Origin of the sequence: Enterobacter sp. T1-1 (genome assembly GCF_000710795.1) — a bacterium.
Classification (GTDB): Bacteria; Pseudomonadota; Gammaproteobacteria; order Enterobacterales; family Enterobacteriaceae; genus Enterobacter; species Enterobacter cloacae.
Genome location: NZ_JALW01000051.1, coordinates 57,672 through 115,342 on the forward strand (window position 1 = coordinate 57,672; position 57,671 = coordinate 115,342).

Sequence of the window (57,671 nt, forward strand, 5' to 3'; positions counted from 1 at the left end):
GACGGCGACGATCACCAGCACAAACAGCAGCGCGATAGCAGCGATAATCGCCAGCCCAGAAACAAAGTTGCTGCTCGCATCTTCGTTCAGGCTTTTGGCATAGGCCTGGTGTACGGCCAGAACCTGGTCGAGGACAATCTCATACTGACGATCGAGGCGCGAGACTTCCGGTATCAGGGCGTTGAATTTGGCAATATCGTGCGCGGCGGCAGCATCAATGAGCGGTGCCAGCCCCTGGTTACGGTAATTCTGCCAGGCATCCTGATAAGCGCTTACCAGCGGCGCTTCATCCGTCAGACGGGGAGACGCCATAAAGGCAGCAAAGGCGCGATCGGCTTTGGTCAGTGCCTCTTTTACTGCGGCAAGCTTCGCAGATTCATCCGCTGATGCGCCCGCCTCTACCATCTTCACATACTCCATCACCCGGACGCGCAGCGTGCGGCTATGGTTGATGGGATCAATAATTGACAGCACCACCTGGATCTCTTTGTTCACGTTATCCAGGGAGTTATTACTTTTGATGATGAGGCCAACGCTGGTGAGGGTGCTGGCGATAAAGAAGAAAAGCAGCGAGAAAAAGACAATCAGGGATGATTTTTTTAACGACATGAACCGATACCTCAAAGAAAATTATTCCTTATGGTTATCGGCTAAACCAAAACTTAAATTAATTAAAGTTATTGATGTATCCCGTCGTCCGGCAGGGCTATTCTGCCGCTTTATAGCGCCGCTGCAGGGTGGCATCCAGTTTCCGCTGCACGGGCTCTGGCGTTTCACCGTCGATCAATTTCCCAATCAGATCAAAGCAGTGCCATGCAAGCTGACGGTTATCCTGGCGCACGGTATCCACCGGGATCGTGAGCGAATCGTAAAGATAGTGATCGTCAAAGCTCGCTAACCTGATGTCACTTTGCAACAGATTGTGCTGCCCCATGTAGCGCAGCACCCCTTCCAGCAGGCCGCAGGCGGCGGTGAACAGGGCTTTTGGCGGACGCCCCAGGCGAGCACAGAGTTCGGCGAACATCTCGTAACCGGAACTCGGGTGATAATTTCCGTGAATGATCCACTCCGGGCGCAGCGTAACGTTCGCGTCGCGCAGACCTTGTTTAAACCCTTCAAGGCGGTCGCGCGTGGGGGAAAGCCGTGGCTGCCCACCGAGGAAGTAAAACTCATCGGGGTGCTGGCGGGCAATGTCGGCCACCAGTTTGGCTGTCGGGGTAATGGAATCGGTGATCACCAACGGCAGCGAGCTGTCATTCATGTGGCGGTCAAAGAGCACTACGGGCAGCTGCTCACTCAGTTTCTGGTAATCCGCATCGTTGAGCATGCTGGAGGCAACAATCAGCCCGTCGACCTGACGCGCCACCATGTTGTTGACCACCACGGTCTCCTGCCCCGGGTTTTCATCGCTACAGGAGATGAGCAGCTGAACGCCCGCCTCGCGGCACAACGTCTCCAGTTCGTGAGAAAACACGGCAAACCCGTAGTTGGTGATCTCCGGGACCACCAGACCAATGGTGTGGCTGCGGTTATCGCGCAGCGAGCGGGCGTGAATACTGGGCTGGTAGTGATGCTCTTTTGCAATGGCCAGCACGCGCTCACGGGTCTCTTCCGCCACGCGAAGCTCTTTGCTGCGTCCGTTCAGTACCAGGCTGGCGGTGGCTTTTGACACCCCCGCCAGCTCCGCGATGTCTTTAATGGTGACGCGTTTTGTTTTTCTCACAACGACTTAGATCCGGCTGCCAAAACCGCTATTCTACCATGCAGCCGCGCAGCGACCAGTAGCGTAATGTGATGTCGGACGCACCTTCGAATCGCACACGGGCCGGTTGGTCAGGAAAATAGCGACTGCTCATCACCCCTTCGCCGTGGTTGATGAAAATTTCGACGCTGGAGCGGTCGCACAGAACGCGCAGATGGTGAACCTCACCCAGCCAGTAGCGGGTTAACGTCTCACCCGTTTGCAGGCTGGCACGTTCCAGACGCAGGCCATTGCCATCGACCGTGAGGTGCAGCGCACCGGCAAAATCCAGTTTCGCGCAGGCAGCGCTCAGCTCGAACTCAAGGCGCGAGGCATCAAGCTCCGGCGCATCGCAGGCGTTGCCCTGCCAGTGCAGTTCCTCTTCACGCAGCATTTCCAGCTCACGCACCGGAGTCTGCCAGAGCTTGCCGTCGCGGTAGCGCAGCTCTCGCGGACAGGTCATCTGATGGATCCAGCCCTGTGCCCGGGTGGGCTGCAGCATCTCTTCCCCGTCAGGCACGCCCATCCAGCCAATCAGGATCCGCCGGCCATCTTCCGCCAGCGTCGTTTGCGGGGCGTAGAATTCAAAACCGGCATCCAGTTCGTGTAACGCACCGTGCTCAAATGCGCCGCGCTGATAGTCAAACGCCCCGCTCATCCAGGCTGCCGGATAGGTGTTGAGATAACGATGCGGCTCACGCGCCAGCCCCTGCGGGCAGCAGATCAGAACGTGCGTCCCGTCGAGGGCAAACAGGTCCGGGCACTCCCACATGTATCCCGCATCCGAGAGTCCGTTGACGCCGTTACCGGCAATTTCTCCGCACGATTCCCACGTGTGCAAATCGGCAGACCTGAACAGCAGCACTTTGCCCCGCTTTTGCACATCCTGCGCGCCCAGCACCATGTACCACTGCCCGTCGTGCTGCCACACTTTCGGGTCGCGCACGTGGCCGGTGTAGCCATCCGGCAGCGCCAGCACCGGCCCCAGTTTTTTAAAGGTCCCGTCCGGTTGTTCCACCGCCAGGCACTGCCAGGCGGTGCGGCTGCCGTCATCGAACTTAACGTTGCCGGTATAGCACAGCGTCAACATCCCGTTGTTGTCCACGGCGCTGCCGGAATAGCAACCGTTGCGGTCGTACTCTTCATCTGGCATCAGCGCCATCGGCTCGTGCTGCCAGTGCAGCAGATCGTGCGAACTCCAGTGCCCCCAGCATTTATAGCGGTGATCGCAGTCCAGCGGGTTCCACTGATAAAACAGATGGTAGCGCCCGGCAAACCAGATAAAACCGTTCGGATCGTTCATCAGCCCCGTCATCGGTGCCGGGTGCCACTGCGGGTAGTGGCGGTCGGCACGCGCGCGCGGTTGGCCTTTCATCACGGCCTGCAGCACGGCAGGCCAGCGGGAAGGTAATGTCATTATTCAGAGTCCGTTTTATATTTCAGCAGCAGCGAGACGGTAAACGCTACGCCAAAGGCTATCACCATGCCGATAATATAGTTGAGCAGCGAACTGGCCTGCACGATGGCCATCCCCGGCAGCGCCGTAAGCCCTACCGCCGTCATGTAGACATGCACCGACACCACCCATGCGCCACCCACCGCACCGCCAATCAGCGCGGCCACAAACGGTTTCACGAAACGCAGGTTGATACCAAAAATAGCGGCTTCGGTAATGCCGAGCATGGCCGAGAACGCCGACGGTAAGGTAATGGCTTTGATTTTTGCGTCTTTGGTTTTAAACCACACCGCCAGGCACGCACCACCCTGCGCCACGTTCGCCATGGCCCAGATGGGCAGCAGGAAATTAACGCCAATCGACGGATTCCCCAACAGCCCGGCTTCAATCGCGTGGAAGCTGTGGTGAATGCCGGTAATAACAATCACCGAATAGAGCCCGCCGAACAGCAAACCGGCCAGCCAGCCCGCGTGGGTAATCAGCGTGCTCAGAATAAAGGAGATGCCATCGCCTAACGCGCGTCCCGCCGGGCCGATAATCAGCAGCGCGATAAAACCGGAGAGAATGACGGTCAGGAACGGCGTCAGGATCAGGTCTAACGCATCCGGGATGACCTTGCGCAGGTTTTTCTCCACAATGCTCATAAACCAGACGGCCAGCAGCACCGGGAACACCGTTCCCTGATAGCCAATCATGGCAATCTCAAGGCCGAAAAAGTTCATGGTGTGGAAGCCGGACGCCACGCCCCAGGCGTTGGTCAGCGCCGGGTGGGTCAGAATGCCACCTAGCGTGGCGCCTAAATAGGGGTTACCGCCAAACTCACGCGCGGCGGTAAAACCAATCAGGATCGGTAAAATAATAAACGCCGCCGAGCTGCACATATCCAGCATGATGTAGATGGCGTTATCGGCATTCACCCAGCCGTAGGTTTTCACCATTCCGAGCAGGCCCATCAGCAAACCGGACGCAACAATGGCGGGAATGATCGGTACGAAAATATTAGAAAGCAGGCGGGCAATGCGCTGGAACGGGTTGAGCTTACGCGCCGCGAGATCTGCCGCTTCTGACTTGCTGGATTCACCAATCCCTGCCGCCTGAATAAAAGCCGCGTAAACCTTATTCACCACGCCGGTACCAAAAATCACCTGCATCTGGCCCGCGTTACGAAAACAGCCTTTCACCCCCTCGACCTTGCCGATGGCCTGCTGGTCAGCAAGCGCATCGTCGACCAGCACCAGACGAAGGCGCGTTGCGCAGTGCGCGGCACTGGCGATGTTCTCTTTGCCACCGAGCAGCGGAATGAGCGCACGGGAAATATTATCAAAATCCATAGTTACCTCTGCCTGACTTCATTTTTATGATGTTTGATACGCTCCCGCCTGGCGGGAGCGTGAAGGGTTAAAACCAGGTTTCCATCTGGACCCCAAAGTTCCATTCCCCGCCAGCGTTAAAGCCGCTGCTGCCAAAGGCGTCATCGCTGGCGTAGTTATCCAGTTTGCTGCTCCAGTCCATCCAGGTGGCAAACAGGCGCAGTTCAGGACGGCTGAAGAAATCGCCAATTTTGCCCGCCTTTAAGGTCGGTGCGAAGGTCAGCTTGTAGAAGCTGCCGTTAACGGCGTTGCGATCTTTGTAGCCTTCCGGGTTCAAATCCATGTACTGATAGCTGCCCTCAAACGCCAGGGCGAAATTCTGCGTAACCTCTTTGATCAGGCGGGTATTGAGCGTAACCCACTCGTAGCTGTCGCCTTTGACGTAGCGGTCTTTACTGCTCTGGGCCAGTACCGCAGGCGCGATATGCCAGCCACCGCCGAGCGGCGTGACACCGTAACTTGCGAAGCGCCAGGTATCGGCTTCTGACAGCAGCGCGCCATCAGAGCCGATGCTTTTAACTTCTGCCCCCAGGCCGTGACCATACAGCAGCGCCGTTTTCGCTGAGCCTTCTCGCAGGCCGTAGAAGCTGTCATTGTGCAGACCCACCAGGGCATGCACGCCGGTGTTCGCCGCATCGGTTTTAATCAGATCGCCATTGCTGTCCTTGCGTTCGTCGTTATCCTTCGCCCGCAGGCCGCTCACCATGAGCTGGAATGGCCCGGCAAAGTGATTCATGCTGAGGATATAGTTCTGAACGTTGTTGTCGATCTGCTCTTCGCTGCCGAAGTTGCGCCCGTAAATCGAGAAGTTGCTGCGCAGCGTATCATTCCACTTCACGTCATAGACACCGCCGCCGGTACCGGCGAGGAACACGACATCAGAATCCAGCCAGTGAATATCAAAGTTATCGCGGTCAAAGCGTTTACCGGCCCAGAAGGTACTCCCTTTCAGCGCGCCAGTGAAATCAGGCAGATTGCCCAGCTCGGCAAAGGCCTGACGAATGTTGAGATCGCTGGTATCGGCTGACCAGTCGTTATAGGTCTTTTGCCCGTCGGCTAACATGGCCTTAAAGCGCGTGGTCGCCCCGCTCTCCAGCGTCTGTTTGTGTTCCACATTCAGCTCAACGTAGGTATCCGCTTCGTTACCCAGACGACCGACCGCGCCCCCGGTTTCCCCGGCAGGTGTCAGATACGGACCGCTTTTGCTGCTGGACGCCGCATCATTCATCAGCAGGCCTGAGCGGGCATAACCGTGAAATTCAAAACCACTGCTCTGATCGGCTTTCTTTTCCAGCACCGTGGTACGCTGGGCCACCTCCTGGGTGGTGGTCTGCGTTTGCTGCTGGGCGGCAACCAGCTGCTGCGTTTTTTGTTCTGCTGCCGTCGCGCGTTTCTCCGCATTCTGGGCGCGCATTTCCGCATCCTGAAGACGCTGTTCCAGCGCCGCCAGGCGCGATTCGATGCTTGTCATATCGGTCTGGGCAAAAACAGAGGTACTACCGGCCAGCATGCCAATCATCACGGCAAGTCTGCGTTTTTTATACATTTTGTCGCATCCCTAAAAAAAAGTGTTTTGATAATGCTAAATTGCTAAACCGGTTTAGGTTGCTGATACTAAACCTGTGAATTTTGGATCGGCAATACTTTTTGCTAAACCGTTTTAGTAAGTGTGATCGAGGCGACAATTCAGGCCGCCGAATGGCGGCCAGGAAAGAATTACAGGTTGTGACGGTACGGCAGCGCGGTCATTGCCCCTTTGGCCGTCGTGGCCAGCGCACCACAGCGCTGGGCCAGGGCGAGGGTTGTTGCCAGATCCTGGCCTGACGAGGCCAGGCCGAACAGCAACCCTGCGACGAACGCATCGCCTGCGCCGGTGGTGTCAACACACGCCACCGGTGTGGCCGGATAGTGTGTCGTGATGCCCTCATGCCAGGCCATCACCCCCTCTTTACCCAGCGTCACCAGCACCAGTCGGGCCGGACAATGGTGCATCAGTGCCGCCAGACCGGTTTCGATATGGGATTCGCCGGTCAAAAACGTCAGCTCTTCAACGGAAAGCTTCACCACGTCCGCGCGCTGTAGCGCCAGTTCGAGGTAACGGCGAAGATCGCCCTCATCCTGCCAGAGGTCGGGGCGAATGTTGGGATCGAAGCTGACAAAACCACCGGCTTTTTTAATTGCATCCATCGCCTGAAAAGTGGCAGAGCGGCTCGGCTCCGCGCTGAGCGCAATGGAGCAGACGTGCAGCCACTCTTTGGCCCTGAAAGGCGGCAGATCGGTGGAGTCGAGAAACAGATCGGCGCTCGGCCGAACCATAAACGTAAACGAGCGTTCGCCCTGTTCGTCCAGATCAACCACCACCGTTGAGGTGCGGTGAGCCGGATCGAGGCGCATCCACTGCACATCAACCTGCTCATCCGCCAGCGTTTTCTGCATAAAGCGGCCAAACGGATCGTCGCCAACCCTGCCAATAAAGGCACTTTTTCCGCCCAGTCGGGCGATGCCGACCGCCACATTTGCCGGTGCACCGCCGGGACATTTCAGCAATTTGCCGTTCCCCTCTGGCAGTAAATCCACCACTGCATCACCGAGTACCCAGATTTTATCCATGTCATCCTCGCAGCTAAACAATGTTAAACCGTTTTAGCTATTTAAACACAGGCTGACCAAAGGGGAAATAATCAGGAAGGAAAAAGCGTTATCGTACCAGGTGTGGCCAGTGAATATCGCCCACCCCGTTAAGCTGCGGCCGGGCAAACAGAAACCCCTGGAAACGGCGAATACCGGCGGATTCCAGCCAGCACCACTCCTCCAGCTTCTCAATGCCTTCCGCCACCAGCGTGATCTCAAGGTCGGTGCAGCAGCTCACTATCGATCGGACAATCGCCTGTTTTGGGCCGCTGAGATGAATATTGGTGACTATTTCCCGATCGATCTTGATTTTATCCGGCTGGAAGCGGGTAAGCAGCGAAAGCCCCGCATACCCGGAGCCGAAATCATCGATCGCCAGGCCAATACCTTCACCCCGAAGCTGTTTGATCGCGCTGTTGAACTTGTTAAAGCCGGAAATCATCTCGTTTTCAGTTACTTCTATGACCACCTGCTCCGGCTGAAGCCCGTGTTGTCTGATTTGCTCCACCAGAAACTCGACCGCTCCGGGCACCTTGACCAGCGACATGGGGAGTAAATTCACCGCAATTTTATGGCTGCCGATACCCAGTTTCTCCGCAAGCGCAAAGGCATACGCTTTGGTTTGCAGATCCACTTCGTAGAGCTTGTCCTGATCGAGCGTTTTGAAGAAATGTTCCGGGCTCCCGCCATCGTTGCCACGAATAAGCGCTTCAAGTGAACTGATTTTCCCTTCCGAGGGCTCGACTATCGGCTGCAGCGCAAACTGACAGATTTGACCGGCAATCAACCCCATGGCCTCACCGAAGGGCGCTTTTTCACATGCGAGCGTCCATTTTCCCGCATCCACCGGGCTCCTCGTCTGGCCGGTATGTTTCCCGGTGATAAAGGTCTGAATGAATTTGAACACCCGATCATCGGATATGAGATAGCTTTCCAGCTGGCTGTAATGCAAAACCGACTCAAGCACCTCTTTTGGGGACTGGACCTGCAGGTCAAACAGCAGCATGCCGACATTGTCAAACCGTCTGCGGGGGCCGTAATCCCGCATCAGTTCGACGACGCCACTGTGGCGCTCATCATCGCGAATTTTGTGGAACAGCTTCACGACGCTCTCTTCCGCGCCCTCAAGAATTTGCATGACGTCACAGCCGTTCGAGAGCAGGACACCCGTGATGTTCAGTTTGGCATTGCGGCTTCGTGCTCGTTCTACCAGGGCGCTCAATTCTGCGGACCGGCAGGATAAATGTAACTGGCTTCGATAAATCAGCGTGGTGAGCACAGGAATGGGTTCCAGAATAAGGGAGGCGCCGGGGAAGTTACTGTTTAACATACTTCACCAGCGCTACCTAATAAATTAACGGCTTAAGGGATCACCCTTTTTCCTCCGTCCCGATGCGGTTGTCGATCCGCATCTTCATGTAGTCGTAAAACGGATTTGAGGTCACCCGCATCAGGGCATCTTTACCCACGCTCAGTACGGAGGTCTCTCCCCACAACGCAATGGTGCCCAGGCTGATGCCATAGCGGTTTTTCACGGCAGGATGCCGGCCATACAGATCGTCATCAGGCGGGAAAGGTACGGCGACATGCGAAAGCGAATAGACCTCCGGCGGATACTGCTGCGCCAGCGGCTCCACGGTCTCCTCTGTGCTGCCTGCGGGGATGTGCTTCGCGACCGTGGCGAAACGCTCCGCACTGGCGTTGGTTACAATCGTGACACTGTAACGTCTTTGCGCAGACGGCAACAACTCAGAGAGGGCCGTCCACGACGACGGCCGGAATAACGGGCGGAAACTCGCCGCCTGGTTGATATCAAACACCACCAGTTCACTGCCATTGGCCGGAAGCTGGTCGAATAACCCCGTGACAACCGCACGGGTACTGACGGTGGAATCCATCACCGACTGAAAGGCCAGTACCGGCGGCAACCGATCCAGCGTGTGGTTTTGTGCATCGCGGCCAATCTGCTCCTGCAGCGCCTTCGTCAACAGCCACGACTGACGCGCCGCGTTTACCGGGAAAGAGTTGTATTTGTAAGGGTTATACTCCGGCGCGATATTCAGCCAAGCCGCTTTCGCAAACGCCGGTAACAGTGCCGGTAAGCCTGCGAATCCGGCAAAGCGGGCAAACGCCGTGACGCCGATCATTGGTGACAACAACACCAGTTGCTGAGGTTTTCGCAGCGAAGGCGACTCCAGCGCGTCCAGGGTGTATTTCATCGCCAGCGCCCCGCCGTTGGAATAGCCCACCAGATGCAAAGGAACGTTATCCCCCGCCAGACGGGAGGCTTCGCGCACGGCAAGACGCGTCGCCGCCAGCCACATCTCCCAGTCAACATTTGTCAGCGCCCCTGGTGCCGTCCCGTGTCCGGGCAGGCGCGGCACCACGGCCACAAATCCGCGCTGCTGATAATCAACGGCAAGGTGCTTAACGCTATAGGGCGAATCGGTGAGTCCGTGCAGTAAAACTACTGCACCACGCGGTTTACCGGCAGGCATCAGCACAAACGAGCGATTTGCATCCGGAGTAAATTTTCCGGGCCACACCAGGCTCTGACGGTAGTAGCGGTTTAAGGCGGTACGCTCCTCCCCCTTCGTTTTTGCCGTGACCGCGTTATCCAGGTCGGTGAAGATGGCCTTTTCCCGGTCGAGATAGTCAGCAAAGTTCGCCTTATCCAGCTCGCTTACGCTCATTTCATCCGCACGCCAGGTATGCCAGAGATGTAACGCCGGCCCCTGCTGCGAGAGATATACCCGCACTGCCAGCAGCACAACCACGATAATCCCTATGACCATCGCCACTTTCTTTGCGAGAGCCATCAGGCGCACGCTGACACGCCAGGGCAGATTCGCCATGCCGGGTTCCTTCTCTTAGTCACTGTGTTTGTATCTTATCAAAAATGTGAAGGGGCTGAGGTATTCACTGTATTTATTGCTAATGATTTTTTTCGCGCTTATCAGCGCTTGTGTAAGGTATGCCCATACGACATCCATTATTTCTTCATTCACCTGCTTCATAAATTAAATAAATGCCAATATTAAATACATCAACCTTGATTATCTTGGTTAACAATAAATAACACTAAACCGCATGCTAAAAGATGATATTTACGTATATTTATAATCTCTTTTTTGAAAATGGAGTTTTAACAATGGCTATACCGGCTTATTTATGGATACGAGATGATGGCAATACTGAAATAAAAGGAAGCGTAGATGTTCAGGATCGAGAAGGCAGCATTGAAATCACCGGTTTCACACACAGTCTGAGATTACCTACCGATGCACTTACCGGAAAAGTAATGGGCACTCGCCAACATGCCCCTTTGTTATTTCAGAAAGAAATTGACTCGTCCTCCCCTTACCTCATGAAGGCAGTAGCGACCGGACAAACACTTAAGACTGCGGAATTTAAGTGGTACAAGATAAACGATGCGGGGCAGGAAGTTGAATATTACAATATGACACTTGAAAACGTGAAAGTAGTCTCGGTTTCACCGCTAATGCACGACATAAAAGATCCCACCAAAGAAAAGCATAATCATCTGGAACTGGTTGAGTTACGGTACGATAAAATTACGTGGAAGTTTTGTGATGGAAATTTACAGTTTGCTGATAGTTGGGCGGAGCGTTAATTATGCGCTATCCAACGATACCCGTTCATCCAACACCGCCTGCGTATCCAACCTCCTTGCTGGTTCCCCCTGGCGCATCCATTGTTAACAACATGATGATAGCAAGATTCCATAAAGGCCCATCAGTACTGACTTACATCTGGTTCTATGGGATGGTAAGGCTACATGGACCGTGGGACTATAAATCACTATCAGGACGCCAGTATGCCGATTATGGTAATTTCAATTACGGTGCCGTCGGTACTGCGGCAGGCATTTCTGAACAAATATTGTTAAGAGGGGCTGGATGGGCGCAAAGTCGATCGGGTAACGGGGATCCACAGAAATTTGGCACCTGGTATGAATCAGCACCCTATGGAGATGATCCTGCGGATCAGGTCTGGATAAGAGCAGGTATTGATTATGCTAAAAGAACGGGGTTTTAAAAAACGGTACGCATTAGGCGTTATTCTTATCGTGATGATTTGGATTATATATATGATCCCCCGGTGGATATTTCCTGTGGAATATAGCATATATAAGAAAACAGCTTTAAATGAATCCGCAAATATTTATATTGTGCAAAGTGATGCTGGAGCGACTACAGCATTCGGTTACCATTATTACCTGATTGATAATAAAACGTCAGACAATGACTTTATATCTCATCTGGATGATTATACTCCCTTTTTGAAAACACGAGACGCAAACGCCTTACGTAAAGTCGATAATGGGCAGATTTATCTCAACATTACAGGCGATATATATTATTTTTCAAGTCCCGCGCAGTATCGTATTCAATCTAACCTATACCGCATAGGTATAAATCTCGTTGCCAGGCCATAGGGCAACCTGGCAAATCATTATCTCTGTTTCTCTTCATCACAAACTTTCCTCACGGGCGACGGGCGATTCAGGATCGCAAATGCGCGCCCCTTCAAAGTTCTTGCTTACCGTCATACACACTGCACCAAAAGTGAACTACGCTGCACAAATGTTGATCATTGGTTAATCAAATATTGCATGAAGTTTACAGCACAGCGGCTTTTCGCCGTCATGTGAACATGGCACGCGTCATGCATTGTTAACCAGGTAACAGAATTCCCGCCATTGACAGCCGGTTAACAGCGAGGCGGTAATGACCACCAAACCTGAAATGCTGAACCGTATCGAAGCCACCTTCAGCCAGCTGACGCCCAGCGAAAAGCGTGTGGCAAGCTGGATGCTGGCGCACGCCGCGCTGATACCGTTTGAGACGGCAGAGAGCGTGGCGCTGACTACCGGCACCAGCGGGATCACCGTCGGGCGCTTCCTGCGTAAGCTGGGGTATCGCAACCTGGACGATGCCAAAAAAAGCCTGCGCGATCCTTATCAGCCCTGGGGAATGAACGAACGTCTGGACTCCTGGCAACAGCAGCGCCCGCTCTCGGATCGCCTCCAGCACTCCCTTTCGCTGGAGGTGGATGCAATCACCCATGTTTATCAGCTGGCACAAACCGATGTCTTTAAGCAAATCGTCCATCAGCTCACCCATGCTGAGGCGGTGTTTGTGCTGGGTATTCAGTCAACGCGCGGGATTGCCAACGCCTTCTTCAGCCACCTGGAATATCTGCGTCCGCGCGTGAGCTACTCCGAGGGGTTATCCGGCAGTTGGGTTGAATCGCTAAACTCCGGTTTTGACCACCCTTATGTGGTGCTGACCGATACCCGCGCCTATTCCGCCATTGCCCGGCAGTACTGTCGTGTCGCAAGTGAGAAAAGTATTCCGATGGCCCTGATCACCGATATCTGGTGTCCGTGGGCGCGGGATTACCCTATTGATTTATTGCAGGTTAAAACCGATACCGGCCACTTCTGGGATTCGCTGGCCCCTGTGAGCTGTCTTTTCAACCTGCTGCTGTCAGGCGTGGTCCAGGCGCTGGGTGATGCGCTTGCAGACCGTCTGACGATAAACCGTGAATTACAACAAGAGTTTGGACAATTCGAACGCTAAAGGAGTGGAGCTATGCCCGAAGAGAGTGAACTGATCGATGTCGCCAGAATGTTTCCTGAGTTGCATATCGATCTGAAATACGCCACCGCCGACAACCTGACTGGCCGTCCCATTTATCAGGAGGCGCTGTGTTTGCTGCATACCGATGCCGCCACCGCGCTGGCGAAATCGATTGGCATCGCCACGCTCGCCGGACTGAAACTGGTGGTCTACGACGCCTATCGCCCACAGCAGGCCCAGGCGCAGCTGTGGGATGCGTGCCCGAACCCGGAATATGTGGTGGATGTGGCCATTGGCTCCAATCACAGCCGCGGCACGGCCATCGACGTCACCCTGATGGATGAACATAACAACGTGCTGGATATGGGGGCCGGGTTTGATGAGATGGATGACCGTTCTCATCCGTATCATCCTTCTGTGCCGCCGCACGCCCAGCGCAACCGCCTGCTGCTTAACGCCATCATGTTTGGCGGCGGCTTTATGGGGATCGGCAGCGAATGGTGGCACTTCGAGTTGCCAAACGCCGCCAGTTATCCCCTTCTTGACGATCGTTTCGCCTGTTTTCCGTTGACGCACACCCCTCTTTAAACCTGGAGCACTGCCATGAAAACAACGCTTCTCACGACGCTTATCGCCGCCACGCTGGCCCTGAGCATGCCTGCTGCGCAGGCCGCCGTTCCGAAAGACATGCTGGTGATAGGTAAAGCCGCCGACCCGCAAACCCTCGATCCGGCAATCACCATCGATAACAACGACTGGACCGTCACCTATCCGTCCTATCAGCGTCTGGTGAAGTACAAACCTGGCACCACGGAGGTCGAAGGCGATCTGTCCACGGGCTGGAAGGCATCTGAGGATCAGAAAGAGTGGACCTTCACCCTGACGGACAACGCGAAATTCTCTGACGGCACGCCGGTCACCGCTGAAGCGGTAAAACTGTCGTTTGAGCGCCTGCTGAAGCTCAGCCAGGGGCCGTCTGAAGCGTTCCCGAAAGATCTCAAAATTGACGCCGTTGATGACCACACGGTGAAATTCACCCTCAGCCAGCCGTTTGCTCCCTTCCTCTATACCCTGGCGAATGACGGTGCATCGATTATTAACCCGGCCGTACTGAAGGCCAATGCCGCCGATGACGCGCGAGCTTATCTGGCGCAGAACACCGCCGGTTCCGGGCCATTTATGCTGAAGAGCTGGCAAAAAGGTCAGCAGCTGGTGCTGGTGCCTAACCCGCACTGGGCGGGAGATAAGCCCCACTTTAAGCGCGTCTCGGTGAAAATTATCGGTGAAAGCGCGTCGCGTCGCCTGCAGCTTTCCCGTGGCGATCTGGATATTGCCGACTCCCTGCCTGTCGATCAGCTTTCGGCGCTCAAGCAGGAGGGCAAAGTCGCCGTGGCGGAGTATCCGTCCCTGCGCGTGACCTATCTCTATCTCAACAACAGCAAAGCGCCGCTGAATCAGGTGGATTTGCGCCGCGCCGTCTCCTGGGCAACCGATTATCAGGGGATGGTGAAAGGCATTCTCAGCGGTAACGGCAAGCAGATGCGCGGCCCGATCCCGGATGGCATGTGGGGCTTTGACGCCACCGCCATGCAGTACAGCTTTGACGAGGCCAAAGCGAAAGCGGCACTGGAGAAAGTCAAAGATAAACCGGCCAGCCTGACGTTCCTCTACTCGGACAACGACCCGAACTGGGAGCCTATCGCCCTCTCCACTCAGGCCAGCCTGGGCAAGCTCGGTATCAACGTCAAGCTGGAAAAACTGGCTAACGCCACCATGCGCGACCGCGTGGGTAAAGGCGACTATGACATTGCCATTGGCAACTGGAGCCCGGACTTTGCCGACCCGTACATGTTCATGAACTACTGGTTTGAGTCGGACAAAAAAGGTCTGCCGGGCAACCGCTCGTTCTATGAGAACAAAGAGGTCGATTCCCTGCTGCAGGCGGCGCTGAAAACCACGGACCAGGCGGAGCGCACCCGCGATTACCAGCAGGCGCAGAAGATTGTGATTGACGAAGCGGCCTACGTTTATCTGTTCCAGAAGAATTACCAGCTGGCAATGAACAAAGAGGTCAAAGGCTTCACCTTTAATCCAATGCTCGAGCAGGTGTTCAACATCGCCACCATGAGCAAGTAACGGTTTCGCCGGGGGAAAGTGTATGACGTTCTGGAGCATTGTGCGCCAGCGCTGCTGGGGGTTAATCCTGGTAGTAGCCGGTGTCTGTATCATCACCTTTATCATTTCACACCTGATCCCCGGCGATCCGGCCCGCCTGCTGGCCGGTGACCGTGCCAGCGACGAGATTGTGCAAAACATTCGCCAGCAACTGGGACTGGATCAGCCGCTCTATATCCAGTTTGGCCGCTATGTGGATGCCCTGGCGCACGGCGATTTAGGGACCTCTATCCGTACCGGGCGGCCGGTGGCGGAAGATTTAAAAGCCTTCTTCCCTGCCACGCTGGAGCTGGCGTTCTGTTCCCTGCTGCTGGCGCTGGTGATCGGCGTTCCGCTGGGGATTTTATCGGCGGTCTACCGTAACCGCTGGCTGGATCATCTGGTACGGCTGATGGCGATGACCGGGATCTCCACACCGGCCTTCTGGCTGGGTCTGGGCGTCATCGTCTTGTTCTACGGCCATCTTCAGCTTCTGCCCGGCGGCGGCAGGCTGGACGACTGGCTCGACCCGCCGGCCCACGTGACGGGCTTTTATCTGCTGGATGCCCTGCTGGAGGGTAACGGCGAGGTCTTTTTCAACGCCCTGCAACACCTGATTTTACCGTCACTGACGCTGGCGTTTGTTCATCTTGGCATCGTGGCGCGTCAGGTACGTTCCGCCATGCTGGAGCAGCTCAGCGAAGATTACATTCGCACCGCCCGCGCCAGCGGCTTGCCGGGCTGGTATATCGTCCTGCGGTATGCCCTGCCGAATGCGATGATCCCGTCCATTACCGTACTCGGGCTGGCGCTGGGCGATCTGCTTTATGGTGCGGTACTGACCGAAACCGTCTTTGCCTGGCCAGGCATGGGCGCCTGGGTGGTGACCTCCATTCAGGCACTGGATTTCCCTGCCGTCATGGGCTTCGCCGTGGTGGTTTCACTGGCCTATGTGGTCGTCAATCTGGTGGTTGATCTGCTCTATCTGTGGATTGACCCTCGTATCGGGCGCGGAGGTGCCGAATGATGTTGACTGAGGAAACGCCCGTCCCCGTAAACACAACGAAACCGGGCATCGACTGGGCAAGGCTGTTCTGGATGCTGCGTCAAAGCCCGCTCACGCTGATCGGCGGGGTGATTATGCTGGTGATGCTGTTGCTGATGGTAACTTCACCGTGGATCGTCCCCCATGATCCGAACGCGCTGGATCTCACTGCCCGGCTGCAGGCCCCGTCTGCGCAACACTGGTTTGGTACCGATGAAGTCGGACGCGATCTGTTCAGCCGCGTGCTGGTCGGTAGCCAGCAATCCATTACCGCCGGGCTGGCGGTGGTGGTGATTGCCGGGAGTATCGGCTCGCTGCTGGGCTGTTTGTCCGGCGTGCTGGGCGGTCGCGGCGATGCCATCATTATGCGGGTGATGGACATTATGCTCTCCATTCCCTCCCTGGTACTGACCATGGCGCTGGCGGCGGCGCTTGGGCCGAGTCTGTTTAACGCCATGCTGGCGATTGCGATTGTGCGTATCCCGTTTTACGTTCGCCTGGCGCGCGGGCAAACCCTGGTGGTGCGCCAGTTTACCTATGTGCAGGCCGCCCGTACATTTGGCGCGTCGCGCTGGCATTTGATCAGCTGGCACATTCTGCGTAACGCCCTGCCACCGCTGATCGTGCAGGCCTCACTGGATATTGGCAGCGCCATTCTGATGGCCGCCACGCTGGGCTTTATCGGCCTTGGGGCACAGCAGCCCACCGCCGAATGGGGAGCGATGGTGGCCGTGGGCCGCAACTATGTGCTCGACCAGTGGTGGTACTGCGCCTTTCCTGGCGCGGCAATTCTGATCACTGCCGTCGGGTTTAATCTGTTTGGTGACGGCATTCGCGACCTGCTGGATCCGAAATCGGGAGGAAAACAGGCATGAGCGAAGCAGTATTAACCATTGAAGATTTACACCTGAGCTTCCCGATATTTCGCGGCGAAGTTCACGCCCTGAACCACGTATCGCTGGAGATCAAACGCGGAGAGATTGTTGGAGTAGTGGGCGAATCCGGCTCCGGAAAATCGGTAACGGCGATGCTGACCATGCGTCTGCTGCCGGAGGGCAGTTACCGGATCCATCGCGGGCAGGTAAAACTGTTGGGTGAAGATGTCCTGAATGCATCCGAGAAACAGCTCCGCCAGTGGCGCGGTGCCAAAGTGGCGATGATTTTTCAGGAGCCGATGACAGCGCTGAACCCAACGCGACGAATTGGCAAACAGATGGTGGAGGTGATCCACCAGCATCAGCCCCTTTCACGGCGTGATGCCGGGAAAAAAGCGATCACCCTGCTGGAAGAGATGCAGATCCCGGATGCGGCGGAGGTCATGGAACGTTATCCGTTCGAGCTGTCCGGTGGCATGCGCCAGCGGGTGATGATTGCGCTGGCCTTCTCCTGCGAGCCTGAGCTGATTATTGCCGATGAGCCGACCACCGCACTGGACGTCACCGTCCAGCTACAGGTACTGCGATTGCTGAAGCATAAAGCGCGGGCCAGCGGAACCTCGGTACTGTTCATCAGCCACGATATGGCGGTGGTTTCACAGCTCTGCGATCGGATGTATGTCATGTACGCCGGGAGCGTGATTGAAAGCGGCACCACGCAAACGCTGATCCACCATCCCGTTCATCCCTATTCCATCGGCCTGCTGCAGTGTGCGCCTGAAAACGGCGAGCCGCGCGAGATGCTGCCTGCCATCCCCGGTACAGTGCCCAATCTTAGCCAGCTTCCGCGCGGGTGTGCTTTTCGGGAGCGCTGTTTTGCTGCGGGCGTAAAATGCACTGAAACGCCGCGCTTACTGCCTCAGGGGGCCGAAGGCCAGCGGGCGGCCTGCTGGTATCCGCAACAGGAGAAAACCCATGTCTGACGTACTGCTGGAACTGGATCGCGTGCACGTTAACTTTCCCGCACGCAAAAACTGGCTGGGGCGAGTCACGGAACAGGTGCACGCTCTTAACGGGCTGGATCTTCAGATCCATCGCGGCGAAACGCTGGGGATTGTTGGCGAATCCGGCTGTGGCAAAAGCACGCTGGCGCAGCTTTTAATGGGGATGCTCAAACCCAGTGCCGGCCTGTGTGCACGGACAAACCACGCGGGCGGTATGCAGATGGTGTTCCAGGATCCGCTCTCGTCGCTTGACCCGCGCCTGCCGGTCTGGCGCATTATCACCGAGCCGGTGTGGGTGCAAAAACGCAGCAGCGAACGGGAACGACGTCAGCTTGCTGAAAACCTGGCGCAGCAGGTCGGTATCCGCCCGGAATATCTCGACCGCCTGCCGCACGCCTTTTCCGGCGGGCAACGCCAGCGTATTGCTATCGCCCGCGCTCTTTCCTCTGACCCGGACATCATCGTGCTGGATGAGCCCACCAGCGCGCTGGATATTTCCGTACAGGCGCAGATCCTCAATTTACTGGTGAAGCTGCAGCAGGAACGCAATCTGACCTATGTGCTGATATCCCATAACGTCTCGGTTGTCAGGCACATGAGCGATCGCGTGGCGGTGATGTATCTGGGGCAGATTGTCGAACTGGGCACGGCGGCACAGGTGCTGGTTACGCCGCGTCATCCCTACACCAGGCTGCTGCTCGATTCCGTTCCCAGAACCGGTGAGCCGCTGGATGAAAACCTGGCGCTGCGTAAAACGGATCTCCCGGGTAACCGCCATCTGCCCGAGGGGTGCTATTTCCGCGACCGTTGTCCGCAGGCCACGCAAGGGTGTGAACGCCCGCAGCCGCTACAGCCTTCACACGAGGGCCGTAGCGTGCGCTGCTGGCGTAATGTGGATTAAATTTGCGCCATCCCACCATCAACAAACAGCTCGGTGGCGTTAATAAAGCTGGCCGCGTCAGAGGCCAGAAACGCCACCACTTTCCCCACCTCGCCCGGCGCACCTAAACGTCCTAACGGAACCTGTGCAGCCAGCGCATCGTACAGCCCCTGACGATGTTCTTCTGGCACCAGTTCGCCGAGTCCCGGGGTTTTGACGGGGCCAGGACTGACCACGTTGATACGGATCCCACGGCCCTGCAGATCCAGCGCCCAGGAGCGGGCAAAGTTGCGCACGGCGGCTTTGCTGGCGCTGTAGACGCTAAAGTTTGCCGTTCCCTTTATCGACACCGTTGAACCGGTCAGAATAATGGACGACCCGGCAGATAACAGCGGCAGCGCTTTTTGTACTGTAAACAGCACTCCGCGCACGTTTGTGCCGAAAATACGGTCAAACTGCTCCTCGGTGATTGCTCCCAGCGGCAGCATATCTCCGCCACCCGCATTGGCGAACAAAATATCGAGACGCCCTTCTTCTTTTGCTATCTGCGCATAGACTCGATCCAGATCGGCGAGTTGTGAGACGTCGGCACGAATACCCACCGCACGGGAATCAATTTGTGCGACGGCGGCATCCAGCTCGGCCTGTCGACGACCGGTGATATAGACTTTGGCGCCCTGAGCCGCCAGCTCCTGCGCCGTGGCAAGACCAATACCGGTGCTGCCGCCAGTGACCAGTGCGATTTTTTCGAAGAGCGTTGTGTTCATGTCATTTACCTTTTGTTGGGTTTGCGTTGCGCGTTTTTGCTTGCGCTGGAGACACATTAGACCTTGCCGGATTAGTGAAAAACCAGCAAAAATGAAAATGACTATTCACAGACAGAAATAATTGAGAGAAAAAGATGGACCAGCTCATGGCGATGCGCGCCTTCACGCGGGTTGTGGAAACCGGTAGCTTTACCCGAGCGGCTGATTCGCTAAACATGCCCATCGCCACACTGAGCAAGCTTGTGAAAGCGCTTGAGGCGCATCTTGAAATACGGCTGCTGCACCGTACCACCCGCCGGGTGGTCACGACGCCGGAAGGCGCGGAGTATTATGAAAAAGCGCTCAGGGTGCTCATTGATATCGAAGATATCGATACCTCGTTTCGCGTCTCTCACGCCACACCGAAAGGACATCTGCGGGTGGATATTGGCGGTTCGACTGCCCGCGACGTGCTCATCCCCCTGCTCCCGGATTTCATGCAGCGCTACCCGGATATTCGCATCGATCTTGGCGTGGCGGATCGTCCTGTTGATTTGATCAGCGGCAACGTGGATTGTGTGATCAGAGGCGGTCCGCTGAACGATTCCACCCTTATCGCCCGTCATCTGGGCGACGCCGACATGGTGACCTGCGCAACGCCGGGCTATCTGAAAAAGCACGGCGTTCCGGCTTATCCGCAAGAGTTGCGCAACGGACATAAACTTATAAGCTATCTCTCCCCGGTCACCGGGCGACCCTTTCCGTTTCGCTTCAGGAAAGGCGGCGAGGTGCAGGAGATCGGCATTTCGCACTATCTCGGCGTTAATGAAAGCAATGCGCACCTGGCAGCGGCGGTGGCAGGATTAGGGATCATTCAGACGTTTACGTATTCAGCAAAGACATATCTTCAGGCGGGTACGTTACAAGAAATTTTAAGCGACTGGCGCCCGGCCGCGTATCCGTTTCACGTGGTTTATCCGCAAAACCGGCATCTGACGCATCGGCTTAAGGCGTTTATTGCATGGCTGGCAGCGGTTTTTCCTGCTGCGCTGAAGGGATAGCCGGGCCTTCGCCCGGCTCAGGCTTAGTTAAGTTTATAGTCCAGCGTGATTTCCGCTTTCAGTACCTGCGACACCGGGCATCCTGCTTTCGCTTTCTGGATGATGCCGTCGAATTTCTGCGGGTCCATACCCGGTACGGTGACCTTGCTGTTTAGCGCAATTTTGCTGATTGCGAAGCCGCCATCGGTTTTATCCAGCGAGACATCCGCTGTGGTATCGATGGAATCTGCGGTATAGCCCGCTTCACCAATCATCAGCGACAGCGCCATTGAGAAACAGGCGGCGTGAGCTGCGCCAATCAACTCTTCCGGGTTAGTGCCTTTAGCGCCTTCGAAGCGGGTGTTAAAGCCGTAAGGTTGTTGATTCAGGACGCCACTTTCCGTTGAGACCGTCCCTTTGCCATTTTTGATATCACCAGACCAGTGTGCCGAACCGTGCTTATGAATCGTCATTCTTGCTCTCCTTTTGGCTTACAAAGGGATAAGTATAGACGATGGTTCCGGCACACCCTGGAACACAGACAATTCTGTGACCTATACCCGCTGCGCGTCGCCTGACAGATGGTGCGCTATCTCATCAAGAAACACGCGCAACGCCGCGGGCTGATACTCCCGGGACTGATAAATACCGTGAATGGCTAACGCTTTGGGCGTCAGGCTGCTCAGCACCGGGACCAGCGTGCCCTGTTCAATCGCGGCATGTGCTTCCTGCTCCGGCAGCATGGCAATGCCGCAATGCTTCACCGCCGCCTCCATCAACAATGACGAGATGCTGGCGCTGAGGTTGCCGCTCACGGCGACGCTGACGTTTTCCCCTTCCGGCGTCAGGAAGTGCCACGCCTGACCGGCGAAAAAGCTGTAATGAAGACAGTTGTGCTGCGCTAACTCCTCCACCTGCTCTGGCGTGCCGTGGTTTGCAAGATACTGCGGCGACGCGCACAGCACGGAACGGCACTCCCCGAGCCTGCGGGCGATCATCCCGGGCTCTGGGTTATCCGTAATGCGGATCGCCACATCAATGCGTTCCCCTACCAGGCTCACCGGATGGTTGTTCACATCCAGCTCAATGCGCAGCTGCGGGTAGCGCGAAAGCAAGCCGGGCAGCACCGGGGCAATCAGATGCATGGCGGTAAAATGGGCGCAGGCCACCCGTAGCGTGCCTGAAGGGAGATCTTTCTCCGACTGGCCCTCAATTTCCTGCGACAGCTGGGACAGCGTTCGCGTTTTTAGCAGCACCTTCTCTCCGGCCGCCGTCAGCGTCAGCTTGCGCGTCGAGCGGTTTACCAGCCGCGTACCGGCCCACTTCTCCATTTGCTCAAGATAGCGGCTCACCATCGGACGGGAGATCCCCAACGCCCGGGCCGCTGCACTCAGGCTTCCCAGCTCGCATATCCGGTTATAGACCTGAGCGGCAATAACGCGATCCATATCACACCCCATTTGCTCGATTTATGAAACAAAGCATGTCTTGTTTCAGGAATTCTGGCAAATGCGAATATCCGTACAATAAAGACTTTCCTGAACAACAGAGACATCAGAATGAAATTCACTCACCTTGCTCTTCTCTCCACGCTTATCACGCCCGCGGTGTTTGCTGCGCCATTAACCATTGATACCTATAACCCGCAGGACAAAGGGATGTTTGCGGTCTCCTCCACGCTGGTCTCTGGTCCAAAAGAGGCCGTGCTGTTTGACGCCCAGTTCAGCGTCAAAGATGGCGAAGCGCTGGTCGACAAAATTCGCAAAAGCGGGAAAACCCTGAACAAAATCGTCATTACCTCTGGCGATCCGGATTTCTATTTTGGTCTGCAACCGCTGGTGAAAGCCTTCCCGAATGCCAAAGTGGTGGCCACACAGCAGGTGGTTGACCATATCAAGGCCACCAAAGACGCCAAGCTTGCCTTCTGGGGACCGCAAATGAAAGACGGTGCACCAACCGAACTTATCGTTCCGCAGGTGCTGGCATCCACTACCTTCATGGTGGACGGCGAGAAGATTGATATCGAGCAGCCAGAAAGCTACGCCGCCTATGTCTGGATCCCTTCGGCAAAAACTATCCTCGGTGGTACCGGTGTCGCCTGGGGCATCCACGTCTGGACGGCAGACACCCAGACGCCAGCCAGCCGCAAGCAGTGGCAACAGACGCTGGAAAGCATGGCGGCACATAAGCCTGAACGCGTGATCCCGGGTCACTATCTGGGAACACCACCGGCAGGCAGCGGTGCTCTCGACTTTACCCGTGATTATCTCCAGCACTTCGAACAGGCGTTGTCAGAACATAAAACATCGACAGGCGTGATCAACGCCATGAAAAAACAGTATCCGGGTCTGGCTGAAGAGAGCTCGCTGGAATTAAGCGCCAAAGTGAATACCGGCGAAATGAAGTGGTAATGTAAAATCTGCTCCTGCTATATTTCAGTGATAGCAGGAGCGCCTGCAAAATATCCTCGCGGCAAACCCTCAATATATCCTCCCATTCTAAAAGCGCATAAAAGCATGCACTTATGTCATTTTTATTTCTAAGATGAATCTTAGACACAGCGACCAAAATATTTGCCATTCTGTTTGTGAATTAAATTTTTTGCGAGCCGTACCATTAAACAGACAACGACACGGAGGCAGCATGTTTACTTATTACCCGGCCAATACTGCAGCAGCACAACCTGAACTCGTTAACGCGATTGCACAGGGTCTTCACGCCGAGCATGGTGCTGTGACTGAAGATGACATTTTGATGGAACTGACCAGGTGGGTGGAATCCACAGACAATGACATCCTCAGTGACATCTACCAGCAGACCATTAACTACGTCGTCAGCGGGCAAAACGCACCTTTGTAAAAACCTGCTAAGCTGGATCTGCAACCTAAGGGGTTACATTTCGTTTGCGTAAGCGAACTGGTCCTTAAAACTATCAACAGGATTGAGGAGTTAACATGAAATCGAACCGTCAGGCACGCCATATACTGGGACTGAACTACAAGCTTTCTAACCAACGTAAAGTGGTGATTGAAGGCGACAGTGAAACACAGGTCACTCACGCCACCGGCAGAAAACGCCACGCGGGCAAGTAAGTCCCCAGGAGAGATCCTCAACACCATCGGCAAAACCGATGGTGTTTTTGTTTATGTGTTGCGGTAATTAATATTTAGCTCCTTTATAATACCGCCTGACCGCACCCCATCGCACAGGCCAGAAAGATGACAAACAGCAGTGTCAGGGACGGATCTTCAAAAAAAGAGTGAGTGACATGGACAACAAACTGAAAAAACATCGTTCCCTATACATCCCTTATGCCGGCCCGGTATTACTCGAATTCCCCCTGCTCAACAAAGGTAGCGCCTTCAGCATGGAAGAGCGCAGCAGCTTCAACCTGCTCGGTTTGCTGCCAGAAGTGGTGGAAACCATTGAAGAACAGGCAGAGCGCGCGTGGATCCAGTATCAGGGTTTCAAAACCGAAATCGACAAACATATTTACCTGCGCAACATTCAGGACACCAACGAAACCCTCTTCTATCGTCTGGTACAAAATCATCTCGAAGAGATGATGCCGGTGATCTACACCCCAACGGTGGGTGCCGCCTGTGAACGCTTCTCAGAGATCTACCGTCGCTCCCGTGGCGTCTTTATCTCTTATCAGAACCGCCACAACATGGACGATATTCTGCAGAACGTGCCGAACCACAATATCAAAGTGATCGTGGTGACCGACGGCGAACGTATTCTGGGTCTCGGTGACCAGGGTATTGGCGGCATGGGGATCCCAATCGGTAAGCTCTCTCTGTATACCGCCTGCGGCGGCATCAGCCCGGCGTATACCCTGCCGGTAGTGCTGGATGTGGGCACCAACAACCAGCAGTTGCTTAACGACCCGCTGTATATGGGCTGGCGTCATCCGCGTATTACCGACGACGAGTACTATCAGTTTGTCGATGATTTCATCCAGGCGGTCAAGCACCGCTGGCCGGACGTGTTGCTGCAGTTTGAAGACTTCGCGCAGAAAAACGCGATGCCGTTGCTGAACCGCTATCGCGATGAGATCTGCTCTTTTAACGATGATATTCAGGGCACCGCCGCGGTCACCGTCGGCACGCTGATTGCCGCCAGTCGCGCGGCAGGCAGCCAACTGAGCTATCAGAAAATTGTCTTCCTGGGCGCAGGCTCTGCGGGTTGTGGTATCGCCGAGCAGATTATCGCCCAGACGCAGCGTGAAGGGCTAAGCGAAGAGCTGGCACGCTCCCGCGTGTTCATGGTCGACCGTTTCGGCCTGCTGACCGACGGCATGCCAAACCTGCTGCCGTTCCAGACCAAGCTGGTGCAGAAACGTGAGAATCTGAAGAACTGGGACACCGACAACGAAGTGCTCTCTCTGCTGGACGTAGTGCGCAACGTGAAGCCGGATATCCTGATTGGCGTCTCCGGTCAGACGGGGCTGTTCACCGAAGAGATCATTCGTGAGATGCACAAGCACTGCGAACGCCCTATCGTGATGCCGCTCTCCAACCCGACCTCGCGCGTGGAAGCAACGCCGCAGGACATCATTGCCTGGACCGAAGGGAACGCGCTGGTCGCAACCGGCAGCCCGTTCGATCCGGTGGTGTGGAAGGACAAAACCTATCCTATTGCCCAGTGCAACAACTCCTATATTTTCCCGGGCATTGGTCTGGGTGTGATCGCCTCCGGCGCGTCGCGCATTACCGATGAGATGCTGATGTCGGCAAGCGAGACCCTGGCGGGCCACTCGCCGCTGGTGAACGATGGCGAAGGACTGGTGCTGCCAGAGCTGAAAGACATTCACAAGGTGTCGCGTGCTATCGCGTTCGCGGTCGGGAAAATGGCCCAGCAGCAGGGTGTGGCGGTGAAAACCTCTGCCGACGCGCTGCAGCAGGCCATCGACGACAACTTCTGGATGCCGGAATACCGCAGCTACCGTCGTACTTCGATCTAACACTGTGTTCCGACCGTTCCCTCTCCCACCGGGAGAGGGAATTACATTCGTCCCCCCTAGCCAAACCGCCTTTCCCCCGCTACACTCCTTTCATCCATTAACCCACTGAATATATAAGGAGGCCAATTATGCTGTACTGTGAAATTTTCAATGTTTCACATGCATTTGGTGATCGCACCAGCTCAAGCGTTATCGGTATCGTGCTGCGATAACTTCTGCTTGAGCGAAGACACCAACCCCTGAAATCCCTTCTCTCGGGCTTACTGAGTTATCGTCAGCGATGTTTGACGAGGCATAAACATGCCTGTAACTCTTGGGTAAGCAACAATGAGCACTTTACTCACTGCACAATCTTTACGTGTTGATACGGCGTTTGGCACGCTCTTCGACTCCCTCTCCTTTACGCTGAAAAAAGGCGACCGCATTGGCCTGCTGGGCGACAACGGCTGCGGCAAAAGTACGCTGCTGAAGGTGCTGGACGGCACAGACTCTCCCGCTGCCGGAAGCGTCGCGCTGGCCGGACACTGTCTGATGGCGCGCGTTGAGCAACATCTGCCAGAAGCCATTTATCCCCTGACCATGCTGGATGCCGTGCTGGCGCAACTGCCCACGACTGAGCGCGAGAGCCTGCGCTGGAAAGCAGAAACGCTGCTGGCGGGTATGGGTTTTACGCCGCAGGACATGGCCTTAACGTCGGCGACGCTGAGCGGCGGGCAACACACGCGTCTCCTGCTCGCGCGGGCGTTGATCGGCGATCCGGATCTGTTACTGCTGGACGAGCCGAGCAACCACCTCGATTTGCCTACCATGCTCTGGCTGGAACAATTTTTACAGAACTGGTCCGGCAGCTTTGTACTGGTCTCGCACGACAGGCAGTTGCTGGATGCCGTCACCAACGGTAGCTGGATCCTCCGCGATAAGATGTTGCACTACTTTGCCCTTCCCTGCACCGCCGCGCGCCAGGCGCTGGTGGCGAAAGACGAAAGCGATGCGCTGCGGCATAAGGCGGAGCAAAAGGAGATCGACCGCGTAACCGCCAGTGCCAGACGGCTGGCCACCTGGGGCAAGGTCTACGATAACGAAGATCTGGCCCGCAAAGCCAAACAGATGGAAAAACAGGTCGAGCGGCTAAAGGAGAGCCAGACAGAGCTCACGGCAGGCAGTCCGTGGACGTTAACCCTGCGTGGTGATGCCCTGCGAGCGGACCGACTGCTGGAGATGGAAAACCTCGGCGTACCGCCTGCACCTGGGTTGCCCGCTCTATTTCACGTCGACATTGCGCGGCTTAAAAGTGGCGATCGCGTGGCTATCGTCGGGCGTAACGGCTGCGGCAAATCATCGCTGATGAAGCTCATCTGGCGGCATTTCTCAGGTGAACCGTCAGAGGCTGGGCTAAAACTCCATCCTCGCGTGTCGCCAGGCTATTACGACCAGACGCTGAATCAGCTTCCGGATGAGGCAACGATCTTCGACGCGCTGGAGCCTTTTGCGCCAGCGCCACAGGATCGCAAGATGGCGCTTATCAGCGCCGGGTTCCCGTGGGCGCGTCACGGGCAAAAGGTCAACACCCTCAGCGGCGGGGAGCGTTCGCGCCTGCTGTTTGTCGGCCTGACGCTTGCCCGTTATAGCCTGCTGATGCTGGATGAGCCTACCAACCATCTGGACATGGAAGGCAAAGAGGCGCTGGCCACTACCCTGCAACAGTTTGACGGCGGAGTGCTGCTGGTCAGCCATGACCGGCAGCTGATCGCCCAAAGCTGCAATCGCTTCTGGCTGATTGAGGACGGTTTGCTTAGCGAATGGCATGACGCCGAAGCGGTGTTCGAACGGCTGCGTGAACGCACAGGCCTGATGGCGTCGTCGGCGTCACCCGCAGTCGCGGATGTTAAAGCGCAAGCCTCGGACGATCTGCTTGAAAGGCTGATCGCGCTGGAAACGCTACTCGCAGAAGACCTGGCGCGTAAGCCTAAGCATCAGAAACCACATCTGCAGGTGCAATGGCGCAAAGAGATTGAGGTGATAGAAGCAAAACTGTAGATCTGTGCCCGGCGAGCTACTCGCCGGGCCAGTGAATTCCCCCCTAATTATTAGAGGATCGCTGTATTCTTAATCTGAAATCGCATCAATTGGTGACATTATGTTGCCGCCGCCTTGCATAACTCCTCTAAACTATTAATCCTTAAGTAGTATTCCCCTGCGATACACATACCCATCAAAAACAAGGAGAAACCTATGAAGGCTGCTGTTGTTACACAGGATCATCAGGTCAATGTTACCGAAAAAACCTTACGCCCACTGAAGCACGGCGAAGCCCTGCTCAAAATGGAGTGCTGTGGCGTTTGCCATACTGACCTTCACGTCAAAAATGGCGATTTCGGTGATAAAACCGGTGTGATCCTGGGCCACGAAGGGATTGGGATCGTGAAAGAAGTTGGGCCTGGCGTGACGTCACTGAAAGTCGGCGACCGCGCAAGCGTCGCGTGGTTCTTTGAGGGCTGCGGCCACTGTGAATACTGTAATACCGGCAACGAAACCCTGTGCCGCGATGTGAAAAACGCCGGTTATTCCGTTGATGGCGGCATGGCTGAAGAGTGCATTGTCACCGCGGATTACGCGGTAAAAGTGCCTGACGGGCTGGATTCAGCTGCGGCCAGCAGCATAACCTGTGCCGGCGTCACCACTTACAAAGCGGTAAAAGTCTCCCATATCAAGCCGGGCCAGTGGATTGCGATCTACGGCCTGGGCGGACTGGGTAACCTCGCGCTGCAGTATGCGAAAAACGTCTTCAACGCCAAAGTCATCGCTCTTGACGTTAACGACGAACAGCTGAAGCTGGCAGCGAGCATGGGGGCAGACTTAACCATCAACTCCCGCAGCGAAGATGCCGCTAAAATCGTGCAGGAAAAAACCGGCGGCGCGCATGCGGCTGTTGTAACGGCGGTCGCGAAAGCAGCATTTAACTCGGCGGTGGACGCGGTGCGTGCCGGTGGCCGCGTGGTGGCCGTTGGCCTGCCGCCGGAAGCCATGAGCCTTGATATCCCCCGTCTGGTGCTGGACGGTATCCAGGTGGTCGGCTCGCTGGTTGGTACCCGTCAGGATCTGCAGGAAGCGTTCCAGTTCGCTGCCGAAGGCAAAGTGGTGCCAAAAGTGACAATGCGCCCGCTGGAAGATATCAACGCCATCTTCAAAGAGATGGAACAGGGCCAGATACGCGGCCGCATGGTGATTGATTTACGCTCGTAACGGTCCGTTCCCGCTAACCGCTCCGTTTATGGGGCGGTTTTTTATGACCACATTCCGGCACTCAGGCCAGCGCACGAGCATCAGACTTAGCCCGCCGGGCGCGCAGATAGCCATACACCAGCAGCGCGCTCATCGCCAGGAAGGATAATATCGCCGCCGGTAGCGTGACATAGCTCCAGCTAAAACCGAGCGTAATCATCATTCCGCCAAAATAAGCACCAATCGCACTGCCCAGGTTAAACGCCATCTGTCCGCCTGCGGCACCAAGCATTTCCCCTCCTGTCGCATTTTGCAGCAGCAGAATTTGCAGTGGTGCTGAGAGTGCGAACAGCCCGGCACAGCAGATGAACCCCATCACCAGCGACGCGGTTTTCTGTTCGCCAAAGGCGAAAAGCAATAACAGTGAGGCGACAATCACCATATCGGTGGTGGCAGCAATACGTAGCGGGCTGAAACGACCCGATAGTTTCCCGCTCAGCAGGTTACCCAGCACCATGCCGAGGCCCATCAACATCATGATGATCGTCATCAGCCCCTCGGAGAAGCCAGAGACATTGACCATAAACGGCTTCACAAAACTGAACCACGCAAAAACGCCAGCGTTGCCAAACATGGTGGAGGCAAAGATCAGCCACGGTTCCGGTTTTTTCAGGAAGTGAAACTGCTCGGTGAGTTTTATTTCTGATGCGTCATGAAGGTTTGGTACCCACACCAGCACCGAGAGGATCACCAGCGCGTCAAACAGGGCTATCAGGAAAAAGGTATAACGCCAGTTGAATGTATGCCCCAGCCAGGTTCCAAACGGAACCCCCACCAGATTCGCCACGGTCATCCCGGCGATCATCCCCGCCACGGCCACCGTCACCTTACCCGGTGGCGCTATTTTCGAGAGGATAATCGCCCCCACGCCGAAAATTGCGCCGTGCGGGAACCCCGAGATTAAGCGCCCTGCCGCCAGCCAAAAATAGGATGTGGAAAAGGTAAACATCGCGTTGCCCACTGCACACAGGGCAACCAGAAACAGCAGCGTGGTTTTTAACGAGAACTTACTGGAAAACAGCGCCACAATCGGCGCGCCAATCACCACGCCAAAGGCGTAAAACGAAATCATATTTCCGGCGGAGGGAATGGAAATGCCGGTATCATGCGCCAGTTCCGTCAGGACACCCATAATGCCAAATTCAGCCATGCCCAGGCCAAACGTGCTAAGGGCTAACGAGAAAATTGTCTTTTTCATACCACAACCACGAGTGAAAATTCGCAGCGGGCATTATTGAATAATCTTGTATGGTGAGCCAGTTCAAATCAGCAGACTGACACGTTAATCCATTAATTCAGGTGAATTACACTTCTTAATGCGGCCTCGCTTCTTCCCCGCGACCGGACAACCTGAGGATGACAATCATGGCAAGTAACAAGAAAACCAGCGTCGCTGTTGATGTCGTTAAAAATGCCCCTCTGAAAACAAAAGAGTATGAAAAAGAGCTTCGTCGCCTTCACGTTGAACTGGTCAAACTCCAGCAATGGGTTGTCGCCAAAGGATTGAAAGTCTGCATCGTGTTTGAGGGACGCGACGGGGCCGGTAAAGGCGGCACCATAAAAGCGATAACCGAACGCGTCAGCCCACGCGTATTCCGGGTTGTCGCGCTGCCTGCGCCTACAGAGAAAGAGAAAACGCAGCTTTATTTCCAGCGTTATGTTCCGCACCTGCCCGCTGCCGGTGAAATCGTTATTTTTGACCGCAGCTGGTACAACCGCGCAGGCGTTGAACGGGTGATGGGGTTCTGCACGCCGGAACAGGTTGAAAAGTTTCTTGATGGCGCACCGGTGATGGAAAAAGCGATGGTCGATGCCGGGATCATTTTGCTGAAATACTGGCTTGAAGTAACACCAAAGGAGCAGGAACGCAGGCTACGCGATCGCATCAACGATGGCCGCAAGATCTGGAAATTATCGCCTATGGATATTAAATCGTTCAATTTATGGGATGAATATACCGTAGCGCGGGATGCCATGTTTGCCTCCACGGACACTGCCTGGGCACCGTGGTTTGTGGCGCGCTCGGAAGATAAAAAACGCGTGCGGTTGAATATTATCTCCCATCTGCTTTCGCAGATCCCGTATAAAGAACTTCACGTTGAAAAAGTGGATTTGCCGAAGCGCAAAATTGGCAAAGTCAAACCAACAAAATATCCTTTCCGATATATTGCGGAGAAATTCTGATAAGCTGGAAGACGGCTCGCATAATGAAGATTACCAGGGGAAACGGTATTGTTTTTTGTTGGCTGCGGTTGATAATGACCGCACCAACAAAGGAGATACCCATGAAACACTCAGCCGTAACGCCCCAACCCTTAGGCACACAATCCCGTGATTTACGACGTCATCATGAAATCGTCCCGACTTCAGTACGTACGCCATCCGCGGAGGATTGCGCATTTATACAAGCCATGAATGAGTTTGTGGAAAAACACGGAACCCTTACAGACGATGAATTTTTCAGGGTATTTTGATGCTTAAACAATTCAACGTTTATCGTAATCTTTCACCAGCAACCAGAGATATCCTGCCTTACTACATGCTTATTCAGGATGACTATTATGCTGATCTTACAACACGCGTTATTGTTCCACTTATGAGGAACAATAGATTACCATTATGGCAGAGTCACCTTGCCACCAGAATAAATATAGATTTCGAAACGCTACTTATTTATTCACCAATGATAAGTAACCTTAATAATCAGAAAATTAATAGCAAAGATTTTGTGTGTAATTTACGCAATGCTCGTCATGATGTTATAGCCGCCGTTGATCGTTTATTGACTAACACATGAGCGAAGCGCCGCCGGGCAAAGCCGACGGCGCAGGACGTTTTACTTCATCCCTTCCGTACTCTCCTGTTTCGCTTCCTGTCGCTCCACTTCCCGGTACCAGCGTGGGTGGTGTTTCTGCGCCCAGCGGCGGCTCACCTTCCCTTCAATCATGCCTTTAATCGACCCTTTAACCCAGAACGCCATATACATATGGATCAAAATGGCATGGATCAGAATGATGGCTGAGGTTGCGTGGATCAGCAGCGCGTAGCGGATGACCTGCATCGGGAAGTACTGCGCAAAATAAGGACGCCAGATGATCACACCGGTCACCAGCAGGACGAAAATCATGCTCATGATGCTCCAGAACATCATCTTCTGTCCGGCATTGTATTTACCGACCTTTGCGACTTTATGTTCGTTCCCCTTCAGGACCTCAATAATGCCCTTCAGCCAGGGAATATCCTGCTTGTCCGGGATATTGTGGTGGACGAAACGCACAAACATAAACATCAGCACCACAAAAATCAGTACGCCAAAAAACGGGTGCAGAATACGCCCCATCTGCGGCGTACCGAACGTTTCCGTCAGCCATTGCAGCGTCGGGAAGAAGAACGAAATTCCGGATACGGCCACCAGGAAGAAGCAGATCACCACCGTCCAGTGACAGGCGCGATCGACAAACTTTGTGCGCACTATCATTTTCGACTTACTCATGATGCTCCTCCTCGTCGTCATCCACCTCTTTATTCGGCCCGATACCGATGTAGTGATAAATCAGCCCGGCAAAGGTGGCGATAAAGCCCGCCGCCGAGAGCGGTTTTAGCGCCCCTTTCCACAGGTTGATGGAGGTATCGATCGCCGGATCTTTCGGCAGATTGTGGTACAGCTCCGGCTGGTCATTGTGATGCAGAACGTACATCACGTGCGTACCGCCCACCCCCTGCGGGTTGTAAATGCCCGCCTTGTCGTAGCCGCGCGCTTTTAGTTTGTCCACGCGCTGCTGCGCCACCTCCAGCATCTCTTTCTTGGTGCCGAAGTGAATGGCCCCGGTTGGACAGGTCTTGACGCAGGCAGGCTCCTGCCCGACGCTGACGCGGTCTACGCACAGGGTGCATTTATATACCCGGTTATCCTCTTTATTGAGGCGCGGGATGTTAAACGGACAACCCGCAATGCAATACCCGCAGCCGATACAGTTATCCTGCTGGAAGTCGACGATCCCGTTCGCATACTGGATAATGGCGCCTGCAGACGGGCAGGCCTTGAGGCAGCCCGGATCTTCACAGTGCATACAGCCGTCTTTTCGAATCAGCCACTCCAGCTTGCCGTTCTGGTCAGTTTCGCTAAAACGCATCACCGTCCAGGATTTGGCGCTCAGATCGGCCGGGTTGTCGTAAACGCCAACGCAGTGCCCTACCTCATCGCGGATATCATTCCACTCCGAACAAGCCACCTGGCAGGCTTTGCAGCCCACGCAGGAAGAGACATCGATAAGCTTGGCGACTTCGGCCTTATAATCCCGCGCGCGCGGCGCGGGCGTTATCGGGTTGGTCGCGGAGCGTTTAATAATGTCTTGTGTTTCCATCGCCATTTACTCGCTCCTTACGCTTTCTCGATGTTGACCAGAAACGCCTTGTACTCCGGCGTTTGCGAGTTGGAATCGCCAACGTTTGGCGTCAGGGTATTGGCGAGATAGCCTTTCTGCGCCACACCTTCAAAGCCCCAGTGCAGCGGGATACCCACGGTTTCCACCTGCTGACCATTCACGTTTAATGTCTGCAGACGACGGGTGACCACCGCAACCGCACGGATAAAGCCACGTTTGCTGCTCACCGTCACGCGATCGCCATTGGCAATCCCTTTCGCTTTCGCCAGCGTTTCGCTTATCTCCACAAACTGTTCCGGCTGCGCGATGGCGTTAAGCCGCGCATGCTTGGTCCAGGTGTGGAAATGCTCCGTCAGGCGATAGGTGGTTCCCACATACGGGAATTTGTCCTTTTTGCCTAAACGCAACACGTCGTCAGCGTAGATACGCACGACCGGACTGGAGATAACATTTGGGTGTAGCGGATTCGTGCCGAGCGGCGTTTCCATCGGCTCGTAGTGTTCCGGGAATGGCCCCTCTGCCAGCTTGTCGAGGGCAAACAGGCGTCCCAGCCCCTCCGGCTGCATAATAAACGGCCCGGTCTCACTGCCCGGTGGCGCGGTGTTGAAGTCAGGAATATCATTCCCCGCCCATTTCGCGCCGTTCCACGCGATCAGCATCCGTTTCGGATCCCACGGTTTACCGTTGATATCCGCCGACGCACGGTTGTACAGCACCCGACGGTTTAGCGGCCATGCCCAGGCCCAGCCCAGCGTATTGCCCAACCCGGACGGGTCAGCGTTATCGCGATTGGCCATCTGGTTGCCCTGCTCGGTCCAGCTGCCGGTGTAGATCCAGCAGGACGACGCGGTGGAACCATCATCGCGCAGGAGCGCAAAGCTGTTCAGCAGCTGGCCTTTCTTCGCCACCAGATTGCCGTTGGCGTCATAGAGATCGGCCAGCGCCACGCCGTTGTTCTCTTTGGCCACCTCTTCGGATTCAGGATGATCCGGTTGCTTATAGTTCCAGCTCATCTTCAGCAACGGTTCAGCGCCTTTGCCGCCTTCGGTGCGGTACATCTCACGCAGGCGATGGTAAATCCCGGCCAGAATTTCACCGTCATTACGCGCTTCACCCGGCGCATCCTGCCCCTTCCAGTGCCACTGTAACCAGCGACCGGAGTTGGCGATCGACCCGTCTTCCTCGGCAAAACAGGTAGACGGCAAGCGGAAGACCTCGGTCTGAATTGATGCGGGCTCCACATCGTTCATCTCGCCGTGGTTCTGCCAGAAGTTAGACGTTTCCGTCACCAGCGGATCGATAACGACCATGTACTTCAGCTTGCTCAGGCTGCGAACCACTTTGTTTTTGTCCGGGAAGGACGCTACCGGGTTAAAGCCCTGGCAGATATAGCCCGTGACGTTGCCCTTATCCATCATGTTGAAATACTTGATGACGTCGTAGGCCTGGTCCCATTTCGGCAGCCACTCAAAGCCCCAGTCGTTCTCTTTCTGCGCCGCATCGCCATAAAACGATTTCATCAGGCTGACGTAGAACTTCGGATAGTTGCTCCAGTAGTTCACCTGCTCCGCACGCGTCGCTTTTGGCGTATTGGCCGTGAGATAGGTTTGCAGATCGGCCTGTTTTTCCGACGGCAGCGTCAGGTAACCCGGCAGGCTGGTCGAGAGTAACCCCAGATCGGTTAAGCCCTGGATGTTGGAGTGACCGCGCAAGGCATTTACCCCGCCTCCCGCCATGCCCATATTGCCGAGCAGCAGCTGAATCATCGCCATGGTACGGATGTTCTGCGCACCAACGGTGTGCTGCGTCCAGCCCAGCGCGTACAGGAACGTGGTGGTTCTGTCGGCGGCACTGGTAGAGGCCAGCACCTCACACACTTTCAGGAAGTCGGCTTTTGGCGTACCGCAGATGTTTTCTACTACGTCCGGCGTATAGCGGGAAACGTGCTGTTTCAGCAAGTTCCACACGCAGCGTGGATGGCTCAGGGTTTCATCGCGTCTGGCATAGCCGTTTTCATCGAACTGGTAGTTCCAGGACGATTTATCGTACTGACGTTTGTCCGCGTCATAGCCGCTGAACAGCCCCTCATCGAAGGCAAAATCATCCCGCACCAGCAGGCTGGCGTTGGTGTAGTGTTTTACGTACTCCGCGTTGATTTTATTGTTTTCTATCAGATACAGCAGCACGCCCGACAGGAATGTAATGTCCGTACCGGAGCGGATCGGTGCATAAATATCGGCCACCGATGCCGTACGCGTAAAGCGCGGATCGACGACGATAAGCGTCGCATCGTTATTGTTTTTCGCTTCCATCGCCCAGCGGAACCCCACCGGATGGGCCTCCGCAGCGTTGCCACCCATCACCATCACGACGTTGGCGTTTTTGATATCAACCCAGTGGTTGGTCATCGCACCGCGACCAAATGTTGGAGCAAGACTTGCTACCGTTGGTCCGTGTCAGACGCGCGCCTGGTTATCAACCGCCAGCATCCCGAGGGAGCGAACAAATTTTTGCGTTAGCATGCCGGTTTCATTGCTGGCCGCCGAGGCGCACAGCATGCCGGTAGAGAGCCAACGGTTCACCGTCACGCCCTGCGCGTTCTTCTCAATGAAGTTGGCGTCGCGGTCGGCTTTCATCAGTCTGGCAATCCGGGAGAAGGCTTCATCCCAGGAAATACGCTGCCATTTGTCGGAACCCGGCGCGCGGTATTCCGGATAGCGCAGACGGTTATCGCTGTGAACGTAGTCCAGCAGTCCCGCCCCTTTCGGGCAGAGTGCCCCACGGCTCACCGGATGGTCCGGATCCCCTTCAATATGATAAATGGCCTCTCTGGCGTTCTTCGCGCCATCGCCCAGGCTATACATTAAAAGCCCACAACCCACGGAGCAGTATGTGCAGGTGTTACGGATCTCTTTGGCACGCAGCAGTTTATAGTTGCGCGCCTGAGCCAGCGCCATTTTGGGAGCGAATCCCAGCATCGCGGCTGTTGTTCCGGCCATACCGCCCGCGCAGATTTTAAAAAATTGTCTGCGGCTGACGTCCATTGTTGTCCTCATTTACGGATAAGACTTCGCGCCGCAAACTAACAGCAAAGCCCCTGTTTTTTTTGCGTCAAATCAAGGTCGTCGGTGTTCGCCCCCTTAATAGTCAGCCATCTCGCATTTAAATACCTCTTTTTGATTAACGGCTTAAGAGAATAATTCGCGACCGGGGCGCGATCGGTGCTATAAGTTTTGCCTTTGGTTTTGAGAGTAATGGCAAGGGTATGGACAGAAAAAGAGCAACGCTGATTGGGCTGGCAGCAATCTTGTTATGGAGCACCATGGTGGGGCTCATTCGCAGCGTGAGTGAAGGGCTTGGGCCTGTGGGGGGTGCCGCCATGATCTATACCGTCAGCGGCTTACTCTGTCTGGTGACGGTAGGATTTCCTCAAATCCGGCGCTTCACTCCCCGCTATCTTATTGCCGGCAGCCTCCTGTTTGTGAGCTACGAAATTTGTCTGGCGCTGTCGTTAGGGTATGCGGCTACGCGTTCACAGGCGATTGAAGTCGGCATGGTGAATTATCTCTGGCCAAGTCTGACCATTGTGTTTGCCATTTTGTTTAACGGGCAGAAATCGTCCCTGTGGGTGATCCCCGGATTAGCCCTCTCTTTACTCGGTGTGTGCTGGGTATTGGGCGGCGAACAGGGGTTGCAGGTGAATGAGATTATCCGCAATGTTGTTTCCAGCCCCCTCAGCTATGCCCTTGCATTTGCCGGCGCGTTTATCTGGGCGGCGTACTGCACGGTAACCAGTAAATATGCCAAAGGACAAAACGGGATCACGCTCTTTGTGTTGCTTACCGCGCTGAGTTTGTGGGTGAAATATGCCCTAAGCGATCAACCGGAAATGGTGTTCAGCGTTCCGGTGGTGGTGAAATTACTCATGTGCGGCGTCGCACTGGGGCTGGGCTATGCGTCGTGGAATATTGGGATCCTTCACGGTAACGTCACTGTGCTGGCAGCCGTGTCCTATTTTACCCCGGTCTTATCCGCTGCGCTGGCGGCGCTGTTGTTGAGCGCCCCACTTTCCTTCTCCTTCTGGCAAGGCGCCATCATGGTCTGTGTGGGTTCTCTGCTGTGCTGGTACGCCACACGAAAATAATCTTTTCCTGATGCCGGGTTAATTACAACCCGGCCACATAATTAACATAAAATTAATATGTGATCGCCCATTCACTCTTCAGCAAAATAATAGAAAGCGGTTTAGTTTCTGTTTATATTAACTCTCGTTCGTAAAGATATGGCGCGCAAATTGACATAAACTGACACCGGAACGTAATAACTGCATAGCAAACAGTCACGTCAGAAAAAGCATAAAATAATATAATTCACTGCAAAACATTCACTTCACACATCGGAATCGGCGTGCGTTTAATCTTATAACATACTGATTTTAATACACATCGATTTCAACAGCCACTATAAAAACACGGAAAAAACGATAATTACCGCCATGAAATAAAAATGGTAATAATTATATTTCCCGCAACGAAAATGGCGGTAAAACGCGCACAAATCGCATAATTTTCAGGCAATTTATTCATTAAAGCTGAAATTTACCCGATCACGATCACACTAATTGAAATTATCTTTAATATTTTGAAACTTATTATTGAAAGCAGGCTACAAGATTTTTAAAAATAGCTTGCCATTGACGAACAGCCTCGTTTGGAAATCGTTCGAAGTGGTTCAGGAAATACCCAAGAAAATTATAAGGAATATTTAAGATGAAACTTAAATTAGTTGCAGTGGCGGTCACTTCCATGTTGGCAGCAGGCGTTGTAAACGCGGCTGAAGTTTTTAACAAAGACGGTAACAAGCTGGATCTGTACGGTAAAGTCACAGGTCTGCACTATTTTTCTGATGATACTGACAACGACGGCGACAAAACCTACGTTCGTCTGGGCTTCAAAGGCGAAACTCAGATCAATGACCAGATGACCGGTTATGGCCAGTGGGAATATGAGTTCAAGGGCAACCGCTCTGAATCTCAGGGTGCTGACGGTAACAAAACGCGTTTGGCGTTCGCAGGTCTGAAATTCAACGAATTCGGTTCCTTCGACTACGGCCGTAACTACGGCGTGGCGTACGACATCGGCGCATGGACTGACGTTCTGCCAGAATTCGGTGGCGATACCTGGACCCAGACTGATGGCTTTATGACTGGCCGTACAACTGGCGTAGCGACTTACCGTAACACCGACTTCTTCGGTCTGGTTGACGGTCTGAACGTTGCCGCTCAGTACCAGGGTAAAAACGACCGTAACGACATCACCGAATCTAACGGTGACGGCTGGGGTCTCTCTTCTACCTATGAATTCGACGGCTTCGCAGCGGGTGCAACCTACGCGAAATCTGACCGTACTGACCGTCAGGTTCGTGCAGCTAGCGACCTGAACGCAGGTGGCGAGAACGCAGAAGTATGGGCAGCCGGTCTGAAGTACGATGCGAACAACATCTACCTGGCAACCACCTACTCTGAAACCCGTAACATGACAGCTTTCGGTGACGGTCACGTTGCAAACAAAGCACAGAACTTCGAAGTTGTGGCTCAGTACCAGTTCGACTTCGGTCTGCGTCCGTCCATCGCTTACCTGAAATCCAAAGGTAAAGACATCGGTTCTTACGGCGACCAGGATCTGGTGGAATACGTTGACGTTGGCGCGAGCTACTACTTCAACAAAAACATGTCCACCTATGTTGATTACAAAATCAACCTGCTGGACGACAATGCGTTCACCAAAGACGCTAAAATCGCTACCGACAATATCGTTGCTGTAGGTCTGACCTACCAGTTCTAAGATTTGTCACACCAGAAAGCCAGCCCCTGCGGCTGGCTTTTTTTTGCCCCTCAGCCCGCTCTCCTGATCGTCATCCCCTGGTTCCGGTATACTGCTCTGTCGTCACTGTCCTAACGTCACAGCCTGAACAGGGAGCCCTCAATGATTACCACCCACGTTTTTATCGCCGTCAGTCTTGATGGCTACAGTGCCCGCCAGGATGGCGATATCGGCTGGCTACTCCAGCGCGATGATCCAACGGAAGATCATGGTTATGATGCGTTCATTGCCGACAAAGACTGGATTGTGATGGGCCGGGGAAGCTATGAGAAAGTGCTGGCCTTTGACCAATGGCCCTATAACCGCCCCGTGCTGGTGCTCTCCAGTCAGCTGGCTGACACCGAGGTGCCCGAGGCGCTGAAAGGTAAAGTGCAGTTCTCCCGCTGTACCCCAAAGGAAGCGCTTGCTGAGCTGGCAGCGCAGAACGCACACCGCGTCTATTTAGATGGCGGACAGGTGATCCAGTCGTTTCTGCGCGAAGGACTGGTGGCCGATATGGTTATCACCACCGTTCCTGTCCTGATCGGCTCAGGCAAGCCGCTGTTCGGCTCGCTGCTCCGGGATATCGATTTGACGCTTTTATCCACCCACAGCTTCCCGTCGGGTCTGGTGCAGTCGCACTATCGGCTGACGCGATAACGACACCGCGCCGCTGAAGAAGAAGTGAAAAGCCCGAAGGTGCAGCGCCTTCGGGCTTGCATTTACTGTTGCGGCGCGTTCGCCAGGCTAAACCAAATCCCAATCGCCAGCAGCAATAACATCCCACCGGCGCTGCCTAACGCCACGCTGTGCGACGTGATAAACGCCGTTTTTGCCGCCTCAATGACGGTTTCACCGAGCGCCGGACTGAGATCCTGCGCGACCTTCATCGCTTCGCCAATGGATGACGAGGCTTTATCAGCCAGCGTTGAAGGTAAGCCCTGCGGTAGTTCAATCGACGCCGAGAAGCTGCGGAATATCGCGATCCCCAGCCCCGCGCCCAGTTCGTAGGACATGGTTTCGATCGCCCCGGCAGCGGCGGCTTTCTCTTTCGGCGCCGCCGCCATGATTGCCGAGGTGGAGGCCAGCAGCGCACTCGCCGCACTGAAGCCAAGCAGCACCATCAGGCACCACGCCTGCCACTGCTGCGTGCTGAAGTCGAGCATCGACAGGCCAATAAAGCTGACGGCGCTCAGCCCCATTCCGCCTGCCGCTACCATGCGCAGCCCCAGACGACCAACCAGTATCCCGGCAATCGGGCCGCTGAACCCGCTGGCGACCATGAGCGGCAGCATGAACATGCCCGCTTCAAACGGGGTAAAGCCATGCACAAACTGCAGCTCCTGGGCCATCAACAATTCATACCCCACCAGGGCGATCATGGCGGTCATCGCCATCACCACCCCGCTTAAAATGATGCGATGGCAAAACAGGCGCATGTCGATCATCGGCACGCGGGCGCGAAGCTGAATACGCACGAAGATAAACAGCAATACCGCGCCGGTGAGCAGCGTACAGGCCACCAGCCATGGAGAAAGCCCGCCTTTCAGCGCGGTTTTGGCGCTATAGACCAGCAGCAAAATTGCCACAATCAGCATGACGGCATGGCTAATATTCAGCGGCTGCTCTGGGCGCCCTTGCTGACGCGGAACATAGACAGCGGCCAGCGACACCACCACCAGCACAATCGGCACGTTGATCAAAAAGACCGATCCCCAGTAAAAATGCTCCAGCAGCATACCGCCAATCAGCGGACCAAACGCCGCCCCGCCGGACCCGACCGCGGCCCAGACGCCAAGCGCGATGTTGCGATCTCGCGCGTTAATAAACAAGGTGCGTATACCCGCAAGGGTTGCCGGTATGATCATTGCCGCGCCAATTGCCAGCGAGGCGCGCGCGGCAATCAGCCAGCCCGCAGAGGGGGCAAAGGCCGCCGCCAGCGATGACAGGCCAAACAGCGTGCTGCCAAGCATCAGCAGCCGTTTAAAACCGATGCGGTCGCCGAGCGCGCCCATTGGCAGCACCATACCCGCCATCACCAGCGAGTAGATATCGATGATCCACAATAATTCATTACCGCTGGCGCCCAGCGTCATGCTCAATGTAGGCGCCGCCACGTGCAGCACCGTCGCGTCAATCGCCACCGGGATATACACCAGCACGATAATCACTAACGCTAACCACTGACGAAACATAAATTTCCTTTTTATATAAAAATGGACACATGTCCAGGATGCGATCCTACGGAATGTTGAACACTTGTCCAGCTCTTTGTTACACTCGTTTCATTGCTATTTAAGAGTGAGAGAAAATGGGTTATCTGACCAGGGATGAAAGACGGGAAGAGATCTTACAGGCCGCCATGCGCGTGGCGCTGGCCGAGGGATTTTCCGCCATGACGGTGCGCCGCATCGCGTCCGAAGCCGGTGTCGCAACCGGGCAAGTGCATCACCATTTCACCTCCGGCGGTGAGTTAAAATCGATGGCCTTTATCCGGCTGATCCGCGAACTGCTGGATGCGGATGTGCTCGGGGAACACGCCAGCTGGCGGGCACGTTTACATGCCATGCTCGGCAGCGATGACGGCAGGTTTGAACCCTACATTCGCCTCTGGCGAGAAGCGCAAATCCTCGCAACCCGCGACGCAGAGATCAAGGGCGCGTATGTGCTGACAATGGAGATGTGGCATCAGGAAACGGTTGCCCTTATTGAAGCTGGCAGGAATGCAGGCGTATTCCGTTCCGGTGACCCGGCAGCAAGTATTGCCTGGCGTTTAATTGGCCTGGTGTGTGGCCTTGACGGCATATATCTATTAAACATGCCTGAAATGGATGACGCTGCATTTAATAATCATCTTGATAAATTAATTTCTCTGGAGTTGTTTTAATACTCCCTTATGAGTAATTAAATCCCACCGTTACAATTAGTAACACATTAGGCGAACCCCTATTTCATTTCCAAACTCTGGGGTTCGCTTTTTTATCTATCCTTTCAGATGTATCTCAATACTTCCAATAACCACAATACCAGACCTTCACATATCTAGCTGTTTTTACTTATTTTTTATCTCCATTTGGGTAAGCAAGAGGGCGATATGTCACAACAAAGTGAGAAAAGTCATCACCATCTTTTAAGTAACTGGAAACCGGAAAATCCGCAATTCTGGGAGAATAAAGGCAAACATATCGCGCGAAGAAATCTATGGATTTCTGTGGCTTGCTTGCTATTGGCCTTTTGCGTCTGGATGTTATTTAGTGCCATTGCGGTTAACCTCAATAAAGTCGGATTTAATTTCACTACCGATCAGCTTTTTATGCTAACGGCATTACCTTCTCTCTCCGGCGCAATATTGCGTGTCCCCTACTCTTTTATGGTGCCGATATTTGGCGGACGTAACTGGACAGTATTGAGCACCGTGATCCTGATTATCCCCTGCGTCTGGCTGGGGATTGCCATTCAAAACACAGCGACGCCTTACTGGGTCTTTATCGTCATTGCCCTGCTCTGCGGTTTTGCGGGCGCTAACTTTGCCTCCAGCATGGGGAATATCAGCTTTTTCTTCCCGAAATCCAGACAGGGTAGCGCGCTGGGAATCAACGGCGGGCTGGGAAACCTGGGCGTCAGCGTAATGCAGTTGATTGCGCCACTGGTCATTTTTCTGCCGATGTTCACCTTTCTGGGGGTAAACGGTGTGCCTCTGGAGGACGGATCCACCATGTGGCTGGCGAATGCCGCCTGGATCTGGGCCCCGCTTCTGCTGCTGGCCACCATTGCGGCGTTTATTGGCATGAACGATATCGCCAGCTCAAAAGCCTCTATCGCCAGCCAGCTTCCGGTACTTAAGCGGTTTCATCTCTGGCTGCTGAGCCTGCTCTATCTGGCGACCTTCGGCTCGTTTATCGGTTTCTCGGCAGGCTTTGCCATGCTGTCGAAAACCCAGTTTCCGGACGTTAACATTCTTCACCTTGCCTTCTTTGGCCCACTGATTGGTGCGCTGGCGCGTTCAGCGGGCGGGATGATCTCCGACAGGCTGGGCGGCGTGCGCGTCACACTCATCAACTTTGTCTTTATGGCCATCTTTAGCGCCCTGATCTTCCTGACCCTGCCCGGCTCGGGCTCCGGCAGCTTTGTCGCGTTTTATCTGGTCTTTATGGGGCTGTTCCTCACCGCCGGGCTGGGCAGCGGCTCAACCTTCCAGATGATTGCGATTATCTTTCGCCAAATCACCATCGACCGGGTGAGGAAGCAAGGTGGCACGGATGAACAGGCGCAGCATGAAGCCGTGACGGACACCGCTGCCGCGCTGGGCTTTATCTCTGCCATTGGCGCAGTAGGCGGATTTTTTATCCCTAAAGCCTTCGGCACCTCGCTGGCGATGACCGGATCGCCGGTCGGCGCCATGAAAGTCTTCCTCGTGTTTTACATCGTCTGCGTGCTCGTCACCTGGCTGGTGTACGGCCGTAAATCCTCACAAAAATAATAACTACATCTTCGCCGGAGCGTGATGCAGCACCCTCCGGCCATGCTATCGAAGCAGGAGAAATGTCATGAGCAAACTGCTGGACCGCTTTCGTTACTTCAAAACAAAAGGCGACAGTTTCGCCGATGGGCACGGGCAGGTGTATCACACCAACCGGGACTGGGAAGACAGCTACCGCCAGCGCTGGCAGTTCGACAAGATTGTGCGCTCTACCCACGGCGTGAACTGTACCGGCTCCTGCAGCTGGAAGATTTATGTCAAAAACGGACTGGTGACCTGGGAGACCCAGCAGACCGATTACCCCCGCACTCGCCCGGACCTGCCTAACCATGAGCCACGCGGTTGCCCACGCGGCGCAAGCTACTCCTGGTACCTCTACAGCGCCAACCGCCTCAAATATCCGCTGGTGCGTCGCAGGCTGATTGAACTCTGGCGCGAGGCGCTGGCGCAGCACAGCGACCCGGTACTCGCCTGGGATGCCATTCAAAACGATCCGCAAAAAGCGCAGAGCTACCGACAGGCACGCGGTAAAGGCGGGTTTATCCGCTCGAACTGGAAAGAGCTGAACCAACTGATTGCCGCCGCCAACGTCTGGACCATCAAAAATTATGGCCCGGACCGCGTGGCCGGTTTCTCGCCTATTCCGGCGATGTCGATGGTCTCTTACGCTGCCGGTACCCGCTATCTCTCTCTGCTCGGCGGTACCTGCCTGAGTTTCTATGACTGGTATTGCGACCTGCCTCCCGCCTCGCCCATGACCTGGGGCGAGCAGACCGACGTGCCGGAGTCCGCCGACTGGTACAACTCCAGCTATATCATCGCCTGGGGCTCTAACGTTCCCCAGACGCGCACCCCCGACGCCCATTTCTTTACCGAGGTTCGTTATAAAGGGACCAAAACCGTTGCCATCACGCCGGACTTCTCAGAAGTTGCCAAACTGAGCGACCAGTGGCTCGCCCCGAAACAGGGGACCGACAGCGCGCTGGCGATGGCCATGGGACATGTGATCCTCAAAGAGTTCCACCTCGATAACCCAAGCGACTACTTCCTCAACTACTGCCGCCGCTACACCGACATGCCGATGCTGGTTCTGCTGGATGAGCAGGCCGATGGTCGTCTGGTGCCGGGACGCATGCTGCGGGCGTCCGACCTTGTTGACGGGCTGGGCGAAGCCAACAACCCGGAGTGGAAAACCGTCGCCTTTGATATTGCCGGTAATCTGGTGGTTCCTAACGGTTCCATTGGCTTCCGCTGGGGCGAAAAAGGCAAATGGAACCTGGAATCGCTGGCTGCGGGTCAGGAAACGGAGTTGACCCTTTCCCTGCTGATCACCCACGACAGCGTGGCGGATGTCGCTTTCCCCTACTTTGGTGGCAATGAGAATCCGCATTTTCGCAGCGTGAAACAGGAGCCAGTGCTGACCCGCCGCGTGCCGAGTAAAACCCTGACGCTTGCCGACGGCAGCCAGAAACATGTGGTCAGCGTGTACGATCTGGTGCTCGCCAACTACGGTCTCGACCGTGGTCTGGAAGACAGTAACGCGGCTGAAAATTATGGTGAGATCAAAGCGTATACACCGGCCTGGGGCGAACAGATCACCGGTGTCCCCGCGTATCTGATTGAAAAAATTGCCCGTGAGTTTGCCGACACGGCGCACAAAACGCATGGACGCTCGATGATCATTCTCGGTGCCGGGGTAAACCACTGGTACCACATGGACATGAACTACCGGGGCATGATCAACATGCTGGTCTTCTGCGGCTGCGTAGGCCAAAGCGGCGGTGGCTGGTCGCACTACGTGGGCCAGGAGAAGCTGCGTCCGCAAACCGGCTGGCTGCCGCTGGCCTTCGCGCTGGACTGGAACCGCCCGCCGCGCCAGATGAACAGCACCTCGTTCTTTTACAACCACGCCAGCCAGTGGCGCTATGAGAAGCTGACGGCGCAGGAGCTGCTTTCTCCGCTGGCGGATGCATCCCGATTCACCGGTCACCTGATCGACTTCAACGTCCGCGCCGAGCGTATGGGCTGGCTGCCGTCGGCGCCGCAGCTCAACCTCAACCCGCTGCACATCAAAGCCCGCGCTGAGGCAGCAGGCCTGTCTCCGCAGGAGTACACCGCACTGGCGTTGAAATCGGGCGATATCCGCTTCGCCTGCGAGCAGCCCGACAGCGGTAAAAACCACCCGCGCAATCTGTTTGTCTGGCGCTCGAACCTGCTTGGCTCCTCCGGCAAAGGCCACGAGTACATGCTCAAGTATTTGCTCGGCACCGAAAGCGGGATACAAGGGGAAGATTTAGGCTCGACCGATGACGTGAAGCCTGAAGAGGTCGACTGGCAGACTAACGCCATTGAGGGCAAACTCGACCTGCTGGTAACGCTCGATTTCCGTATGTCCAGCACCTGCCTGTTCTCTGACATCGTCCTGCCCACCGCCACCTGGTATGAAAAGGACGACATGAACACCTCCGACATGCATCCGTTTATTCATCCGCTGTCTGCCGCCGTCGACCCGGCGTGGGAATCGCGCAGCGACTGGGAGATTTACAAAGGCATCGCCAAAGTTTTCTCTGACGTGTGCGTCGGCCATCTCGGTACGGAAACGGACGTCGTGTTGCAGCCCCTGCAGCACGATTCCCCGGCGGAACTGTCCCAGCCGTTTGATATTCAGGACTGGCGCAAAGGAGAATGCGATTTGATCCCCGGCAAAACCGCGCCGAACATTGCGGTCGTCGAGCGTAACTACCCGGAAACCTGGGAGCGCTTTACCTCCCTCGGCCCCTTGCTGGACAAGCTCGGCAACGGCGGGAAAGGGATCTCGTGGAACACGCAAAACGAGGTCGAGTTCCTCGGCAAGCTGAACTACGTCAAGCTCGACGGTCCGGCGAAAGGCCGTCCGCGTATCGAGACGGCCATTGATGCCGCCGAAGTGATCCTCGCGCTGGCACCGGAAACCAACGGTCAGGTGGCAGTGAAGGCGTGGGAGGCGCTGGGCGAACTGACCGGACGCGACCACACCCACCTGGCGCTGAATAAAGAAGATGAAAAAATCCGCTTCCGCGATATTCAGGCCCAGCCGCGTAAAATCATCTCCAGCCCGACCTGGTCCGGTCTGGAAAGCGAGCATGTCTCCTACAACGCGGGTTACACCAACGTTCACGAGCTGATCCCGTGGCGCACCCTCTCCGGCCGTCAGCAACTGTATCAGGATCACCCGTGGATGCGCGCCTTCGGCGAAAGTCTGGTGGCTTACCGTCCGCCGATTGATACCCGCAGCGTCAGCCATATGCGCGAGATCCCGCCGAACGGCTTCCCGGAAAAAGCGCTCAACTTCCTGACGCCGCACCAGAAATGGGGCATCCACTCTACCTACAGTGAAAACCTGCTGATGCAGACTCTGTCGCGCGGCGGGCCGATTGTCTGGATCAGTGAAACCGACGCGCGTGAGCTGGGCATTGAGGACAACGACTGGATTGAAGCCTTCAACGCCAACGGCGCCCTCACCGCCCGCGCGGTGGTGAGCCAGCGCGTGCCGCCGGGTATGACCATGATGTACCACGCCCAGGAGCGCATTCTTAACATTCCGGGTTCCGAGGTGACCGGAAGGCGCGGCGGTATTCATAACTCGGTGACCCGCGTCTGCCCGAAACCGACGCACATGATAGGCGGTTACGCGCAGCTGGCTTACGGCTTCAACTATTACGGCACCGTTGGCTCCAACCGCGACGAGTTCATCATGATCCGCAAAATGAAAAACATTAACTGGCTGGATGGCGAAGGTCGGGATCAGGTACAGGAGACGAAAAAATGAAAATACGTTCACAGGTTGGCATGGTACTGAATCTCGATAAATGCATTGGCTGCCACACCTGCTCGGTCACCTGTAAAAACGTCTGGACCGGGCGTGAAGGGATGGAGTATGCGTGGTTTAACAACGTCGAGACCAAACCGGGGATCGGCTACCCGAAAAACTGGGAAGACCAGGAAGAGTGGCAAGGCGGCTGGATCCGCGGTATTCACGGTAAGCTGACGCCGCGTCTCGGCGGCAAAATGGGGGTGCTGTCGAAAATATTTTCTAACCCCGTCCTGCCGCAGATTGACGATTATTATGAGCCTTTCACCTTCGATTATCAGGATCTGCACCGCGCGCCGGAGGGGGATCACCTCCCTACCGCTCGCCCGCGCTCGCTGATTGACGGCAAGCGGATGGACAAGATCGTCTGGGGACCCAACTGGGAGGAGCTGCTGGGCGGCGAATTCGAAAAACGCGCCCGCGACCGTAACTTCCAGAAGATCCAGAAAGAGATGTACGGCCAGTTTGAAAACACCTTCATGATGTACCTGCCGCGCCTGTGCGAGCACTGCCTGAACCCAAGCTGCGTCGCCACCTGCCCGAGCGGCGCCATTTACAAGCGCGAAGAGGACGGCATTGTGCTGATTGATCAGGACAAATGCCGCGGCTGGCGTCTGTGCATCAGCGGTTGTCCGTACAAAAAGATCTACTTCAACTGGAAGAGCGGCAAGTCAGAAAAATGCATCTTCTGCTACCCGCGCATTGAATCCGGCCAGCCGACCGTCTGCTCGGAAACCTGCGTCGGGCGCATCCGCTATCTCGGCGTGCTGCTGTATGACGCGGACCGTATTGAGGAGGCCGCCAGCACCGAGCATGAAACCGATCTCTACGAACGCCAGTGCGACGTGTTCCTCAACCCGAACGACCCGGCGGTGATTGAAGAAGCGCTGAAACAGGGTATTCCGCAGAACGTGATTGATGCGGCCCAGCGCTCCCCGGTCTACAAAATGGCGATGGACTGGAAGCTCGCCCTGCCGCTGCACCCCGAGTACCGCACCCTGCCGATGGTCTGGTATGTGCCGCCGCTGTCACCGATCCAGTCCTACGCTGACGCAGGCGGCCTGCCGCAGAGCGACGGCGTCCTGCCTGCGGTGGAAAGCCTGCGCATCCCGGTACAGTACCTGGCGAACATGCTTAGCGCGGGGGATACCGGTCCGGTGCTGCGCGCCCTTAAACGCATGATGGCGATGCGACACTACAAGCGCTCCCAGACGGTAGAAGGCGTCACGGACACCCGTGCGATTGAGGAGGTAGGCCTTACCGTGGAACAGGTTGAAGAGATGTACCGCTATCTGGCCATCGCCAACTATGAGGATCGTTTCGTGATCCCCACCAGCCACCGTGAAATGGCGCGCGATGCCTTCCCGGAACGTAACGGCTGCGGCTTCACTTTTGGCGACGGCTGCCACGGCTCTGACACCAAATTTAACCTCTTCAACAGCAGCCGGATTGATGCCATCAACATCACCGAGGTGCGCGAACATGGGGAGGGAGAGTAATGCAGATCCTCAAAATCATCGCGCTGCTGATTGAGTATCCCGATGAGACTCTGTGGGAAAATCGCGAGGAAGCGCTTTCGCTCATTGAGCAGGACGCCCCCATGCTGCTGTCGTTTGCCCGTCAGCACCTGAGCGCCCCGCTGCTGGATAAACAGGCCGAGTGGTGCGAGGTATTTGAACGTGGCCGCGCGACCTCGCTGCTGCTGTTCGAGCATGTTCACGCTGAATCTCGCGATCGCGGTCAGGCGATGGTTGACCTCATGGGGCAGTATGAGAAAGCCGGGCTACAGCTTGACTGCCGCGAACTGCCGGACTATCTGCCGCTCTATCTGGAGTACCTAAGCATCGTTACGGACGACGAGGCGCGCGAAGGGGTGCAGAACGTCGCGCCTATCCTGGCGCTGATTGGCGGGCGTCTGAAGCAGCGCGGCGTGGCCCATTATCAGCTGTTCGATGCCCTGCTGGTGTTGGCCGGAACGCGGCTTTCCAGCGACAGCGTGGCGAAACAGGTGGCCACGGAGAAACGCGATGATACCCGCCAGGCGCTGGACGCCGTCTGGGAAGAGGAACAGGTCAAGTTTATCGAAGACAACGCCACATCGTGCGACAGCTCGCCGATGCAGCACTATCAACGACGCTTTAGCCAGGACGTCGCGCCGCAGTACGTAGACGTCAGCGCCGGAGGCCCAAAATGACACATTACCTGAACGTCTTTTTCTATGACATTTACCCCTACATCTGCGCCACCGTGTTTTTCCTCGGCAGCTGGTTGCGCTACGACTACGGGCAATACACCTGGCGCGCCTCATCGAGCCAGATGCTCAGCAAACGCGGTATGAACTGGGCCTCTAACCTGTTTCACATTGGGATCCTGGGGATTTTCTTCGGACACCTGTTCGGCATGCTAACTCCGCACTGGATGTATGCCTGGTTTTTACCCGTCGCGGTTAAGCAGCAGTTAGCCATGATTGCTGGGGGGATTTGCGGCGTGCTGACGCTGATTGGCGGGTCCATGCTGCTGATTCGCCGCCTGTTCAACCAGCGGGTGCGCGCCACTTCCACCACGCCGGATATCATCATCATGAGTATCCTGCTGATACAGTGCATTCTGGGGCTGACCACCATCCCCTTCTCCGCACAGTATCCTGACGGAAGCGAGATGATGAAGCTGGTCGGCTGGGCGCAGGGAATTGTGACGTTTAAGGGAGGTTCGTCAGAAATGCTGAGCGGCGTGGCGCCGATCTTCCGCGTTCATCTGGTGCTGGGGATGACGATTTTCCTTATCTTCCCGTTCACCCGCTTGGTGCACGTGTGGAGCGCACCGTTTGAGTACTTTACCCGTCGGTATCAGGTGGTGAGGTCGCGCCGTTGATTTTGTCGGGTGGCGGCTTCGCCTTACCCGACCTACGTTCAAGCACCTGTCGGCCCGGTAAGGCGTAGCCGCCACCGGGCTTTAATGTCAACTTACTGACCCTCCGGTTATCAGAGAGAGAATAAATAACAGCAACAGCACCGCGACGATCAATCCGAATGCAAGTAGCACAGCATGGAACGTTAGCGTTAGCCCTGAGAAAAGAAGTGCCCCGGAGATCCCCCAACGGCTCTCCTTGCACATCCCTCCGATGAACGAAAGCCCCAGAGCCACAACAGCGAGAATAATCCCGGTATTAAGAAGAATGCGGTCGATATCGACCGTTGTTTTTTCTGTTCGGGCAGCAGGACGCTCCCCCTTTAGCCCCGCAATTATCCCTTGTTTTACAGCCGAAACCTTCTCAGCAACCATAACTTCAAGCGCTGGCGGCTTTGACGAAAACGGGCCGAATGAAAACTGGACGATTGAGAGAATGAGTGCAATTCCTCCCAGCAACATACCCAATGAACTGAATTTATTTCGCAGAACGATTTCCATATCAACATGCCTTCGAATGATGCCGCCGCGTGGGCTGTAGGCCCGGTAAGGCGTAGCCGCCACCGGGCGATGAAGGCTGAAGCATGCCGCTTTGCAGAAGAAAATTCCACCACGAAATATCCTCTCATAATGGCCCAAAAGTATCGTTATTGGTCCTCCAGGTGACTCATACTGTGAGCAACTGTGCGGAATAATGGCTCCCGAACACAACACAGAAGGAGTTCGCGTGATGAAACCATTTTTTCGTACAGCATTGCTGATCGGCATGATGAGCACTTTTTCCACTTATGCTAGCGCGCAGGAAACGACCGGCACGAATAGCAAAACCATTCGTGCAATGACAGGCGCAACGGCGACTTCGTCTTTATCCGCCTCACAAACGGCGTTAATCGTGGTGGATATCCAAAACGAATATTACGCAGGTAAAGATTTTCGTGGTCAGATGGTGATCCCTGATGGCGATAAGGTACTGAAGAACAGTCAAAAGCTGGTTAGCTATGCCCATCAAAAGGGGATGCCGGTGTACTTCGTGCGCCATATAGCGCCAAAGGATAGCCCGTTGTTTGCCGAAGGGTCTGTTTATGCCAAGTTCCATCAAGACCTACAGCCTTCTGCACGCGATGCCATTATCACCAAAGCGACCCCGAGCTCTTTTGTTGGCACCGATCTGGATGCGCAATTAAAGAAAAAAGGGATCAAAAAGGTGATAGTCATTGGCCTGATGACGCACATGTGCATTTCCTCTACCGCACGTGACGCTGTTCCGCTGGGCTATAACGTGATTATCCCTGAAGATGCGACAGCAACACGCGATCTGGATGATGGTCAGGGTGGCGTGGTGGACCACAAAGCGCTGCAACGTGCGGCATTAGCCGGTGTTGCCGATGTGTTTGCCGAGATTATGACGACCAAAGACGTTATGGCGCTGCCAGTCACAGAATAAGACCGGACTTGATCCCCGTCGCCAGCCAGGTCTCTATACTGGCTGGCACACGGAGGCTTAATAACACCTCGCCTTCTCGCCATCGGCGCGAGTTTCGCGGCCGATAGCGAGGCGGCTATTTTCCGTGAGTTTCAAAACCAGCCATCACCGCCGTCAGCTCCGCCAGTGAAAAACCGTGCTTCGGATCGTCAACACCCAGCCCGAAGCGCTCCTGCATCAACTGATACAGCGCCGCAACATCGGGAAGATGGATCTGCTCCTCCACATGGCCCTTTTGCCAGTGGGTAAAGTTGAAGTTGGTCAGCGTCAGTTTGCCGCCGTCAGGCAGATGGCGGCACATCAGCAGATGATGGCGGAAATGGGACTGCGGCCAGTGCGCCGACCAGAAATTCCCCATGACGTAATCACTGAAATATTGTGTCGTCAGGTCAAAGTGGTACATCGACTGCCAGTGCTCATGGTGACGGAATTGTAGTACCCAGTCGTTCCCCTCGCTCAGCAGACGATACAGACCGTGCGGCGTCTCCTGCTCTTCGTTGGCAAGCAGACGAATCGGTGCCGTCAGCGTCTGGCCGCCAAACCCAACGTCGGCAATCCAGCGCTCGCCGTTAAGTTCGACGAGCAACAGGCGATGCGTGCGCGGCGGCATTTGCGGTGGATTCGCTAATACCACACGTCCCAGCACGCTGCGCACCGTAAACCCGACTTCGCGCAACACGCGCTCAAACAAGCCATTTTGTTCAAAGCAATACCCCCCGCGACGCGCCTTAACAAGTTTGTCGACAAGGCTTTGATCGTCGAGCTGTATTTCGCGCGGCAGAACGACATCGATATTTTCAAACGGGATCGCACAGTTGTGATGTAAATGCAGCGCGCGCAAGGTGTCGATATCAACAGTAGCCGGTTGTTTCCAGCCGATGCGGGCGAAATAGGCAGTCAGAAATGGGGACATGCATCAGTTTCCTTTAACAGTGATGTTCTGTTTATAAACTAATTTCACGCGTCCACTTTGATTTCCGTGCTTTTTCGCCATACTCATCGTTATTGATGAGGAGACCCTATGAACCACTTTCGCCCTGTTGAATTACGTCATGCCAGCCGTCTTTTAAACCATGGCCCCACCGTGCTTATCACCAGTCGGGATGAAACCCTGGACAGGCGTAACGTTATGGCTGCCGCGTGGTCGATGCCGGTTGAATTTGAACCACCGCGTATCGCCATTGTGGTGGATAAAAGCACCTGGTCGCGTGAACTGATTGAACGCAGCGGGCAATTTGGCATCGTCATTCCCGGCGTGTCCGCCGCCAACTGGACCTACGCGGTCGGTAGCGTTAGCGGGCGCGACGAAGACAAATTCAACTGCTACGGCATCCCGGTGGTGAACGGTCCGGCACTCGGCCTGCCCGTCATTGAAGAGAAATGTCTGGCTTGGATGGAGTGCCGGTTATTACCCGTTACATCCGCGGCAGAAAAGTACGATACGCTGTTCGGGGAAGTGGTTTCAGCCGCCGCCGATGAACGCGCGTTTGTCGCCGGACGCTGGCAGTTTGACGGGGATAAGCTGAATACCCTGCACCATCTGGGAGCCGGGACGTTTGTGACGAGTGGGAAAATGGTGAAGGCGCTGGATTGATATTATTAATTGTATCCCACTGAATTATATAAAACTTCTATGGCATTTTATGTTTACCATAACGATGTAAAACAGAGGATATTTCCGGATTGTTGCATTAGCAATCTCTCATTAAGGAAATATCAATGTCATGGAATAAAGATGGTGCAATCTCGTATGCCAAATCTCATGCCCAACCTCGGAGCACAGGTTATTGCGCTCACTACGTCACAAAAGCAATCAGAGTGGGAGGAAGATTAAAAATCCCCAATACGCGTCTTGCAAAAGATATGGGGCTGACATTAGTCAACGCTGGCTTCCGCCTGGTATATGATCAACCGCATGCAGGTGACGTAGCCGTTATTCAAAATATTGTGGGTCACGATAGTGGCCACGTTTGTATATACGATGGGCAACAGTGGATTAGCGATTTTGTACAACGCACCATGTACCCAGGACAGGCATACCGCAACATACAGCCACATTATGAATTATTCAGGCATAACTAATGAAAAGACGCTTCTTTTTACTTTTCGCCCTGTCACCGTTCGCAGTCGCTGATAGCAGTGATGCACCGGCAGTGGCAGCTCTTACATTTAATCAATGGTATATCGCGCAGTTGAATCAGGACAAACCGCCAGTCCTCAATCCAGACATCATGAATGATTACGTTACCTCTGAGACCGTTGCAGCAATTAAAGCAATGTACTCAGGCGACAGTAACGAAAAAGATATGCCTGATGCGGATATGTTCATCAAATCTCAGGACTGGAATGAGGACTGGGATCAGATAACAGTCTTGCATTCAGATTTTGATGCCGTATGCACAAATGTCTATCTCGCATTTGGTAAAACGCAAGATCATGTTGTCGCAGATTGTCTCGTCCAGGAAAAAGGAAAATGGAAAGTTCGATCGGCTACGCTGATTAAGTAAAACGATGAAAGAAAAGAAGGGCTTTTTGTATAACTCAGTGGCAGGCTCAAAAACACATGGTAGCCCAACGACTACCATGTGTAATTAATTAACTCTTCGCACGCCGGGCAATAATCTCATCCGCCACATTGCGCGGTGCTTCCGCAAAATGGTGGAACTCCATCGTGTAGGTCGCGCGGCCTTGCGACATCGAGCGCAGCGTGGTGGCGTATCCAAACATCTCTGCCAGCGGCACGTCAGCGCGGATAATCTGGCTGCCGTACTGCTCTTCCATGCCCTGCACCATGCCACGACGGGATGAGAGATCGCCCATAATATTACCGGCATACTCTTCCGGCGTTTCCACCTCGACATGCATCACCGGCTCAAGGATCACCGGATCCGCTCTGCGAGCGCCCTCTTTAAACCCGAGGATCGCCGCCATGCGGAACGCCATTTCCGAGGAGTCGACGTCGTGATACGACCCAAAGGTCAGGGTCGCTTTTACATCGACAACCGGATACCCCGCCAGCACGCCGCTGTTCATGGCTTCGCGCAGCCCTTTTTCCACAGAGGGAATATACTCACGCGGCACCACGCCACCCTTCGTGGCATCTTCAAACTTGAAGCCACTGCCAGGCTCTAACGGCTCAAGGCTCAGGACCACATGCCCGTACTGCCCTTTACCACCGGACTGCCGGACAAATTTGCCTTCAATATCTTTCACCGCTTTGCGCAGCGTCTCGCGGTAGGTCACCTGCGGACGGCCGATGTTTGCCTCGACACCAAACTCACGCTTCATGCGATCGACGATAATCTCAAGATGTAACTCACCCATACCGGAAATAATCGTCTGGCCGGACTCTTCATCGGTATGCAGACGGAAAGACGGATCTTCCGCCGCCAGGCGTTGCAGGGCAATGCCCATTTTCTCCTGATCGCCCTTGGTTTTTGGCTCGATGGCAAGGGAGATCACCGGGTCCGGGAACTCCATTCGCTCAAGCGTGATAACCGCATTCGGATCGGTGAGCGTGTCCCCGGTGGTCACATCCTTCAGACCCACACAGGCCGCAATATCACCGGCGCGCAGCTCGTCCACTTCGTGACGATCGTTGGCATGCATCAGCACGATGCGTCCGATACGCTCTTTCTTGCCCTTCACCGGGTTATACACCGCGTCGCCTTTTCTCAACACGCCTGAATAAACTCGGATAAAGGTCAACTGCCCGACGTACGGATCGCTCATCAGTTTGAACGCCAGCGCAGAAAACGGCTCTTCATCACTTGGATGACGCTCCGCATGCTGCCCTTTTTCGTCCACACCGTCGATGGCCGGTACATCCAGCGGCGATGGCATCAGCTCAATCACCGCATCGAGCATGCGCTGTACCCCTTTGTTTTTAAAGGCGCTGCCGCACAGCATCGGCTGGATTTCACCGGAGATGGTCCGAATACGCAGCCCTTTGATGATCTCAGCCTCATCAAGGTCGCCCGTCTCCAGGTATTTATCCATCAGCGCGTCGCTGGCTTCTGCTGCCGCAGAGACCATTTTTTCCCGCCACTCCTGCGCGGTGCTCAGCAATTCGTCCGGTACCGGCGCATAGTTAAACACCATGCCTTGTGTGGCATCATCCCACACAATGGTACGCATCTTGATGAGATCCACCACGCCGGTGAAATGCTCTTCCGCGCCCACAGGGATCACAATAGGCACCGGATTCGCCTTCAGGCGTTCCTGCATCATCCGTACGACGCGGAAGAAATCGGCACCCGGACGGTCCATTTTGTTGACGAACGCCAGGCGCGGCACATGATACTTATTCGCCTGACGCCAGACGGTCTCTGACTGTGGCTGCACGCCGCCCACGGAGTCGTACACCATGACGGCACCGTCCAGCACGCGCATGGAACGTTCCACCTCAATGGTGAAATCCACGTGCCCCGGGGTGTCGATGATATTGATCCGGTGCGGTTCAAACCCTCTGTCCATACCCGGCCAGAAGCAGCTGACGGCCGCGGAGGTAATGGTGATCCCGCGCTCTTGCTCCTGCGCCATCCAGTCGGTTGTTGCCGCGCCATCGTGTACTTCACCCAGCTTGTGGCTCATCCCGGTGTAAAACAGGATGCGTTCGGTGGTTGTCGTTTTACCGGCATCGATATGCGCGGAAATACCGATGTTGCGATAACGTTCGAGAGGGATGGGTCGGGGCATAATATTTCCTTAAGTCTGTAAGACTGAGTTGTGACGACCGGGATGGTCGCCTGTGTGTTCGTTTGCTATAATAGTCCTATTGTACGAGTATTATCGAACTATTTTTTCACGGTTGACCTATTGTTGATATAGCTCAATCTGAACGTTGACGCAGGAAAACGATGATCCCAAACCACCCCGAACCTGAACAAATACTGCTGGAAAATGTGCTGTTTGCTCTCGGCAACCCGCTCCGGCTATCGATTATCCGCAGGCTGGCCGATGGCAGTGAACTGAGCTGCAACGCGCTGCGCCCGGACGATGTGGTGAAATCCACCATGACCCACCACTGGCGCGTGCTACGCGACAGCGGCGTTATCTGGCAGCGCCCGCAGGGGCGAGAGAATATGATTTCACTGCGAAGAGACGATCTGGATGCCCGTTTTCCTGGGTTGATGGCGATATTGCTGCGGGCTGTATAGCCCTGCGGTTACGTTAATATCCGTGGCAACGCTACGCTTTTTCCTGACGATAGACCGGGATCTGCCGTCGGGTGCTGGTCAGCGTATCAAAGACCTCGGTCCCGGAGGTGGTTATTCTCATCCCCGTTTTGCGCAACCGTTGCACATCGGCCGCGATGCGCTGAATGCCGAACCAGAAAAGCCCGTCGAGTGCGGTTACCGCGAGCCCGTTTTCCAGCGCTAACTTTAATCGCTCACGGGGCGCTTTCACCTGCTGGGCGATTTGCCGGTACGGCACTTCGCTCCCCCCTTCGCTATCACTGCGCTGGATACGCGTTTTCAGGTGGTAGTTAAATTCATCGGGGATCCCGTCCAGATTCATTTTCAGGCTATAAACACAGCCGAAGCGCTTGCCGTTAAAAAGCACATTTTTTTGGCTGAGTTGAAGCTCTTTTCTGAGGCCGTCAATTAACTGCGGGGCGCGGGTGAGGAGTAACCGGAAAGGAAGCTCAAAGCTGGTGACGTAATCCACATTCAGCAGCGCCAGACGCAGGCGTTCTTCTGCACCGGCCTGTTGCTCCCGACACTCTTCCAGTACCTCCGCCCACTGACGCGTCAGACGCTCCGGTTCGGCGGCTTCGGTAAAGAGAAATTTTTCAATCTGGTAATCAACTCTTCCGGTCATCGTGCGGTTTCCCGTCGCTGTGAATGCGGTAATTCTATCCAGCGCAGTGATATTTATAAAGAACTGAACCGCAACGGCGTGCTGAA

At 55.2% G+C, this 57,671-nt stretch carries 53 protein-coding genes (1 of these 53 only partly in view); 33 read left to right on the forward strand and 20 right to left on the reverse strand.

The features are described from left to right. From AK59_RS0116865 to AK59_RS0116900, 8 genes are all read right to left on the reverse strand, one after another. Positions 1 to 609, reverse strand: the 5' end (the start) of a protein-coding gene (locus tag AK59_RS0116865) for a methyl-accepting chemotaxis protein (protein WP_023619630.1). It extends 942 nt beyond the left edge of the window; 609 of the gene's 1,551 nt are visible here — the first part of the coding sequence; its start codon is at positions 607 to 609; its stop codon lies off the left edge, out of view. Positions 610 to 706: 97 nt separating this feature from the next. Continuing rightward, positions 707 to 1,723 (reverse strand): LacI family DNA-binding transcriptional regulator, encoded by a 1,017-nt coding sequence (locus AK59_RS0116870; protein ID WP_020688679.1) that lies wholly within the window; start codon positions 1,721 to 1,723, stop codon positions 707 to 709. Between the two features lie 28 nt (positions 1,724 to 1,751). Continuing rightward, complete coding sequence (locus AK59_RS0116875; protein WP_029883318.1) at positions 1,752 to 3,158, reverse strand: sucrose-6-phosphate hydrolase; 1,407 nt, start codon at positions 3,156 to 3,158, stop codon at positions 1,752 to 1,754. Next, positions 3,158 to 4,528 carry a sucrose-specific PTS transporter subunit IIBC gene (locus AK59_RS0116880; RefSeq protein WP_029883319.1) on the reverse strand — a complete coding sequence of 457 codons (1,371 nt, stop codon included), beginning with the start codon at positions 4,526 to 4,528 and terminating at the stop codon, positions 3,158 to 3,160. The genes AK59_RS0116875 and AK59_RS0116880 overlap by 1 nt, the downstream gene beginning before the upstream one ends. 67 nt (positions 4,529 to 4,595) lie before the next feature. Further along, complete coding sequence (locus AK59_RS0116885) at positions 4,596 to 6,113, reverse strand: carbohydrate porin (RefSeq protein WP_013096550.1); 1,518 nt, start codon at positions 6,111 to 6,113, stop codon at positions 4,596 to 4,598. A 170-nt stretch (positions 6,114 to 6,283) separates the two neighbouring features. Then, positions 6,284 to 7,177, reverse strand: coding sequence for an aminoimidazole riboside kinase (locus AK59_RS0116890; protein ID WP_029883320.1), 894 nt, complete (start codon positions 7,175 to 7,177; stop codon positions 6,284 to 6,286). 88 nt (positions 7,178 to 7,265) lie between these two features. Then, positions 7,266 to 8,477, reverse strand: a complete 1,212-nt coding sequence (locus tag AK59_RS0116895) for a diguanylate phosphodiesterase (protein WP_029883321.1) — start codon at positions 8,475 to 8,477, stop codon at positions 7,266 to 7,268. Positions 8,478 to 8,568: 91 nt separating this feature from the next. Continuing rightward, positions 8,569 to 10,053, reverse strand: coding sequence for an alpha/beta hydrolase (locus tag AK59_RS0116900; protein ID WP_029883322.1), 1,485 nt, complete (start codon positions 10,051 to 10,053; stop codon positions 8,569 to 8,571). A 296-nt stretch (positions 10,054 to 10,349) separates the two neighbouring features. Here AK59_RS0116900 and AK59_RS0116910 point away from each other — a divergent pair, with 296 nt between their 5' ends. The 10 genes from AK59_RS0116910 to AK59_RS0116950 all read left to right on the forward strand — a co-directional run bounded on the left by AK59_RS0116910 (position 10,350) and on the right by AK59_RS0116950 (position 18,783). After that, positions 10,350 to 10,832 carry an Hcp family type VI secretion system effector gene (locus AK59_RS0116910; protein ID WP_029883323.1) on the forward strand — a complete coding sequence of 161 codons (483 nt, stop codon included), beginning with the start codon at positions 10,350 to 10,352 and terminating at the stop codon, positions 10,830 to 10,832. Positions 10,833 to 10,834: 2 nt separating this feature from the next. Continuing rightward, positions 10,835 to 11,257, forward strand: coding sequence for a polymorphic toxin type 44 domain-containing protein (locus tag AK59_RS1000000124560; protein ID WP_072007035.1), 423 nt, complete (start codon positions 10,835 to 10,837; stop codon positions 11,255 to 11,257). Beyond that, entirely contained in the window at positions 11,235 to 11,657 is a 423-nt protein-coding gene (locus tag AK59_RS0116915; protein WP_029883324.1) for a hypothetical protein, read from the forward strand. The genes AK59_RS1000000124560 and AK59_RS0116915 overlap by 23 nt, the downstream gene beginning before the upstream one ends. Before the next feature lie 292 nt (positions 11,658 to 11,949). Continuing rightward, entirely contained in the window at positions 11,950 to 12,804 is an 855-nt protein-coding gene (locus tag AK59_RS0116920) for a MurR/RpiR family transcriptional regulator (protein WP_013096546.1), read from the forward strand. Positions 12,805 to 12,816: 12 nt separating this feature from the next. Further along, entirely contained in the window at positions 12,817 to 13,392 is a 576-nt protein-coding gene (ddpX, locus tag AK59_RS0116925; RefSeq protein ID WP_029883325.1) for a D-alanyl-D-alanine dipeptidase, read from the forward strand. A 15-nt stretch (positions 13,393 to 13,407) separates the two neighbouring features. Beyond that, positions 13,408 to 14,940: an ABC transporter substrate-binding protein gene (locus tag AK59_RS0116930; protein WP_023619646.1), complete on the forward strand. Its 1,533-nt coding sequence runs from the start codon at positions 13,408 to 13,410 to the stop codon at positions 14,938 to 14,940. A 22-nt stretch (positions 14,941 to 14,962) separates the two neighbouring features. Then, entirely contained in the window at positions 14,963 to 15,985 is a 1,023-nt protein-coding gene (locus AK59_RS0116935; protein ID WP_013096543.1) for an ABC transporter permease, read from the forward strand. Then, on the forward strand, positions 15,982 to 16,878 hold the full coding sequence (gene ddpC / locus AK59_RS0116940; RefSeq protein ID WP_029883326.1) for a D,D-dipeptide ABC transporter permease: 897 nt from the start codon (positions 15,982 to 15,984) through the stop codon (positions 16,876 to 16,878). The genes AK59_RS0116935 and ddpC overlap by 4 nt, the downstream gene beginning before the upstream one ends. Then, positions 16,875 to 17,861 (forward strand): ABC transporter ATP-binding protein, encoded by a 987-nt coding sequence (locus AK59_RS0116945; RefSeq protein WP_029883327.1) that lies wholly within the window; start codon positions 16,875 to 16,877, stop codon positions 17,859 to 17,861. The genes ddpC and AK59_RS0116945 overlap by 4 nt, the downstream gene beginning before the upstream one ends. Further along, the gene (locus AK59_RS0116950) at positions 17,854 to 18,783 is read left to right on the forward strand and encodes an ABC transporter ATP-binding protein (RefSeq protein WP_029883328.1); all 930 of its coding nucleotides are present in this window, start codon (positions 17,854 to 17,856) and stop codon (positions 18,781 to 18,783) included. The genes AK59_RS0116945 and AK59_RS0116950 overlap by 8 nt, the downstream gene beginning before the upstream one ends. On the opposite strand, the gene AK59_RS0116955 is transcribed toward AK59_RS0116950, so the two are convergent. Continuing rightward, positions 18,780 to 19,529, reverse strand: a complete 750-nt coding sequence (locus AK59_RS0116955; protein ID WP_029883329.1) for an SDR family NAD(P)-dependent oxidoreductase — start codon at positions 19,527 to 19,529, stop codon at positions 18,780 to 18,782. The two genes, AK59_RS0116950 and AK59_RS0116955, sit on opposite strands and share 4 nt — an antisense overlap. A gap of 134 nt (positions 19,530 to 19,663) precedes the next feature. Here AK59_RS0116955 and AK59_RS0116960 point away from each other — a divergent pair, with 134 nt between their 5' ends. Continuing rightward, positions 19,664 to 20,569, forward strand: coding sequence for a LysR family transcriptional regulator (locus tag AK59_RS0116960; protein ID WP_029883330.1), 906 nt, complete (start codon positions 19,664 to 19,666; stop codon positions 20,567 to 20,569). Positions 20,570 to 20,592: 23 nt separating this feature from the next. Here AK59_RS0116960 and AK59_RS0116965 read toward each other — a convergent pair whose 3' ends face one another. Both AK59_RS0116965 and AK59_RS0116970 read right to left on the reverse strand, forming a co-directional pair. After that, a complete protein-coding gene (locus tag AK59_RS0116965; RefSeq protein ID WP_029883331.1) occupies positions 20,593 to 21,021 on the reverse strand; it encodes an OsmC family protein in 429 nt (142 codons plus the stop codon). A gap of 81 nt (positions 21,022 to 21,102) precedes the next feature. Then, positions 21,103 to 21,996: a LysR family transcriptional regulator gene (locus AK59_RS0116970; protein WP_029883332.1), complete on the reverse strand. Its 894-nt coding sequence runs from the start codon at positions 21,994 to 21,996 to the stop codon at positions 21,103 to 21,105. 111 nt (positions 21,997 to 22,107) lie between these two features. On the opposite strand from AK59_RS0116970, the gene AK59_RS0116975 reads away from it, so the two are divergent. From AK59_RS0116975 to adhP, 6 genes are all read left to right on the forward strand, one after another. Then, a complete protein-coding gene (locus AK59_RS0116975; protein WP_029883333.1) occupies positions 22,108 to 22,959 on the forward strand; it encodes a Vmh family MBL fold metallo-hydrolase in 852 nt (283 codons plus the stop codon). Positions 22,960 to 23,191: 232 nt separating this feature from the next. Next, positions 23,192 to 23,407, forward strand: a complete 216-nt coding sequence (gene bdm, locus AK59_RS0116980) for a biofilm-dependent modulation protein (protein ID WP_008501713.1) — start codon at positions 23,192 to 23,194, stop codon at positions 23,405 to 23,407. A gap of 95 nt (positions 23,408 to 23,502) precedes the next feature. Next, entirely contained in the window at positions 23,503 to 23,640 is a 138-nt protein-coding gene (gene sra / locus AK59_RS0116985; RefSeq protein WP_013096533.1) for a stationary-phase-induced ribosome-associated protein, read from the forward strand. 176 nt (positions 23,641 to 23,816) lie between these two features. Further along, positions 23,817 to 25,514, forward strand: coding sequence for an NAD-dependent malic enzyme (locus tag AK59_RS0116990; protein ID WP_013096532.1), 1,698 nt, complete (start codon positions 23,817 to 23,819; stop codon positions 25,512 to 25,514). 327 nt (positions 25,515 to 25,841) lie between these two features. Next, entirely contained in the window at positions 25,842 to 27,551 is a 1,710-nt protein-coding gene (locus AK59_RS0117000; RefSeq protein ID WP_029883334.1) for an ABC-F family ATP-binding cassette domain-containing protein, read from the forward strand. A gap of 195 nt (positions 27,552 to 27,746) precedes the next feature. Further along, on the forward strand, positions 27,747 to 28,757 hold the full coding sequence (gene adhP, locus AK59_RS0117005) for an alcohol dehydrogenase AdhP (protein ID WP_013096530.1): 1,011 nt from the start codon (positions 27,747 to 27,749) through the stop codon (positions 28,755 to 28,757). Between the two features lie 61 nt (positions 28,758 to 28,818). Here adhP and araJ read toward each other — a convergent pair whose 3' ends face one another. Further along, positions 28,819 to 29,994: an MFS transporter AraJ gene (gene araJ / locus AK59_RS0117010; RefSeq protein WP_029883335.1), complete on the reverse strand. Its 1,176-nt coding sequence runs from the start codon at positions 29,992 to 29,994 to the stop codon at positions 28,819 to 28,821. 167 nt (positions 29,995 to 30,161) lie between these two features. Here araJ and ppk2 point away from each other — a divergent pair, with 167 nt between their 5' ends. Next, the gene (gene ppk2 / locus AK59_RS0117015; RefSeq protein WP_013096528.1) at positions 30,162 to 30,980 is read left to right on the forward strand and encodes a polyphosphate kinase 2; all 819 of its coding nucleotides are present in this window, start codon (positions 30,162 to 30,164) and stop codon (positions 30,978 to 30,980) included. A 289-nt stretch (positions 30,981 to 31,269) separates the two neighbouring features. Further along, the gene (locus AK59_RS1000000124565) at positions 31,270 to 31,593 is read left to right on the forward strand and encodes a CcdB family protein (protein WP_072007036.1); all 324 of its coding nucleotides are present in this window, start codon (positions 31,270 to 31,272) and stop codon (positions 31,591 to 31,593) included. Between the two features lie 39 nt (positions 31,594 to 31,632). Here AK59_RS1000000124565 and fdnI read toward each other — a convergent pair whose 3' ends face one another. Genes fdnI through fdnG form a run of 3 tightly spaced genes read right to left on the reverse strand, consistent with a single transcriptional unit; the run spans position 31,633 to position 36,225 of the window. Further along, complete coding sequence (fdnI, locus tag AK59_RS0117020) at positions 31,633 to 32,289, reverse strand: formate dehydrogenase-N subunit gamma (RefSeq protein ID WP_013096526.1); 657 nt, start codon at positions 32,287 to 32,289, stop codon at positions 31,633 to 31,635. Then, complete coding sequence (gene fdxH, locus AK59_RS0117025) at positions 32,282 to 33,166, reverse strand: formate dehydrogenase subunit beta (RefSeq protein ID WP_003857048.1); 885 nt, start codon at positions 33,164 to 33,166, stop codon at positions 32,282 to 32,284. Before fdxH ends, fdnI begins: the two co-directional genes overlap by 8 nt. Positions 33,167 to 33,177: 11 nt before the next feature. Further along, positions 33,178 to 36,225 (reverse strand): formate dehydrogenase-N subunit alpha, encoded by a 3,048-nt coding sequence (gene fdnG / locus AK59_RS0117030; RefSeq protein WP_114118935.1) that lies wholly within the window; start codon positions 36,223 to 36,225, stop codon positions 33,178 to 33,180. 221 nt (positions 36,226 to 36,446) lie between these two features. Between fdnG and yddG the strand changes: the two genes are divergently transcribed. From yddG to AK59_RS0117050, 3 genes are all read left to right on the forward strand, one after another. Further along, positions 36,447 to 37,325: an aromatic amino acid DMT transporter YddG gene (gene yddG, locus AK59_RS0117040; RefSeq protein WP_029883337.1), complete on the forward strand. Its 879-nt coding sequence runs from the start codon at positions 36,447 to 36,449 to the stop codon at positions 37,323 to 37,325. A gap of 625 nt (positions 37,326 to 37,950) precedes the next feature. Beyond that, positions 37,951 to 39,024 carry a porin OmpC gene (gene ompC / locus AK59_RS0117045; RefSeq protein ID WP_013096520.1) on the forward strand — a complete coding sequence of 358 codons (1,074 nt, stop codon included), beginning with the start codon at positions 37,951 to 37,953 and terminating at the stop codon, positions 39,022 to 39,024. A 141-nt stretch (positions 39,025 to 39,165) separates the two neighbouring features. After that, positions 39,166 to 39,702 (forward strand): dihydrofolate reductase family protein, encoded by a 537-nt coding sequence (locus tag AK59_RS0117050; protein ID WP_029883338.1) that lies wholly within the window; start codon positions 39,166 to 39,168, stop codon positions 39,700 to 39,702. A 62-nt stretch (positions 39,703 to 39,764) separates the two neighbouring features. Here AK59_RS0117050 and AK59_RS0117055 read toward each other — a convergent pair whose 3' ends face one another. Beyond that, a complete protein-coding gene (locus AK59_RS0117055; RefSeq protein WP_029883339.1) occupies positions 39,765 to 41,237 on the reverse strand; it encodes an MFS transporter in 1,473 nt (490 codons plus the stop codon). Positions 41,238 to 41,353: 116 nt separating this feature from the next. On the opposite strand from AK59_RS0117055, the gene AK59_RS0117060 reads away from it, so the two are divergent. From AK59_RS0117060 to narI, 6 genes are all read left to right on the forward strand, one after another. Continuing rightward, a complete protein-coding gene (locus AK59_RS0117060) occupies positions 41,354 to 41,929 on the forward strand; it encodes a TetR family transcriptional regulator (protein ID WP_029883340.1) in 576 nt (191 codons plus the stop codon). Positions 41,930 to 42,136: 207 nt separating this feature from the next. Continuing rightward, a complete protein-coding gene (locus AK59_RS0117065; RefSeq protein WP_029883341.1) occupies positions 42,137 to 43,522 on the forward strand; it encodes a NarK family nitrate/nitrite MFS transporter in 1,386 nt (461 codons plus the stop codon). 67 nt (positions 43,523 to 43,589) lie between these two features. Then, positions 43,590 to 47,330: a nitrate reductase subunit alpha gene (locus AK59_RS0117070; protein ID WP_029883342.1), complete on the forward strand. Its 3,741-nt coding sequence runs from the start codon at positions 43,590 to 43,592 to the stop codon at positions 47,328 to 47,330. Then, positions 47,327 to 48,871 carry a nitrate reductase subunit beta gene (narH, locus tag AK59_RS0117075; protein WP_029883343.1) on the forward strand — a complete coding sequence of 515 codons (1,545 nt, stop codon included), beginning with the start codon at positions 47,327 to 47,329 and terminating at the stop codon, positions 48,869 to 48,871. Before AK59_RS0117070 ends, narH begins: the two co-directional genes overlap by 4 nt. Further along, complete coding sequence (gene narW / locus AK59_RS0117080) at positions 48,871 to 49,566, forward strand: nitrate reductase molybdenum cofactor assembly chaperone (RefSeq protein WP_029883344.1); 696 nt, start codon at positions 48,871 to 48,873, stop codon at positions 49,564 to 49,566. The genes narH and narW overlap by 1 nt, the downstream gene beginning before the upstream one ends. Next, on the forward strand, positions 49,563 to 50,243 hold the full coding sequence (gene narI / locus AK59_RS0117085; RefSeq protein ID WP_013096512.1) for a respiratory nitrate reductase subunit gamma: 681 nt from the start codon (positions 49,563 to 49,565) through the stop codon (positions 50,241 to 50,243). Before narW ends, narI begins: the two co-directional genes overlap by 4 nt. An 87-nt stretch (positions 50,244 to 50,330) precedes the next feature. Here narI and AK59_RS0117090 read toward each other — a convergent pair whose 3' ends face one another. Beyond that, positions 50,331 to 50,780, reverse strand: a complete 450-nt coding sequence (locus AK59_RS0117090; protein ID WP_029883345.1) for a hypothetical protein — start codon at positions 50,778 to 50,780, stop codon at positions 50,331 to 50,333. Positions 50,781 to 51,009: 229 nt separating this feature from the next. Here AK59_RS0117090 and AK59_RS0117095 point away from each other — a divergent pair, with 229 nt between their 5' ends. Then, positions 51,010 to 51,723, forward strand: coding sequence for an isochorismatase family protein (locus AK59_RS0117095; protein ID WP_029883346.1), 714 nt, complete (start codon positions 51,010 to 51,012; stop codon positions 51,721 to 51,723). Positions 51,724 to 51,838: 115 nt separating this feature from the next. Here the strand turns inward: AK59_RS0117095 and nhoA are convergent, their stop codons facing one another. Further along, positions 51,839 to 52,675, reverse strand: coding sequence for an N-hydroxyarylamine O-acetyltransferase (gene nhoA, locus AK59_RS0117100; RefSeq protein WP_029883347.1), 837 nt, complete (start codon positions 52,673 to 52,675; stop codon positions 51,839 to 51,841). 108 nt (positions 52,676 to 52,783) lie between these two features. Between nhoA and AK59_RS0117105 the strand changes: the two genes are divergently transcribed. The 3 genes from AK59_RS0117105 (at position 52,784) to AK59_RS0117115 (ending at position 54,269) form a co-directional block, all read left to right on the forward strand. Continuing rightward, the gene (locus AK59_RS0117105; protein ID WP_029883348.1) at positions 52,784 to 53,356 is read left to right on the forward strand and encodes a flavin reductase family protein; all 573 of its coding nucleotides are present in this window, start codon (positions 52,784 to 52,786) and stop codon (positions 53,354 to 53,356) included. A 125-nt stretch (positions 53,357 to 53,481) separates the two neighbouring features. Then, positions 53,482 to 53,844, forward strand: a complete 363-nt coding sequence (locus AK59_RS0117110) for a hypothetical protein (protein WP_029883349.1) — start codon at positions 53,482 to 53,484, stop codon at positions 53,842 to 53,844. Beyond that, entirely contained in the window at positions 53,844 to 54,269 is a 426-nt protein-coding gene (locus AK59_RS0117115) for a DUF3828 domain-containing protein (protein WP_029883350.1), read from the forward strand. Before AK59_RS0117110 ends, AK59_RS0117115 begins: the two co-directional genes overlap by 1 nt. Before the next feature lie 88 nt (positions 54,270 to 54,357). On the opposite strand, the gene fusA is transcribed toward AK59_RS0117115, so the two are convergent. Continuing rightward, the gene (fusA, locus tag AK59_RS0117120) at positions 54,358 to 56,460 is read right to left on the reverse strand and encodes an elongation factor G (protein WP_029883351.1); all 2,103 of its coding nucleotides are present in this window, start codon (positions 56,458 to 56,460) and stop codon (positions 54,358 to 54,360) included. A gap of 161 nt (positions 56,461 to 56,621) precedes the next feature. Here fusA and AK59_RS0117125 point away from each other — a divergent pair, with 161 nt between their 5' ends. Continuing rightward, positions 56,622 to 56,921: an ArsR/SmtB family transcription factor gene (locus tag AK59_RS0117125; protein WP_029883352.1), complete on the forward strand. Its 300-nt coding sequence runs from the start codon at positions 56,622 to 56,624 to the stop codon at positions 56,919 to 56,921. Between the two features lie 31 nt (positions 56,922 to 56,952). Here the strand turns inward: AK59_RS0117125 and AK59_RS0117130 are convergent, their stop codons facing one another. Beyond that, positions 56,953 to 57,585, reverse strand: coding sequence for a DNA-binding protein (locus AK59_RS0117130; RefSeq protein ID WP_029883353.1), 633 nt, complete (start codon positions 57,583 to 57,585; stop codon positions 56,953 to 56,955). Between the last annotated feature and the right edge of the window lie 86 nt (positions 57,586 to 57,671).

Coding starts and splice junctions, on each gene's coding strand:
- AK59_RS0116910 (WP_029883323.1), top strand. CDS start 10,350: ATGGCTATACCGGCTTATTTATGGATACGAGATGATGGCAATACTGAA.
- narW (WP_029883344.1), top strand. CDS start 48,871: ATGCAGATCCTCAAAATCATCGCGCTGCTGATTGAGTATCCCGATGAG.
- AK59_RS0116955 (WP_029883329.1), bottom strand. CDS start 19,529: ATGAACACAACGCTCTTCGAAAAAATCGCACTGGTCACTGGCGGCAGC.
- nhoA (WP_029883347.1), bottom strand. CDS start 52,675: ATGTCCCCATTTCTGACTGCCTATTTCGCCCGCATCGGCTGGAAACAA.
- yddG (WP_029883337.1), top strand. CDS start 36,447: ATGGACAGAAAAAGAGCAACGCTGATTGGGCTGGCAGCAATCTTGTTA.
- AK59_RS0117065 (WP_029883341.1), top strand. CDS start 42,137: ATGTCACAACAAAGTGAGAAAAGTCATCACCATCTTTTAAGTAACTGG.
- AK59_RS0116930 (WP_023619646.1), top strand. CDS start 13,408: ATGAAAACAACGCTTCTCACGACGCTTATCGCCGCCACGCTGGCCCTG.
- ompC (WP_013096520.1), top strand. CDS start 37,951: ATGAAACTTAAATTAGTTGCAGTGGCGGTCACTTCCATGTTGGCAGCA.
- narI (WP_013096512.1), top strand. CDS start 49,563: ATGACACATTACCTGAACGTCTTTTTCTATGACATTTACCCCTACATC.
- AK59_RS0117000 (WP_029883334.1), top strand. CDS start 25,842: ATGAGCACTTTACTCACTGCACAATCTTTACGTGTTGATACGGCGTTT.
- AK59_RS0117130 (WP_029883353.1), bottom strand. CDS start 57,585: ATGACCGGAAGAGTTGATTACCAGATTGAAAAATTTCTCTTTACCGAA.
- AK59_RS0116990 (WP_013096532.1), top strand. CDS start 23,817: ATGGACAACAAACTGAAAAAACATCGTTCCCTATACATCCCTTATGCC.
- AK59_RS1000000124560 (WP_072007035.1), top strand. CDS start 10,835: ATGCGCTATCCAACGATACCCGTTCATCCAACACCGCCTGCGTATCCA.
- AK59_RS1000000124565 (WP_072007036.1), top strand. CDS start 31,270: ATGCTTAAACAATTCAACGTTTATCGTAATCTTTCACCAGCAACCAGA.
- AK59_RS0117115 (WP_029883350.1), top strand. CDS start 53,844: ATGAAAAGACGCTTCTTTTTACTTTTCGCCCTGTCACCGTTCGCAGTC.
- AK59_RS0116875 (WP_029883318.1), bottom strand. CDS start 3,158: ATGACATTACCTTCCCGCTGGCCTGCCGTGCTGCAGGCCGTGATGAAA.
- fdxH (WP_003857048.1), bottom strand. CDS start 33,166: ATGGCGATGGAAACACAAGACATTATTAAACGCTCCGCGACCAACCCG.
- AK59_RS0116890 (WP_029883320.1), bottom strand. CDS start 7,177: ATGGATAAAATCTGGGTACTCGGTGATGCAGTGGTGGATTTACTGCCA.
- AK59_RS0117050 (WP_029883338.1), top strand. CDS start 39,166: ATGATTACCACCCACGTTTTTATCGCCGTCAGTCTTGATGGCTACAGT.
- ddpX (WP_029883325.1), top strand. CDS start 12,817: ATGCCCGAAGAGAGTGAACTGATCGATGTCGCCAGAATGTTTCCTGAG.
- AK59_RS0116915 (WP_029883324.1), top strand. CDS start 11,235: ATGCTAAAAGAACGGGGTTTTAAAAAACGGTACGCATTAGGCGTTATT.
- AK59_RS0116900 (WP_029883322.1), bottom strand. CDS start 10,053: ATGGCGAATCTGCCCTGGCGTGTCAGCGTGCGCCTGATGGCTCTCGCA.
- AK59_RS0117060 (WP_029883340.1), top strand. CDS start 41,354: ATGGGTTATCTGACCAGGGATGAAAGACGGGAAGAGATCTTACAGGCC.
- AK59_RS0116945 (WP_029883327.1), top strand. CDS start 16,875: ATGAGCGAAGCAGTATTAACCATTGAAGATTTACACCTGAGCTTCCCG.
- adhP (WP_013096530.1), top strand. CDS start 27,747: ATGAAGGCTGCTGTTGTTACACAGGATCATCAGGTCAATGTTACCGAA.
- AK59_RS0116975 (WP_029883333.1), top strand. CDS start 22,108: ATGAAATTCACTCACCTTGCTCTTCTCTCCACGCTTATCACGCCCGCG.
- AK59_RS0116970 (WP_029883332.1), bottom strand. CDS start 21,996: ATGGATCGCGTTATTGCCGCTCAGGTCTATAACCGGATATGCGAGCTG.
- AK59_RS0116965 (WP_029883331.1), bottom strand. CDS start 21,021: ATGACGATTCATAAGCACGGTTCGGCACACTGGTCTGGTGATATCAAA.
- AK59_RS0117110 (WP_029883349.1), top strand. CDS start 53,482: ATGTCATGGAATAAAGATGGTGCAATCTCGTATGCCAAATCTCATGCC.
- AK59_RS0117095 (WP_029883346.1), top strand. CDS start 51,010: ATGAAACCATTTTTTCGTACAGCATTGCTGATCGGCATGATGAGCACT.
- bdm (WP_008501713.1), top strand. CDS start 23,192: ATGTTTACTTATTACCCGGCCAATACTGCAGCAGCACAACCTGAACTC.
- AK59_RS0116960 (WP_029883330.1), top strand. CDS start 19,664: ATGGACCAGCTCATGGCGATGCGCGCCTTCACGCGGGTTGTGGAAACC.
- ppk2 (WP_013096528.1), top strand. CDS start 30,162: ATGGCAAGTAACAAGAAAACCAGCGTCGCTGTTGATGTCGTTAAAAAT.
- narH (WP_029883343.1), top strand. CDS start 47,327: ATGAAAATACGTTCACAGGTTGGCATGGTACTGAATCTCGATAAATGC.
- AK59_RS0117055 (WP_029883339.1), bottom strand. CDS start 41,237: ATGTTTCGTCAGTGGTTAGCGTTAGTGATTATCGTGCTGGTGTATATC.
- AK59_RS0117090 (WP_029883345.1), bottom strand. CDS start 50,780: ATGGAAATCGTTCTGCGAAATAAATTCAGTTCATTGGGTATGTTGCTG.
- AK59_RS0117105 (WP_029883348.1), top strand. CDS start 52,784: ATGAACCACTTTCGCCCTGTTGAATTACGTCATGCCAGCCGTCTTTTA.
- fusA (WP_029883351.1), bottom strand. CDS start 56,460: ATGCCCCGACCCATCCCTCTCGAACGTTATCGCAACATCGGTATTTCC.
- sra (WP_013096533.1), top strand. CDS start 23,503: ATGAAATCGAACCGTCAGGCACGCCATATACTGGGACTGAACTACAAG.
- araJ (WP_029883335.1), bottom strand. CDS start 29,994: ATGAAAAAGACAATTTTCTCGTTAGCCCTTAGCACGTTTGGCCTGGGC.
- AK59_RS0116880 (WP_029883319.1), bottom strand. CDS start 4,528: ATGGATTTTGATAATATTTCCCGTGCGCTCATTCCGCTGCTCGGTGGC.
- AK59_RS0117070 (WP_029883342.1), top strand. CDS start 43,590: ATGAGCAAACTGCTGGACCGCTTTCGTTACTTCAAAACAAAAGGCGAC.
- AK59_RS0116935 (WP_013096543.1), top strand. CDS start 14,963: ATGACGTTCTGGAGCATTGTGCGCCAGCGCTGCTGGGGGTTAATCCTG.
- AK59_RS0116885 (WP_013096550.1), bottom strand. CDS start 6,113: ATGTATAAAAAACGCAGACTTGCCGTGATGATTGGCATGCTGGCCGGT.
- fdnI (WP_013096526.1), bottom strand. CDS start 32,289: ATGAGTAAGTCGAAAATGATAGTGCGCACAAAGTTTGTCGATCGCGCC.
- AK59_RS0116920 (WP_013096546.1), top strand. CDS start 11,950: ATGACCACCAAACCTGAAATGCTGAACCGTATCGAAGCCACCTTCAGC.
- ddpC (WP_029883326.1), top strand. CDS start 15,982: ATGATGTTGACTGAGGAAACGCCCGTCCCCGTAAACACAACGAAACCG.
- AK59_RS0116950 (WP_029883328.1), top strand. CDS start 17,854: ATGTCTGACGTACTGCTGGAACTGGATCGCGTGCACGTTAACTTTCCC.
- AK59_RS0117125 (WP_029883352.1), top strand. CDS start 56,622: ATGATCCCAAACCACCCCGAACCTGAACAAATACTGCTGGAAAATGTG.